This is a genomic window from Pontibacter sp. GD13 (assembly GCF_058216355.1).
Genome location: NZ_JBYZMQ010000007.1, coordinates 114,542 through 172,212, shown reverse-complemented (window position 1 = coordinate 172,212; position 57,671 = coordinate 114,542). Strand labels below are relative to the sequence as shown.

At 51.2% G+C, this 57,671-nt stretch carries 54 protein-coding genes (2 of these 54 running past the window's edge); 33 read left to right on the top strand and 21 right to left on the bottom strand.

Features of this window, described 5'->3' with window-relative positions:
• The 4 genes from AC4BAN_RS11720 to AC4BAN_RS11705 form a co-directional block, all read right to left on the bottom strand.
• On the bottom strand, positions 1 to 23 hold the 5' portion of the coding sequence (locus AC4BAN_RS11720) for a HesB/IscA family protein (RefSeq protein WP_490564590.1). It extends 304 nt beyond the left edge of the window; 23 of the gene's 327 nt are visible here — the first part of the coding sequence; its start codon is at positions 21 to 23; its stop codon lies beyond the left edge, outside the window.
• A gap of 11 nt (positions 24 to 34) precedes the next feature.
• On the bottom strand, positions 35 to 442 hold the full coding sequence (locus AC4BAN_RS11715) for a hypothetical protein (RefSeq protein WP_490564589.1): 408 nt from the start codon (positions 440 to 442) through the stop codon (positions 35 to 37).
• Between the two features lie 12 nt (positions 443 to 454).
• Positions 455 to 868, bottom strand: coding sequence for a Fe-S cluster assembly scaffold IscU (gene iscU / locus AC4BAN_RS11710; RefSeq protein ID WP_490564588.1), 414 nt, complete (start codon positions 866 to 868; stop codon positions 455 to 457).
• Between the two features lie 91 nt (positions 869 to 959).
• Entirely contained in the window at positions 960 to 2,174 is a 1,215-nt protein-coding gene (locus AC4BAN_RS11705) for an IscS subfamily cysteine desulfurase (protein WP_490564587.1), read from the bottom strand.
• A 116-nt stretch (positions 2,175 to 2,290) separates the two neighbouring features.
• Between AC4BAN_RS11705 and mce the strand changes: the two genes are divergently transcribed.
• From mce to AC4BAN_RS11690, 3 genes are all read left to right on the top strand, one after another.
• Complete coding sequence (gene mce, locus AC4BAN_RS11700; protein WP_490564586.1) at positions 2,291 to 2,692, top strand: methylmalonyl-CoA epimerase; 402 nt, start codon at positions 2,291 to 2,293, stop codon at positions 2,690 to 2,692.
• A gap of 64 nt (positions 2,693 to 2,756) precedes the next feature.
• Positions 2,757 to 3,329, top strand: coding sequence for an L-threonylcarbamoyladenylate synthase (locus AC4BAN_RS11695; RefSeq protein ID WP_490564585.1), 573 nt, complete (start codon positions 2,757 to 2,759; stop codon positions 3,327 to 3,329).
• 192 nt (positions 3,330 to 3,521) lie between these two features.
• Positions 3,522 to 4,946: a CCA tRNA nucleotidyltransferase gene (locus tag AC4BAN_RS11690; protein WP_490564584.1), complete on the top strand. Its 1,425-nt coding sequence runs from the start codon at positions 3,522 to 3,524 to the stop codon at positions 4,944 to 4,946.
• 218 nt (positions 4,947 to 5,164) lie between these two features.
• Here AC4BAN_RS11690 and AC4BAN_RS11685 read toward each other — a convergent pair whose 3' ends face one another.
• A complete protein-coding gene (locus tag AC4BAN_RS11685) occupies positions 5,165 to 7,681 on the bottom strand; it encodes a PspC domain-containing protein (protein ID WP_490564583.1) in 2,517 nt (838 codons plus the stop codon).
• The gene (locus AC4BAN_RS11680; RefSeq protein WP_490564582.1) at positions 7,678 to 8,022 is read right to left on the bottom strand and encodes a PadR family transcriptional regulator; all 345 of its coding nucleotides are present in this window, start codon (positions 8,020 to 8,022) and stop codon (positions 7,678 to 7,680) included. Before AC4BAN_RS11680 ends, AC4BAN_RS11685 begins: the two co-directional genes overlap by 4 nt.
• Before the next feature lie 295 nt (positions 8,023 to 8,317).
• Between AC4BAN_RS11680 and AC4BAN_RS11675 the strand changes: the two genes are divergently transcribed.
• Together AC4BAN_RS11675 and porU2 are read left to right on the top strand one after the other, a co-directional pair.
• Positions 8,318 to 9,412, top strand: coding sequence for a putative type IX sorting system protein PorV2 (locus tag AC4BAN_RS11675; protein ID WP_490564581.1), 1,095 nt, complete (start codon positions 8,318 to 8,320; stop codon positions 9,410 to 9,412).
• Positions 9,413 to 9,458: 46 nt separating this feature from the next.
• Complete coding sequence (gene porU2 / locus AC4BAN_RS11670) at positions 9,459 to 14,441, top strand: putative type IX secretion system sortase PorU2 (RefSeq protein WP_490564580.1); 4,983 nt, start codon at positions 9,459 to 9,461, stop codon at positions 14,439 to 14,441.
• Positions 14,442 to 14,512: 71 nt separating this feature from the next.
• Here the strand turns inward: porU2 and AC4BAN_RS11665 are convergent, their stop codons facing one another.
• From AC4BAN_RS11665 to AC4BAN_RS11655, 3 genes are all read right to left on the bottom strand, one after another.
• Positions 14,513 to 14,998 (bottom strand): dihydrofolate reductase, encoded by a 486-nt coding sequence (locus AC4BAN_RS11665; protein WP_490564579.1) that lies wholly within the window; start codon positions 14,996 to 14,998, stop codon positions 14,513 to 14,515.
• Between the two features lie 3 nt (positions 14,999 to 15,001).
• A complete protein-coding gene (fmt, locus tag AC4BAN_RS11660) occupies positions 15,002 to 15,931 on the bottom strand; it encodes a methionyl-tRNA formyltransferase (RefSeq protein ID WP_490564578.1) in 930 nt (309 codons plus the stop codon).
• Between the two features lie 135 nt (positions 15,932 to 16,066).
• Positions 16,067 to 17,323, bottom strand: coding sequence for an exo-beta-N-acetylmuramidase NamZ family protein (locus tag AC4BAN_RS11655; RefSeq protein ID WP_490564577.1), 1,257 nt, complete (start codon positions 17,321 to 17,323; stop codon positions 16,067 to 16,069).
• A 33-nt stretch (positions 17,324 to 17,356) separates the two neighbouring features.
• Here AC4BAN_RS11655 and AC4BAN_RS11650 point away from each other — a divergent pair, with 33 nt between their 5' ends.
• A complete protein-coding gene (locus AC4BAN_RS11650; protein ID WP_490564576.1) occupies positions 17,357 to 18,565 on the top strand; it encodes an ABC transporter permease in 1,209 nt (402 codons plus the stop codon).
• Positions 18,566 to 18,642: 77 nt separating this feature from the next.
• On the opposite strand, the gene AC4BAN_RS11645 is transcribed toward AC4BAN_RS11650, so the two are convergent.
• The 3 genes from AC4BAN_RS11645 to AC4BAN_RS11635 form a co-directional block, all read right to left on the bottom strand.
• Entirely contained in the window at positions 18,643 to 19,488 is an 846-nt protein-coding gene (locus AC4BAN_RS11645; protein ID WP_490564575.1) for a mechanosensitive ion channel family protein, read from the bottom strand.
• A 97-nt stretch (positions 19,489 to 19,585) separates the two neighbouring features.
• Positions 19,586 to 20,284 carry a peptidoglycan DD-metalloendopeptidase family protein gene (locus AC4BAN_RS11640; protein ID WP_490564574.1) on the bottom strand — a complete coding sequence of 233 codons (699 nt, stop codon included), beginning with the start codon at positions 20,282 to 20,284 and terminating at the stop codon, positions 19,586 to 19,588.
• 34 nt (positions 20,285 to 20,318) lie between these two features.
• Positions 20,319 to 20,885, bottom strand: coding sequence for an HNH endonuclease (locus tag AC4BAN_RS11635; protein ID WP_490564573.1), 567 nt, complete (start codon positions 20,883 to 20,885; stop codon positions 20,319 to 20,321).
• A gap of 273 nt (positions 20,886 to 21,158) precedes the next feature.
• Between AC4BAN_RS11635 and AC4BAN_RS11630 the strand changes: the two genes are divergently transcribed.
• Together AC4BAN_RS11630 and AC4BAN_RS11625 are read left to right on the top strand one after the other, a co-directional pair.
• Positions 21,159 to 22,250, top strand: a complete 1,092-nt coding sequence (locus AC4BAN_RS11630; RefSeq protein WP_490564572.1) for a 2Fe-2S iron-sulfur cluster-binding protein — start codon at positions 21,159 to 21,161, stop codon at positions 22,248 to 22,250.
• A 123-nt stretch (positions 22,251 to 22,373) separates the two neighbouring features.
• Complete coding sequence (locus AC4BAN_RS11625; RefSeq protein ID WP_490564571.1) at positions 22,374 to 24,098, top strand: M3 family oligoendopeptidase; 1,725 nt, start codon at positions 22,374 to 22,376, stop codon at positions 24,096 to 24,098.
• An 81-nt stretch (positions 24,099 to 24,179) separates the two neighbouring features.
• Here AC4BAN_RS11625 and paaD read toward each other — a convergent pair whose 3' ends face one another.
• The 5 genes from paaD to AC4BAN_RS11600 all read right to left on the bottom strand — a co-directional run bounded on the left by paaD (position 24,180) and on the right by AC4BAN_RS11600 (position 27,889).
• Positions 24,180 to 24,665: a 1,2-phenylacetyl-CoA epoxidase subunit PaaD gene (paaD, locus tag AC4BAN_RS11620; protein WP_490564570.1), complete on the bottom strand. Its 486-nt coding sequence runs from the start codon at positions 24,663 to 24,665 to the stop codon at positions 24,180 to 24,182.
• A 96-nt stretch (positions 24,666 to 24,761) separates the two neighbouring features.
• Positions 24,762 to 25,517, bottom strand: a complete 756-nt coding sequence (gene paaC, locus AC4BAN_RS11615) for a 1,2-phenylacetyl-CoA epoxidase subunit PaaC (protein WP_490564569.1) — start codon at positions 25,515 to 25,517, stop codon at positions 24,762 to 24,764.
• On the bottom strand, positions 25,517 to 26,149 hold the full coding sequence (locus AC4BAN_RS11610) for a phenylacetic acid degradation b (RefSeq protein WP_490564568.1): 633 nt from the start codon (positions 26,147 to 26,149) through the stop codon (positions 25,517 to 25,519). The genes paaC and AC4BAN_RS11610 overlap by 1 nt, the downstream gene beginning before the upstream one ends.
• 74 nt (positions 26,150 to 26,223) lie before the next feature.
• Positions 26,224 to 27,210, bottom strand: coding sequence for a 1,2-phenylacetyl-CoA epoxidase subunit PaaA (gene paaA, locus AC4BAN_RS11605; protein ID WP_490564567.1), 987 nt, complete (start codon positions 27,208 to 27,210; stop codon positions 26,224 to 26,226).
• 73 nt (positions 27,211 to 27,283) lie between these two features.
• Positions 27,284 to 27,889, bottom strand: a complete 606-nt coding sequence (locus AC4BAN_RS11600) for a TetR/AcrR family transcriptional regulator (protein ID WP_490564566.1) — start codon at positions 27,887 to 27,889, stop codon at positions 27,284 to 27,286.
• Between the two features lie 482 nt (positions 27,890 to 28,371).
• On the opposite strand from AC4BAN_RS11600, the gene AC4BAN_RS11595 reads away from it, so the two are divergent.
• From AC4BAN_RS11595 to ftsZ, 24 genes are all read left to right on the top strand, one after another.
• Positions 28,372 to 29,145: an enoyl-CoA hydratase/isomerase family protein gene (locus tag AC4BAN_RS11595; RefSeq protein WP_490564620.1), complete on the top strand. Its 774-nt coding sequence runs from the start codon at positions 28,372 to 28,374 to the stop codon at positions 29,143 to 29,145.
• Positions 29,146 to 29,201: 56 nt separating this feature from the next.
• Positions 29,202 to 29,696, top strand: coding sequence for a sterol desaturase family protein (locus tag AC4BAN_RS11590; protein WP_490564565.1), 495 nt, complete (start codon positions 29,202 to 29,204; stop codon positions 29,694 to 29,696).
• Positions 29,668 to 30,543, top strand: a complete 876-nt coding sequence (locus tag AC4BAN_RS11585; protein WP_490564564.1) for a MerR family transcriptional regulator — start codon at positions 29,668 to 29,670, stop codon at positions 30,541 to 30,543. The genes AC4BAN_RS11590 and AC4BAN_RS11585 overlap by 29 nt, the downstream gene beginning before the upstream one ends.
• A gap of 223 nt (positions 30,544 to 30,766) precedes the next feature.
• Positions 30,767 to 31,288 carry an RNA polymerase sigma factor gene (locus AC4BAN_RS11580; RefSeq protein ID WP_490564563.1) on the top strand — a complete coding sequence of 174 codons (522 nt, stop codon included), beginning with the start codon at positions 30,767 to 30,769 and terminating at the stop codon, positions 31,286 to 31,288.
• A 24-nt stretch (positions 31,289 to 31,312) separates the two neighbouring features.
• Positions 31,313 to 32,809, top strand: a complete 1,497-nt coding sequence (locus tag AC4BAN_RS11575; protein ID WP_490564562.1) for a phytoene desaturase family protein — start codon at positions 31,313 to 31,315, stop codon at positions 32,807 to 32,809.
• Between the two features lie 22 nt (positions 32,810 to 32,831).
• Positions 32,832 to 33,665: a phytoene/squalene synthase family protein gene (locus tag AC4BAN_RS11570; protein WP_490564561.1), complete on the top strand. Its 834-nt coding sequence runs from the start codon at positions 32,832 to 32,834 to the stop codon at positions 33,663 to 33,665.
• Entirely contained in the window at positions 33,665 to 34,204 is a 540-nt protein-coding gene (locus tag AC4BAN_RS11565; RefSeq protein ID WP_490564560.1) for a hypothetical protein, read from the top strand. Before AC4BAN_RS11570 ends, AC4BAN_RS11565 begins: the two co-directional genes overlap by 1 nt.
• Positions 34,205 to 34,282: 78 nt before the next feature.
• On the top strand, positions 34,283 to 34,981 hold the full coding sequence (locus AC4BAN_RS11560; RefSeq protein ID WP_490564559.1) for a lycopene cyclase domain-containing protein: 699 nt from the start codon (positions 34,283 to 34,285) through the stop codon (positions 34,979 to 34,981).
• Between the two features lie 5 nt (positions 34,982 to 34,986).
• Positions 34,987 to 35,838, top strand: a complete 852-nt coding sequence (locus AC4BAN_RS11555) for a 4-hydroxy-3-methylbut-2-enyl diphosphate reductase (RefSeq protein WP_490564558.1) — start codon at positions 34,987 to 34,989, stop codon at positions 35,836 to 35,838.
• A 64-nt stretch (positions 35,839 to 35,902) separates the two neighbouring features.
• Positions 35,903 to 36,595, top strand: coding sequence for a fatty acid desaturase (locus tag AC4BAN_RS11550; protein WP_490564557.1), 693 nt, complete (start codon positions 35,903 to 35,905; stop codon positions 36,593 to 36,595).
• Positions 36,596 to 36,825: 230 nt separating this feature from the next.
• Positions 36,826 to 37,392 (top strand): hypothetical protein, encoded by a 567-nt coding sequence (locus AC4BAN_RS11545; protein WP_490564556.1) that lies wholly within the window; start codon positions 36,826 to 36,828, stop codon positions 37,390 to 37,392.
• Between the two features lie 406 nt (positions 37,393 to 37,798).
• Positions 37,799 to 38,266 carry a division/cell wall cluster transcriptional repressor MraZ gene (gene mraZ / locus AC4BAN_RS11540; RefSeq protein ID WP_490564555.1) on the top strand — a complete coding sequence of 156 codons (468 nt, stop codon included), beginning with the start codon at positions 37,799 to 37,801 and terminating at the stop codon, positions 38,264 to 38,266.
• Positions 38,266 to 39,180, top strand: coding sequence for a 16S rRNA (cytosine(1402)-N(4))-methyltransferase RsmH (gene rsmH / locus AC4BAN_RS11535; protein ID WP_490564554.1), 915 nt, complete (start codon positions 38,266 to 38,268; stop codon positions 39,178 to 39,180). The genes mraZ and rsmH overlap by 1 nt, the downstream gene beginning before the upstream one ends.
• Positions 39,181 to 39,219: 39 nt before the next feature.
• The gene (locus AC4BAN_RS11530; RefSeq protein ID WP_490564553.1) at positions 39,220 to 39,645 is read left to right on the top strand and encodes an FtsL-like putative cell division protein; all 426 of its coding nucleotides are present in this window, start codon (positions 39,220 to 39,222) and stop codon (positions 39,643 to 39,645) included.
• Complete coding sequence (locus tag AC4BAN_RS11525) at positions 39,635 to 41,734, top strand: penicillin-binding protein (protein ID WP_490564552.1); 2,100 nt, start codon at positions 39,635 to 39,637, stop codon at positions 41,732 to 41,734. Before AC4BAN_RS11530 ends, AC4BAN_RS11525 begins: the two co-directional genes overlap by 11 nt.
• Positions 41,734 to 43,197, top strand: coding sequence for a UDP-N-acetylmuramoyl-L-alanyl-D-glutamate--2,6-diaminopimelate ligase (locus tag AC4BAN_RS11520; RefSeq protein ID WP_490564551.1), 1,464 nt, complete (start codon positions 41,734 to 41,736; stop codon positions 43,195 to 43,197). The genes AC4BAN_RS11525 and AC4BAN_RS11520 overlap by 1 nt, the downstream gene beginning before the upstream one ends.
• Positions 43,198 to 43,242: 45 nt before the next feature.
• Complete coding sequence (gene mraY / locus AC4BAN_RS11515) at positions 43,243 to 44,463, top strand: phospho-N-acetylmuramoyl-pentapeptide-transferase (RefSeq protein WP_490564550.1); 1,221 nt, start codon at positions 43,243 to 43,245, stop codon at positions 44,461 to 44,463.
• Positions 44,464 to 44,481: 18 nt separating this feature from the next.
• Positions 44,482 to 45,825, top strand: coding sequence for a UDP-N-acetylmuramoyl-L-alanine--D-glutamate ligase (murD, locus tag AC4BAN_RS11510; protein WP_490564549.1), 1,344 nt, complete (start codon positions 44,482 to 44,484; stop codon positions 45,823 to 45,825).
• Positions 45,826 to 45,856: 31 nt separating this feature from the next.
• Positions 45,857 to 47,008: an FtsW/RodA/SpoVE family cell cycle protein gene (locus AC4BAN_RS11505; RefSeq protein WP_490564548.1), complete on the top strand. Its 1,152-nt coding sequence runs from the start codon at positions 45,857 to 45,859 to the stop codon at positions 47,006 to 47,008.
• Entirely contained in the window at positions 47,001 to 48,113 is a 1,113-nt protein-coding gene (murG, locus tag AC4BAN_RS11500; protein WP_490564547.1) for an undecaprenyldiphospho-muramoylpentapeptide beta-N-acetylglucosaminyltransferase, read from the top strand. Before AC4BAN_RS11505 ends, murG begins: the two co-directional genes overlap by 8 nt.
• Positions 48,110 to 49,519, top strand: a complete 1,410-nt coding sequence (gene murC / locus AC4BAN_RS11495) for a UDP-N-acetylmuramate--L-alanine ligase (RefSeq protein WP_490564546.1) — start codon at positions 48,110 to 48,112, stop codon at positions 49,517 to 49,519. The genes murG and murC overlap by 4 nt, the downstream gene beginning before the upstream one ends.
• Positions 49,506 to 50,267, top strand: coding sequence for a cell division protein FtsQ/DivIB (locus AC4BAN_RS11490; protein ID WP_490564545.1), 762 nt, complete (start codon positions 49,506 to 49,508; stop codon positions 50,265 to 50,267). The genes murC and AC4BAN_RS11490 overlap by 14 nt, the downstream gene beginning before the upstream one ends.
• 10 nt (positions 50,268 to 50,277) lie before the next feature.
• Entirely contained in the window at positions 50,278 to 51,579 is a 1,302-nt protein-coding gene (gene ftsA / locus AC4BAN_RS11485) for a cell division protein FtsA (RefSeq protein WP_490564544.1), read from the top strand.
• A gap of 25 nt (positions 51,580 to 51,604) precedes the next feature.
• Entirely contained in the window at positions 51,605 to 53,131 is a 1,527-nt protein-coding gene (gene ftsZ / locus AC4BAN_RS11480) for a cell division protein FtsZ (RefSeq protein ID WP_490564543.1), read from the top strand.
• Positions 53,132 to 53,209: 78 nt separating this feature from the next.
• Here the strand turns inward: ftsZ and AC4BAN_RS11475 are convergent, their stop codons facing one another.
• The 4 genes from AC4BAN_RS11475 to AC4BAN_RS11460 all read right to left on the bottom strand — a co-directional run bounded on the left by AC4BAN_RS11475 (position 53,210) and on the right by AC4BAN_RS11460 (position 57,413).
• Positions 53,210 to 53,734, bottom strand: coding sequence for an NADPH-dependent FMN reductase (locus AC4BAN_RS11475; protein WP_490564542.1), 525 nt, complete (start codon positions 53,732 to 53,734; stop codon positions 53,210 to 53,212).
• Positions 53,735 to 53,889: 155 nt separating this feature from the next.
• Positions 53,890 to 54,645 (bottom strand): succinate dehydrogenase/fumarate reductase iron-sulfur subunit, encoded by a 756-nt coding sequence (locus AC4BAN_RS11470; protein WP_490564619.1) that lies wholly within the window; start codon positions 54,643 to 54,645, stop codon positions 53,890 to 53,892.
• 127 nt (positions 54,646 to 54,772) lie between these two features.
• Positions 54,773 to 56,707 (bottom strand): fumarate reductase/succinate dehydrogenase flavoprotein subunit, encoded by a 1,935-nt coding sequence (locus AC4BAN_RS11465; protein WP_490564541.1) that lies wholly within the window; start codon positions 56,705 to 56,707, stop codon positions 54,773 to 54,775.
• 19 nt (positions 56,708 to 56,726) lie between these two features.
• Complete coding sequence (locus AC4BAN_RS11460) at positions 56,727 to 57,413, bottom strand: succinate dehydrogenase cytochrome b subunit (RefSeq protein WP_490564540.1); 687 nt, start codon at positions 57,411 to 57,413, stop codon at positions 56,727 to 56,729.
• 223 nt (positions 57,414 to 57,636) lie between these two features.
• On the opposite strand from AC4BAN_RS11460, the gene AC4BAN_RS11455 reads away from it, so the two are divergent.
• On the top strand, positions 57,637 to 57,671 hold the 5' portion of the coding sequence (locus AC4BAN_RS11455; protein ID WP_490564539.1) for a T9SS type B sorting domain-containing protein. The gene runs 2,752 nt beyond the window's last position; the window shows 35 of its 2,787 coding nt (coding positions 1–35); it begins with the start codon at positions 57,637 to 57,639; its stop codon lies off the right edge, out of view.

The window sequence follows — 57,671 nt, the reverse complement described above, 5'->3', positions numbered from 1 at the left end:
GCTTTGTCTGATACTGTGATCATATTATTTTGATTTAAGAGACCGGGCTCAGCACTACGCTAAAAACCGTGATCGTGTTAATGTCCCGGCCAAAGTATAATTTATCCAGCGCCTCATACATGTTATGCGCTCTGAAATAGGACGTTTGCAGTTCCTTGTCGTCCCGCGACATCCACTGTACCGTATAAGAACTCTCCTGGTCGCGGTAGTTCTGGACGTAATCCAGCATTTTACGAAGCGCATCCACTTTGTCGTAACCTGTTTCGGAGTGGAAAAGGAATGACTGTTGGTGGCGCGGGTTCACCGTGATCAGGTCGAGGCGCAGCTTGTTGTCCAGCAGTCTGAACTCAAAGAGCAAGCTGTTGCCGCTCATGCCTAAGTGATCTTCGATCTGTTGCTGAATACGGGCACTCTCCACGTGCACATCCATTTTTGACTCCATTGAGCCTGGTGTTTAGTGGTGCGACTTTGGCATTTCCAGCACAGGAAGGCCGTTTTTCACTCTGTAATCGTTGATAGCTGTTTTAATAGCATCTTCAGCAAGTACGGAACAGTGAATTTTAACCGGTGGCAAAGCCAGCTCCTCAACAATAGCCATGTTATCAATGGCCAATGCCTCGTCTACTGTCTTGCCTTTCAGCCACTCTGTGGCCAGGGAAGAAGACGCGATGGCAGATCCACAACCGAAAGTCTTAAACTTCGCGTCTGTGATCACCTGGTTCTCGTCAACCTCTATCTGAAGACGCATCACGTCGCCACACTCAGGCGCACCAACCAGTCCGGTGCCAACGTTGTTCTTTGATTTATCTAGCGTGCCTACGTTACGTGGGTTGCTGTAATGATCGATTACTTTATCAGAATAAGCCATAGCTTTATATTATTACGAATTATGAGTAATTTATGAGAGAAGTATCAGAAACGAGAGGCAAACAAATGCCCTGCTTTCCGATACACAGTTTTTAATGTTCAGCCCACTCAATAGAGTTCAGGTCAATTCCTTCTTTAAACATTTCCCACAGCGGAGATAGTTCACGAAGTTTATGTACCGCCTCTTTCACATGGTCGATAGCAAAGTCGATTTCCTCGTCTGTGGTGAAACGGCTTAATCCGAAACGGAGAGAAGAATGCGCCAGGTCGTCGCTTAAGCCCAGAGCCTTTAATACATACGATGGCTCCAGAGAGGCTGATGTACAGGCAGATCCGGAAGACACTGCCAGGTCTTTGATACCCATCATCAGGCCTTCGCCTTCTACATACTTAAACGAGATGTTTGATACATGCGGTAAGCGGTGCTCGGTAGAACCATTGATGTAGGATTCCTCGATCTGGGTAAGCTCGCGCTCCAACCTGTCACGCATGGCAGAGATACGCTTGGTATCTGCTTCCATGTCCTGCTTTGCGATCTCGGCAGCTTTGCCCAAACCCACAATGCCAGGCACGTTCAGGGTACCGGAACGCATGCCGCGCTCGTGTCCGCCACCGTCCAGCTGGGCAGTTACTTTCACCCGTGGGTTTTTACGGCGCACGTACAGGGCACCCACGCCCTTCGGTCCATACATTTTGTGGCCCGAGAAAGCCATCAGGTCAATACCATCGGCTTCCACATCCACAGGAATTTTGCCTACTGCCTGCGTGCCATCGGTGAAAAACAGCACGCCATGCTTCTTGGCGATAGCTGATATCTCACGTACGGGCTGAATCACCCCGATCTCGTTGTTGGCATACATCAGGGAGATCAAGATGGTTTTATCCGTGATCGCGTCTTCCAGCTCCTTCAGGTCTATCAAACCCTTGTCGTTAACCTGCAGGTAGGTTACCTTGCCTCCGATCTTTTCAATATGCTTGCACGTATCCAATACGGCCTTGTGCTCTGTGGTAGCCGTGATGATATGGTTGCCTTTAGAAGCGTACATTTCAAAAACACCTTTAATGGCCAGGTTATCTGACTCAGTGGCACCGGAAGTGAAAATGATTTCCTTTGGAGAACAATTGATCAGTGCGGCGATCTGTTCGCGGGCATAATCCACCCCTTCCTCCGCTTGCCAGCCAAATGCGTGGTTGCGGGAGGCAGCGTTACCGTACAGGTTTGTCAGGAACGGCATCATGGCATCCAGCACACGCGGGTCTAATGGCGTAGTAGCGTTGTTATCCAGGTATATTGGTAATGTTAGCATATTATTCGAAGTTTCTAATTTAATCCTGTAACCTAAACAGTTTAAAGAAATTATTAGTTTTGAATCCGGTGCAAAATTAACGAAAAATCCTTACTTAGACTAATTATAGATTGAAAATGAAAAACGTGGAACATATCGGTATCGCGGTTAAAAACTTTAGCGAAGCCAACGGTTTATACTTCAGGCTGCTGGGCGTGGAGCCCTATAAAACAGAGGTAGTTGCCTCCGAGGGTGTCAATACCTCATTCTTTAAAGTGGGCAGCACCAAGATTGAGCTGCTGGAGGGCACAACACCGGACAGCGCGATCAGTAAGTTTATAGAGAAAAGGGGAGAAGGCATTCACCATATCGCGTTTGAGGTAGACGATATAGTAGCCGAGATGGAGCGCCTGAAGGAGGAAGGGTTCACACTACTGAATGAGCAACCCAAAAAAGGGGCTGACAACAAATTAGTTTGCTTCGTACACCCAAAGAGCGCCACGGGTGTGTTGATAGAGCTGACCCAGGAAATTAGGTAGGCAGTTTCTGAAAGCCCCCTGCCAATGGCCCGGTACAAGGTAAAAAAGTAAAACAGGAAAAAAGATGAGCCAGTTAATAAAAGAGATACAGGCAGCAGAAGATGAGATCATCATTGGCAACGTAATCCTGTACCCCACCGATACGGTATGGGGCATTGGGTGCGATGCCGAGAACGCGGCTGCAGTACGAAAGATCTATAAGATAAAGGAGCGCGAGGAAGCCAAGTCGATGATCCTGCTGATGGCTGACCTGGCGATGCTACAGCGCTATGTGGAGGAAGTGCCCGCCGAGTTGGAGCAACTGCTGGAAAACCAGGAGCGGCCCACCACCTTTGTGCTCGCCGGTGCCCAGAACCTGCCCAAAGAAGTAATTGCAAAGGATGGAAGCATCGCCGTCCGGATCACAAAAGAGCCCTTTTGTCTGCGGCTGATCCGCCAGGTAGGGCGGCCTCTGGTATCTACCTCGGCCAACATCAGCGGCGAGGCGGCACCGGCATCCTTTAAAGAAATAGCCGAAAGTATAAAAAAGCGGGTAGACCATGTGGTGGGATGGCGGCGGGAAGAAGAAATGGAGGCCAGGCCATCTCGCATTGTAAAGCTAGCGGCAAACGGAGAGCAGACGGTAATTCGGGAGTAGAAAAGGCGTTAAAATTAATATTTATTGAAAATGCGTTTCAGGCCTTTTCTGATACGACACATCAATAAAATGCCTCCGGTAGGTGCTCTTTTGCCAAATTGTCATTTGTCTAAAAAAATAGGCTTTCAATTTAATACCTTATTTTTGCACCTCAGGCCGCGCATCTGCCGTCTGAGGTGTTTTAATTTAGAGATGGATAAGATAAAATTACCCGAGCATTCCATATTCGAGGTCGTTGCGGAGGCAGCAGCTGAATTAAAAGTCGAGGCTTATGTGATCGGCGGTTTTGTGCGCGACCTCGTGCTTAAAAGGCCTTCTAAAGACATTGACGTGGTGTGCGTGGGTGATGGGATTGCACTGGCTGCCTTGGTGGCGCAGAAGCTGCTGCATAAACCAAAGGTGTCTGTTTTTAAGAATTTCGGTACGGCCATGCTGCGAGACGGAGATTGGGAGGTGGAGTTTGTGGGTGCCCGTAAGGAGTCGTACCGGGAGCATTCCAGGAAGCCGGAAGTAGAGACAGGTTCGCTGGAGGATGACCTGAAACGGCGTGACTTCACGATCAATGCCCTCGGGATCTGTTTAAACAAAGATAATTACGGTACCCTGATAGATGCCTTTGAAGGGGTGCGGGATATGAAAAGGAAAATCATCCGTACGCCGCTGCAGCCAGGCATCACCTTTTCCGATGACCCGCTGCGCATGATGCGCGCCATCCGGTTTGCCTCCCAGCTTGGCTTCGACATTGATCCGGACACCTTCGATGCCATCACCGACAACAAGGAGCGCATTAAAATTGTGTCGCAGGAGCGCATTACCGACGAGTTGAACAAGATCATACTTTCGCCCAAGCCCAGCTATGGCTTTAAGCTGCTGTTCGCCTCGGGGCTCTTGCACCTGATCTTCCCGAAAATGGTGGAGCTGCAGGGGGTGGAGACCAGGAACGGAAATTCGCACAAAGACAACTTTTACCATACCCTGCAGGTGCTCGATAACGTGGCCGCCGTGTCGGATGATCTGTGGCTGCGCTGGTCTGCCATTATGCACGACATCGCCAAGCCGGACACAAAGCGCTATCACCCCAAAATAGGGTGGACCTTCCATGGCCACGAAGACAAAGGCGCCCGCATGGTGCCTAAACTGTTCCGCGACCTGAAACTGCCCCTGAATGAGCACATGAAATTCGTGGAGAAGCTGGTGCGGTTGCACCTGCGGCCGATTGCCCTGGTAAAAGAAACCGTAACGGACTCTGCCATCCGGCGCCTGTTGTTCGAAGCCGGTGATGATGTGGATGCGCTTATGAAGCTGTGCCGCGCCGACATCACCTCCAAAAACGACACCAAAGTAAAGCGTTACCTGCAGAATTTTGATAGAGTGGAGAAACGCCTGTGGGAGGTGGAAGAGAGTGACAGCCTGCGCAATTTCCAACCCGTGATCACCGGCGAAGTTATCATGGAAACCTTTGGACTAAAACCATCCAGGGAGGTAGGCAAGTTAAAAGAGACCCTGACAGAGGCGATTCTGGAAGGAAAAGTGAAGAACGAGTTTGAGGTAGCCTATGCTTTTTTGTTGGAGAGAGGGAAGGAAATGGGCTTGGTGATTGTAAAGAGCCTCGTCTGAGTAGGTGCGCGAGCATTTGCCCAAAAAAATGTTGGAGCCAGTTCCTTTTCCAGGCATATCCCGAAGCAGAACCGACTCCAACTACTCACTCAACAACTAAACAAACAAATTACTCTTCAAGAAGGCTGTCATGCCTTGTAGGGTACCAGGGCAGCAGCGGAGCAGGCTTGTACGAGGCGGCTTTTTCATGGTTTTAGTTTGTACAAAATGGCAAGCTTTTAGCGTCTTTTGATGCTGCTTGGGCCATAACTATCAATAGTCGTTTTGCCAGGGTTGCCACTGTACGTGATGCGGCTGGCACCTGTCGCCTCAGCACGTAACGTAGACGAGGCATATACTTCCGCTACGCTTGCGCCGGTTACGTCTACATCCACTGCGTCGGCGCGTAGACCTTCCGCATCAATGCCGCATGCGCCTGTTGCATCCAGTTCAAAATCAGTAGCCCGCCCATTGAATTTGCTGACAGAAGCGCCTGACACGTCCACTTTCAGGTGGCGCACATTCAGGTTGGCTGTGGATTTGGTAGCGCCTGCTAAATTAATGTTCAGCCTGTCGGTGTCAATCCGGCCAATATCGGCTTTAATGGCACCGGATAAGTCCAGGGTCCGGTAGTCGGGGGCAGTAATCTGGATCAGAACCGGCGCACGATCATCAAACAGGCTAAAGTTCTTTTCCCGTGTTTCAATCACCAGTTCATCACCATCTTGTGAGATCTCCATTCTACGGATGTCCTCCTCTCTTCCGCGCACGCGCACACTGTACTCCCTGCCCTGCCGGATCTGGACATGAAAGGGGCCGGATACATCCACGGAATTAAAGTTGCGGTTATCAAAGGAGCGGACATTGTCGCTGTATTCGTCCGCGTCCAGCAGCACACTGCCGCCAACCTTCACAGCGCCGTCACCTAAGTCAATGTTCATGTCAAAATCATCGTCGTGGTACTGTTCTGTGTCCGTTTCTGTATCCAGTGTGTCTGAAGCGCAGGTGAGGCATTCCAGTTGGTCACCTTTCACCTGCCAGGTATTCCGAACAATCTTCTCGCGGCTATAGTCTGTGGCAAATGTGGCGCTAGGCAATAAATAGGTAAACTCACGGGTCAGGCGCAGGGGCTTGTTCTTAGGTAACTTGAGCACGATTCCTATTTCCTGATCACGGAAAACAGCGCCTTCCTTAAACTCGTAGCTGTTGTCGAATCGGATAACAGAGTCCTGCTGCACCACGCGGTACGATACCATGCGGGCGTTCCGTTTCGCTTCTTCCTCTGTTTTTCCCTTGGCCTCGGTGCGCTGAATGATCTCGATGTCGCTTCCGTTGTGCTCCCGCACGTCCACGTAAATGCGATCGTAGTCCTGGTTGTTGTCGTAGGCGCTCAGCACAACCGTGCCATACCCATCGGCAGGGATGCTCTTGGTGGTGATCACCTCACCGCTTCTTCGGAAATTACTGCTAAACACCATAATAGTGGCGATCATGGTGAACAAACCAACAAGCCAAATACCAAATAAAGTCCAACCCACGATAGGACGAAGAAACGTGCGCTTAACTAAAAGACTGATAGCCAGGATAAATAACAGTAGGGTTGGGATAAGCCCTACAATAAAACCTGCCACCAGTCCGAGCCTGGGAAACCCACCCAGGATCACGGAGGCCGGGAAATCGCCAAACACCATATACTGCGTCTCATCTATCAGACCAAACGAGGCAAAGAGGGCCGAGAACAAGGCGACGGTCAGGCCGGCGGAGACAGCCAGTAAGATAACGCCTGCCACCACGCGTATCAGTGTGATCAGCACAGCAAGTATGGGCCCCAGCGATTTGCCAAGCCAATTAATTACTTGTGAGATCAGCCGGATCGGGAGCAGGATCAACTTTGCCAGGGGAGTTTCATGGCCGTTGTTGTCATGCATGTTCAGGTTATCCTTTAAGGAGCGCTCTATTCCTGCCAGGGTCACCGGGTCGCCTTGCATCTGCATGCGCTCTGTTAAGGTAACCGCCTCCGGAACCGAGATCCAGAGTACGATATAGGCCAGAATTCCGAAGCCCCCCAGGAAAATAAAGACCAGGAACAGGATGCGGACAACCGCCACATCCACCCCAAAATACTTGGCAATGCCACTGGCAACCCCAGCCAGCTTTTTGTCCTCGGGGTCGCGGAAAAGCTTTTTAACATTGGTTTCCGGCAGAGCTGCGCTCGGTGGCATGGCAATCCAAAGCACAATGTAAAGTATAATGCCAAAGCCGGTGATACCACCAGAAAAAGGAATCCCAATCACGAGAATGATAAACAGCAGCCTGATCCAGACCATGTCGATGTTCAGGTAGTTGGCGATACCGGAGCACACGCCCGCAATTACCTTGTGGTTAATGTCGCGGAACAGTTTTTTGGTGCCCGTCGCCGTGTAGGCTCCTTCGGTGGTATAAGCGCCGGCTGGTTGCTGCTGCCCGGTATGCGGCATGTCTTCCAGGGGTTCTTCCACCTCAAAGTCCGTCACGTTGCCCATGCGCGTAATCAGGTACTCCACATCCTCAAACGAGATCACCTGTTTGCCGGGGGCCAGCCTTCCGGAGAAAATTTCGGCAATACGAGCCTCAATGTCGGCCACTATCTCCTCATGACCCTCATAGTTAGAGAAGTACGTTCTGATAGAAGCCAGGTATCTGCTTAGCTGCTCATACCCATCTTCCTCGATGTGAAAGATGATGCCTTGCAAGTTGATACTTATATTCTTTTTCATAATTGCTGAGATTTCTTGTTATGGATGATGTGTTCAGTGGAGTCAACTAACTCTAGCCAGGTTGCGCGGAGCTGTTCTAAAAAATCGCGGCCGGTGTCGGTGAGCTTGTAATATTTTCGCGGAGGCCCGGAGGTAGACTCCTGCCAATTGTATTCCAGAAGCGACGCGTTCTTCAGGCGGGTAAGCAGCGGGTAGAGGGTGCCCTCCACCACAATCATTTTCGCTGCTGTCAGCTCTTCCAGCATATCAGACGCATATACTTCACCACGCGAGATAATCTCCAGTATGCAGAATTCGAGAATTCCTTTCCTCATCTGCACTTGTGTGTTTTCTACTTTCATGATGATTCGGTTATATTGTGTAGCAAAGTTAATGTAAGGTACTATGTAAAGCAAGGTACTGTTTAAAATTTTTTTACGAAAGTTTTCATTAATGGTTATCATCCTAAATTATTATGATTTTAAATTTCTATTTTTGGATAAAAATATTATCAGGCAAAAGTCAACTAAAGTGATGTTTCGGTTGTTGAGGGGGCATCTTTAACAGTCAACTTGTTGGTTTCGAGTTGAATACCAGTGAGTGCATTTTTTGCTTTGGCCTTGATAAAATGATTGCGTAAACGCTTACCGGATAAGTATGAATAAATTTACCCTGACAGGTTTATTATTGATTTTACTGTTTGCCAGCCGACTGGCCGGCGCCCAGGTGTCCACGCCCAAGTACAGCAATGAGTTTCTGAACATTGGCGTGGGCGCACGCGCATTGGGCATGGGAAATGTGCAGGCGGCCATCGTAAACGACGCGACAGCGGGCTACTGGAACCCGGCAGGACTGCTGCACCTGCGGCAAAAGTATAACATTGCCCTGATGCACTCCGAGCTTTTTGCCGGGATAGCCAAGAACGATTTCGGCAGCTTCGCCATGCCCCTGGATACGAACAGCGCCTTGGCTGTTTCCGTGATCCGGCTTGGGGTGGACGATATTGCCGATACCCGTCGTTTGCAGAATGAGTATGGCTACATCCAGTACGACAGCATCAAGTTCTTTTCTGTGGCAGACTACGCCATGCTGGTTTCCTATGCGCGCCGCAGCCGGTTAGTGGCGGGTTTGCAGTTAGGGGCCAGCGCCAAGGTTATTTACCGCAATGTGGGGGAGTTTGCCAACGCGTATGGCTTTGGCGTGGATGCCGGCGCGCAGCTGGCCAGGGGCAGCTGGCAGTTCGGCCTGATGGCCAAGGACATCACCACCACCTTCACCGCCTGGACGCATAATGTGGAAGCGTTGGAAGAAGCCTACCAGCAAACAGGAAACGACCTGCCCGAAAGCACCGCAGAGCTTACCCTGCCAAGGCTGGTGCTGGGCATAGGCAAATCCTTTCAGCTCACCGATAAACTGACGGGCCTGCTGGCCACAGACGTGGACTTTACCTTCGACGGAAAGCGCAACGTGATGCTAAAGACCGACGTGGTTTCCGTCGATCCGCACATTGGGGCAGAGCTGGCTTATGCCCATACCGTATTTGTGCGGGGCGGGCTCAACAATTACCAGGAAACCAGGAATTTTGAGGGAGGCACTACCAAGCGCATGCAGCCTAATTTCGGGGTGGGCTTTAAAACCAAAGGGTTGAATTTTGATCTGGCCATGTCCAGGGTGAACGGTAAAGAAGCCAACGCGATTTCTGGCAGCGGCACCTCGTCTGTGATCATCTCGTTCGGCTATTCCTTTAATTAAACTATCGTACAATAAAGCATTCCACTTTATGCAGGGTACATTTACTTTGAAGCGCCTTAAACTCCTACTTCCTGTGTTGGTTGCCCTCCTCTCGGTGCAGGCAAGGGCACAGCAGGTATTCGGAAACGAGTGGATCAACCATGCGCAGACCTATTATAAGATCAAAGTTATCCAAACCGGCCTTTACCGCCTCGATCAGGCTTACCTGAGCAAGCTAGGCCTGGCCGGCGCCGACCCCCGCAACTTCCAGCTTTTCAGAAGGGGCAAGGAGATTCCGCTCTACGTGGCCGGCGAGAGCGACGGCAGGCTGGACGCACAGGACTTCATCGAGTTTTTCGGAGAGCGAAACGACGGAGCCCTGGACAGCGAGCTGTACAAGAATCCGGCGAACCAACCGCACCAGTTGTACAGCATCTACACTGACACCGCGGCGTACTTTTTAACGGTGAGCCCGGCACCTGGCAAACGGGTACGAGAGGTGAACCCAGCGGTGGCCGGGCTAAACCCTGAGCCTTACCACTTACAAAAGGCAATCGGCTTATACAATAATGCCTTTAAAAAAGGAAAGATCTATGGCGCAAGCCGGTTCCCGTGGATGGACGACGGGGAAGGGTATACTTCCAGTGCCTCCCGGTTTGAGAAGCTTCACACCATAGGGGGGATTCTAAATGTTGAGAGTACTGGCCCAAAGCCAAGTGTGAAGTTCAGTACCTGCGCCACAAATCCCATTGTCCACGATTACGAGATCAAGGTGCTGCCCCCATCCGGAGCGGCCAGGGTGTTACAACGGTTTAAAGTAGAGGGCGACGGCTTTGCCCATGGGCAGGCGACCGTTGAGCTGGCCGACATCTCATCGGCTGGCGTATTCACTTTTCAAACCTCTCCGGATGCGTACCCCACCACCGAGAACCAGATAAGCATGGTGCACGGAATCCTGACGTATCCGCAGAAGAATATTTTCTCCGGTTCTTTCATGTTCCTTTATACGGACTCCTCCCGGTCAGCAAACCCTTACTTTGATTTCACAAGTGCCCCTGCCTCCCCGGTGGCTTACGATCTGAGCGATGCTGGAAATATTACCAGAACTACGGGGTATGTTTCCAATGGCAGGTGGGGTTTTGTTATTCAGGCGGGTAATGGCAAAAGTCACCAGGTGTTGCTGGCAGATATGTCTAAGGCGCTGCAACCGCTGCCGGCTTCAAAAATTATCTTTCGTAGAATTAACCCAGAGGCGCATAACTATATCCTGCTCTCGAACAGAAGGCTCATGACGCTGGCCGGAAACGCCACGCTTCCGGCACCGCAGGAGTATGCAGCGTATAGGGCGTCTACACAGGGCGGGGGGTACGATACCTTGCTGGTTTTTGTGGATGATATCGTGGATCAGTTCCACTACGGTGAGTTTTCGGCCAATGGCATCAAGCGCTTCTTAAGCTTTATGGCTTCCAATGCCCGACCAAAGCACATGATCATACTGGGCAAAGGCGTAGATTTCGATAAGATCAATTATCGGGTGCCCGCATCGAGAATGTATGACCTGGTGCCAACCGGGGGTGTTCCGGCTTCTGATGTGATCTTTTCGGCAGATTTCCGGAATAACGATTTGGTCCCCGCCATCCCCACCGGGCGGGTTTTTGCCACCTCAGCCCTGGATATTATTAACTACTTAAACAAGGTAAAACAGTACGAGGCGGTGCCTGATGGCGTGGCGTGGCGAAAAAATATACTACAACTGGGAGGCGGTAAAACACCGCTTGAGATCAGCGATATAGCGGCTTATTTAAGGGGCTATGCGGCAATTGTTAAAGGACCTTATCTGGGAGGCAATGTAATAGAGAAGTACAGGCAGAACGTGAGTGAGGTGGTCGAGAACATCAACGTGTCAGAAGAGTTGAACAAGGGTCTCTCCCTGATCACCTTCTTTGGACACAGTTCTCCGGGAACCACCGATCTGGATATAGGGTATGTCTCAAGCCCGGGCAGTAATTACAAGAACGAGGGCAAATACCCAGTCTTGCTGATGAACGGATGCAATCTAGGAGATGCCTTTACACCCGGGACCATCACTTTCGGGGAGGACTGGTTGAATACGCCCGACAAAGGAGCCATCGCCCTGATCGCGCATACAGGGGCTGGTTATCCAAATTTCTTGAATATATATTCAGAATACATGTATTCACAGGCATTTCGTGATCCGGCTACCTATGGCGCTACCATCGGCCAGGTGCAGCAGGCCACGATCAGGGGCGTTATGACTACTACCACTTCTCCCATAGCCATGGCAATGGTAACAGAAATGGTGTTGCAGGGCGACCCTGCCATAAAGGTGTACAGCCCTGCAAAACCAGATTATTATTTTCCTGACAACGCGTTTGCGGTGGAAGATGAGAAAGGCGAAACCGTAACCGCCGCTACTGACAAATTCTCTTTGTCCGTTAGTGTGGGGAATCTGGGGAAAGCGATAACCGACTCTGTTGTTGTTTCGGTAAAAAGAACATTGGCAGACAACGCAACAGTGGTGCCTATGGCTCCTTTCAAAGTAAAACCTATACTCGTAAACGGCAAACTCAAACTCACCCTGAGCAATAAAGGCGTTGCCGCCCTGGGAATCAACGCGTTTGAAGTGAAACTGGACAGTCCCGGCGCCATTGAGGAACTGAACGAGAATAATAACACCGCAGTATACCAGCATTACTTTCCGGCAAGCGGCCTGAAGGCACTGAGCCCGGCTGAGTACGGCATTGTAAACTCTGATAAGGTGAAGCTGCAGGTACAGGCCACCCAAACACTATCGAACAAGCAGGGGTATTATTTTGAGTTGGATACCACCCAGGCGTTTAACAGCGGGCTCAAACAGAACTACTCTGCGGCCAACTCCTGGTTGCCGTCGTGGCAGGTAACCTTGCCCAAAGGCAGCCCGGATAACGACAGCACCGTGTATTACTGGCGTGCCCGTTTCCAGACCTACGCCCCCGGCGAAGACACCGTCTGGACCACAAGCTCGTTCCGCTACATCCCGTCCGCCGGCGCCGGCTGGTCGCAAAGCCATTACGGGCAGTTTAAAAGTGCTTCTACTGCCAGAATAGAAAACGAGGGAGACAAAGCGATTCAATGGGAGTTTCAGAAAATAAAGGCCGTGCTATCCGTGAAGGCGATTGGTGGGGACTTTCGCTATACGAACCCGCCCTACGGCATCTTCTACAACGATGAGATGCAGCTCTATACCCCGTGCGGCGACCCGGTCGGGACTTCATCGCCAAAAATTTACGCGATTGTAATCAATGATAAGACCTTAGAGCGGGTAGAGAAACTGGGAACAGCCTATTGCGCCAGTTCGCTCACGTTATATGAGTTCGGCGATCTGAACAATGCCTCCAACCGAGACAAGATGATCGCCTTTCTCAACGCCGTGCCTGCCGGCTACTACGTGGTGGCAATGAGCGTGAACAAAGTGCCTTTCGAGAGTTTTTCTGCAGCACAGAAAGCCGCCTTTGGCACCATTGGCTCCACGCTGATCAACTCCCTGAAGAACGGGTACCCTTTTGCCATCATAGGGCGCAAAGGCGCAGCACCCGGCACCGCTCTTGAAAGAACAGGGGATGCGGGCAGCTCAACGGCCGTTACATCGCAGGACATCACCCTAAACGAGATTATTTATTCCAGGCAAACAGAGGGGGAGATCACTTCTACTGTAATAGGCCCTGCCAAGAAATGGAAAACCCTGCACCACAACATTGAGCAGTACAAAGGCGGGGAAGATACCTACGCCCTGCGGGTGACGGGTATAAATAGCGGTGGTACGGAGCAGGTGTTACTCGAAAAAGTAACCGGCAAAGTATACGACCTGTCGGCTATTGATGCAAAAGCGTTTCCGAACCTGCGCCTGTCTGTTGTGCTGAAAGATGCCCAGGACCGGACAGCGCCGCAGCTAAAGGAGTGGTTTGTGCTTTACGAAGAACTTCCAGAAGGGGTGATCATTCCTGATCTGGCAAAAGTAGGCAGCGAGGAGTTGACCCAACAGGCACAGAAAGGGGGGATAAAGGTGCCCATGGCATTCCAGAATATCAGCCCGACAGCTTTTAGCGATTCTGTTACTGTGGAGGTAACCGTGGGAGGCGATACTTCTGATCCGGTGGTGAGCCGATTCAAAATAAGACCCGTGGGTGGCAATGAGACCGTGAACTTTGAGTTTGCTATGCCGACTGCCACACTGGAGGGGAATTACAAGCTGAGCATGTTTGTAAACCCACAGGTACTGCCGGAGCAGAGTTATACCAACAACATATACGAGGTTAACTTCGGCGTAAAATCCAAATTGCACCCGCTGATGGATGTCGCCTTCGACGGCATACACATCCTGGATGGAGAGCTGGTGTCGCCGAGCCCGCTGATAAGCGTAACGGTGAAGGATGAGAATCGGTTTACGCCATTGCAGAACCCCTCGTCGATGCTGATGGTGCTGACGGACCCGAGCGGGGTGCAGCAGGAAGTGGCCCTGATGAATAACAACACTGAGATCCGTTATTTCCCGGCAGATGAAAAAAACGACTTCAGGCTGGAGTATAAGCCGGAGCGCTTAGCCGATGGCAAGTACCAGTTGGAGGTAAGGGCCAAAGACTCGAGCGGAAAAGCCTCAGGCGTTGCAGCCTATCGGATCAGCTTTGAAGTAGAGAACGCCTCCAGGATCACCAACTTCTACCCGTTCCCGAACCCGTTTTCCAGTAAGACCAACTTTATCTTTACGCTAACGGGCAACGAGGTGCCTGAACACATAAAGATCCAGATTCTGACCGTAACCGGGAAGGTAGTGAAGGAGATACTGAAAGAGGAAATGGGGCCGATCCGGATCGGCAACAACAAAACCGAATACGCCTGGGACGGCACCGACCTATACGGCGACAAGCTGGCTAACGGCGTTTACCTGTACCGTGTGGTGATGAGTCAGGTAGCCGATGGCATGAAACACATGTACAAGATCGGGGATAAGTCCTTTAAAAATGGCTATGGTAAGATCTACATCCTGCGTTAGCACAACCACTCATACTTTAAAACAGGGAAAGCCGCTTGATTAAGCGGCTTTCCCTGTTTTAAAGCTAGAAACTACTTCCGGCGGAGTGTCAGGAAGGAATAGCTATACTTGTTTTTCTCATCCGGGGCATGGTCTTCCTGCATTACCAGTTCCCACTCCTCCTCGTTAATCTCCGGAAAATACGTGTCGCCCTCAAAGGCATGGTGAATCCGGGTTAGCTCAATGGTATCCACAAGGGGCAGGGCCTGCCTGTAAATCTCAGCGCCGCCTATCAGGCTTAAAGTTTCGTCGAGCTGCCTGGCCTGCGCGATAGCCTCTTTCACAGAATGCACCACCAGGCAGCCCTCAGCCTGGTAACCCACTTGCCGGGTGATCACGATGGAGGTGCGCCCAGGCAGCGGCTTGCCAATGGATTCGTAGGTTTTGCGGCCCATCAGGATCGGGTGCCCCATGGTGAGCCGCTTAAAGCGCTTCAGGTCGGCGGGCAAATGCCAGATCAGCTGGTTGTCTTTCCCGATCACATTGTTCTCGGCGGTAGCGACCACTATTTGTACCATGGGTTAAACGTTAAAAGTAAAGCCCCGCAGCAGATCCTGCAGCGGCATGCGTTTCTTGCCTTCCATTTGCAGGTCCAAAACAGAAACAGCGCCCTCTGCGGTTTTAATATGCAGGAAAGTTTTGTTATCTGTGTGGATGTGGCCCGGTGCTGACGTATAGGCAGCGTTTTGCAGCACATCCACTTTAAAGATCTTGAAGTTCTTCTCGTTCAGCCTGGCCCAGGCGGCAGGGTAGGGACTTAGGCCCCGGATAAAATTGCGCACCTGTTCAGCCGACTGGTTCCAGTTGACCAGGCAGGTGTCTTTAAAGATCTTGGGGGCATGCCGGGTTTCGGCGTTCGTTACCTGCGGTTGCGAGGTTACCTCATCCTGCTCGATGGCCTGTACCGTGCGCAATGCCAGGGCTGCGCCGGTATACTTCAGTTTTTCATACAGGCTGCCAAAATCATCCTCCTCTGCAATTGGCACCCGTTCCTGGAAGATCAGGTTGCCGGTGTCGATCTCGTGTTTCAGGAAAAAGGAGGTAACGCCTGTTTCTTTCTCGCCGTTGATGATGGCCCAGTTGATGGGGGCCGCACCCCGGTACTGCGGCAGCAGAGAGCCATGAATGTTGAAGGTGCCCAACGCCGGCATCGCCCACACAACCTCCGGCAGCATCCGGAACGCCACAATGATCTGCAAGTTGGCCCGGAAGCTCCGCAACTCCTCCAAAAACGCCTCTGATTTCAGGTTGGTGGGTTGCAGCACCGGAATGTTTTGAGACAGGGCATACTCCTTTACCGGCGACTGGTGGATCTTTTGCCCGCGCCCTGCTGGTTTGTCCGGTGCCGTGATCACCGCCACTACCTGGTATTTATGCGCAACGAGTGCCTGGAGGGTAGGTACTGCAAAGTCCGGGGTACCCATAAACACAATTCGTAATGCTTTTGTCATGTATGATTTCTGTAATGAAACAATGTTAGTCGACTGGTTGTCTGGTGCCAAAATCCAAATGGGTTAAACCTGCCTCATGAATTTTAAATCCGAGCTTATTCGATGTGTTACGTGCTACATTTTTTGCAATGTGCCTTATTTTGCATCCGGGTATAGCAAATAGTGCTTGCGCATTGCTTTATATGCGGTTAGTTTGGGCTCCCAACTGGCGCGTATCTCCGCCTCTGTTTTACCCGCTTTTACCTGCTCCCGTAGTTGAGCCGTACCGGCCAGCTTCTCAAAAAAGTTGTTGAAGAATTTTTCTTTCTGGGTAGAGTGCCGGTACATGTCCAGCAGAAAAGCCAGCGTGAACGGCTGGGCATCTGCGGGCTGTGTCAGGTCCAGGCCATAGCAGACCTGCCCTTTGTGCGGGGGCTCCGTTGCGCCGGGCATGCTGATAGGGGTAAACGAGAAGCGTTTGTTTTGATAGAAGGGGCTGCCAATCACCTGGAACGGGTTGGGGGTGCCGCGGCCTACGCTCACGTTGGTGCCTTCGAAAAGCGCCAGCGACGGATAAAGGATAATCGCCTGCTGGTTAGGCAGGTTGGGGGAAGGTTTTACGGGCAGTACGTAGGCCGTTTGATGCGTGTAGTTGGCCACCGGAATCACTTTAAGGTTTGCCTGGCGCTGCCCTTCAAGCCACTTTTGCCCGTTAATCATGTTGGCCAGTTCGCCGACAGTAAGCCCGTGCACGATGGGGATCGGGTGCATGCCCACAAAAGACGTCTGCTCTTTCTCCAGCACCGGCCCATCCACGTAGTGCCCGTTCGGGTTGGGGCGGTCAAGTATAAGTACCTGTTTGTTGTTCTCGGCGGCGGCTTCCATCACGTAATGCATGGTGCTGATATAGGTATAAAAGCGCGTACCCACATCCTGTATGTCAAAAATCAGCACGTCCAGGTCTTTTACCTGCTCAGGCAGTGGCTTTTTGTTCTTGCCGTATAACGAGATGATCGGGAGCCCGGTTCTCGTGTCTTTGGCGTCTTTCACGTGAGCCCCGGCATCCGCTTCGCCACGAAAGCCGTGCTCAGGGGCAAAGATGGTCACAATTTTTACGCCCCGGCTCAAAAGCGTGTCCACCAGGTGCGTGTTGCCCACCAGCGACGTTTGGTTCACCACCATGCCCACCCGTTTGCCTTTAAGCAGGGGTAGGTACTGGCCCATGCGCGCAGCGCCGGTCTGGAGCGGCGTGGCTTCCGGTACAGGGGTATGGCCGGCTACAGCAACGGTGTCGGTTTTGCCAGTTGTTACGACAGGCTGTTTCGGCGCGCAGCCGTTAAAGGCCAGCAGCAGCGAAGTATAAAGTATAAGGAAGGGATGCGTCATGGTAATACCGAATAAGTCAAAATTCATACCTATCTTTAAGGCTGATTAAAATGCAGACGAGTGAACATCTCCAAGTACATAGCTGATAAAATATCTGTGGTGCAATCCGGCACGTTTACGTCGTCGGTTACAAAAATAGCAATAATCAGCATAGCTGCCGGCATTGCGATCATGATTGTGTCTTTTGCCATCCTGGAGGGCTTCCAGAACGAGATCCGGGAAAAGATTTTCAGCTTCAGTGCGCACCTGCAGGTAACCAAGTACGATACCAACAACTCCTACGAGGGCGCCCCGATCAGCAGCAACATCGGCATTACAGACTCCATAGCGGGAGTGGCCAAGGTGCAGCCCTTTGCCCGCAAAACCGCCATTATCAAAACAGCCGACGAGGTGCTGGGGGTGGTGCTGAAGGGCGTAGGCCAGGATTACGACCTGAGCGCCATGAAGCAGAACCTGGAAGCAGGCAAACTGATCAGTTTTTCCGACACGGCCTCCTCCAAAGAAGTGTTGCTGAGCCAGACCGTGGCCGATAAGCTAAAGCTGAAGGTTGGCGACGAGGCCATTTTTTACTTTGTTCAAAATCCGCCGCGCGCCCGCAAGCTAAAGGTGTCGGGCATTTTTAAAACCGGCCTGGAGGAATTCGACGAGGTGTTTGTAATAGGCGACATCAAGCTGATAAGGGAACTGAACAACTGGCCGGATACACTGTCGGGTGGCATAGAGATCGTGCTCAAAGACTTTAACCAGCTGGACCAGGTGGCAGCCAGGGTGTTCGACCAGATGAACTACGACCTGCAGCTGGAGAAAATCACAGACCGCCATGCCCAGCTTTTCGATTGGCTGAAACTGCTGCGCAAGAACGTGATCATTTTTCTGGTGCTCATCATTTTTGTGGCCACGTTCAACATGATCTCCACTGTTTTTATCATGATCATTGAGCGCATAAACATGATCGGCGTTTTAAAGGCCGTTGGTGCCACCGATGGGCAGATCAGGAAGGTGTTTTATTTCCGTGGCCTGAACCTGACTTTAAAAGGTATATTCTGGGGGAACGTAATTGGCCTGGGCTTCTGTGCCGCGCAGTATTACTTTGAGTTGATACCCCTCGATCCGGAAAGCTACTACATGGATCGGGTGCCCATCAGCTGGAACTTCGGAATTATACTGGCCCTCAACTTGCTTACCTTGTTTCTAACGATGCTGGCCATCCTGATTCCGGTTGCCATGGTAACCAGGATAAAGCCGGTGAAGGCGATTAAGTTCGATTAACACTTGCCCCTTTTTCAACTGCACTTACGCTGTAAATGCAGAAGGCCTTTGCTCAGCAAAGGCCTTCTGCATGGAGCTTAGTTCTGAATTGCCGGGTTAAGTTTCCCATTCTCCACAAAGCTGAACACCTCCCGCTTAGGAACCGGCATGGCAATATGGTGCAGCTCGAAGGTTGTTTTAGCTTTTTCCATCATATCCCAGTACAGGCCCCAGTAATCGGGGCGGTTGCACCAGATGCGGGTAGAGATGGTGATGGCATGCTCGGCGAAGTTAGTGACCACGATAACCGGCGCCGGGTCCTGTAATACCCGTTCATCCTGGCTTACCAGTTCCTGAATGAGCTGCCGTACCTTGCCGATGTCGTTGTGCACCGACACAGTGAAAAGCAGCTCTACGCGGCGGGTGCTCTCAACAGAGTAGTTTACCACTACCGTGGAGGCCAGTGGGCCGTTGGGCAGGTAGATGGTTTTATTGTCGGGCGTTTTCAGCACCGTGTTAAAAATGTTGATGAGGTGCACCGTGCCGCCTTGGCCCTGCGCCTCAATATAGTCGCCTACCCTGAAGGGTTTAACGGTGAGGATAAGCACACCCCCCGCGAAATTGGAAAGGCTGCCCTGCAAGGCAAGGCCAATGGCAAGGCCTGCCGAACCCAGTATGGCAATAAAGGAGGTCATCTCCACCCCGATCTGCGCAATCACGAGCACAACCAGCAACACCCAGAACGTGACGCTGATAATGTTGCTCAGGAAGGGCCGCAGCGACTCGTCCACCCCTTCCTTCACCATCAGTTTAGATACCAGTCTGTTCAGGCGTTTGATCACCCAGATGCCAATAACAAGTATAAAAATCGCTACCAGGAGCTTGATTCCATAGAGCAGCAGGAAATCTGATACAACGCCGCGGTACTTTTCAATATCAATCATACTACAAAAAATAAAAATGCTTCTAAAACAAAGGGCACTGCCTGCTCAGCAGCGCCCTAAATGGCATGTTACTCAAAAAATAGGGTTTTTGCAAAAATCAGGAGAGGTGCCGGCTCTGCAGAATAAGGTTGGGGTTGGGGCAAAGCTGCGCATACTTGGCGCGTTCCGAATTGGTGGCCACACCCGGGAAATCGCCTTGCCTGCCCTCCATGGATGCCATTACCTGGAAGTGCAGGTGCGGGGGCCAGTTTCCGTTTTCCGGATAGGGGCCGATCTCTGCCACTTTTTCCCCTTTCTGAAAGCACTGGCCAATCCGAAGACTCTCCAACGAGGCACGACGCAGGTGGCCGTACAAAGTATAAAAGGCAGTGCCCTCCAGTTCGTGTTTCAGGATAATAGTCGGGCCGTAATCCCCGAAGTTATCATTGTCGCGGAAGCTATGCACGGTGGCCTCGAGGGGCGTGTGCACGGCAGTGCCGGCATCGGCCCAGATGTCCACGCCCAGGTGCAGGTTGCGGCTTTCGGCCTGCACATCAAAGTGCTGACTCCGGCGGTAGATAAAGCGGTCCTCCAGATAACCGCCCAGGCCAATGCGGGCTTTTTTCTCGTGCAGCATCAGTTGCACGGCGGCATCAAAAACGGGGGTGTCCTGCAGGTCTGTTTCCAGCAGCAGTTTGTTGCCCACCGTAAAGTCGAGGGCGCAGGCACTGGCTGCGTTTAGGTCGGCTTGAACAACCCGGGCAAAGGCATGGCGGTGCCTGCTCAGTATTTCATGAAGGTTTGGTGTTGTATGCATAAGTAAGAAAAGACGCCCTAAACGCCTACCGAGATTACAAAGGTACGCTTACCTCTTCCTCCACGTATTTCGAAAGCGTTTTCAGGCTCTTGGTTTTTCCGAAAAGTTCTTCGGATTTTCTGCTATACGCCTGTGCCGCCTCCTGCAGCGTGGCAAATGTGCCCAGGTTAATACGCTGCTTGTTATGGTGTATGATAGCGCGGTATTTCTGTGCCTCTTTATGTACCCCGCGCACCCCCAGCTTGTTCTCTGTCTTGGCCGTGTTCCGGACAATTTTACAGAGCGGTGCCCACTCCAGGTTCTCGCGGCGACAGTCCAGTTTGTTGCCATTTATGAAATGGACATACAGCTTGATGGCGCTTTCGGGCTTTTCGAGCTGCTGTTCGCCAATCATCTTATGCAGATAAATGGTTTCGTTGCGGTACTTGCCGTTCTTGAGCGGCCAGTTCTTCTGAAAGAAGGCATAGCCGTTGGAGTGGATGCGCAGGTGCTTCAGGAACTCTATCTGTTGCAGGTACGCGTTGTTTTGGATGTACTCGTAGGTCTTATCGTCTACGACTACGGTTTTTTCACAGTTTTTGAGTGTCAGTTTGTAGAGCATTGTTGTTTTCACTAATTGTTATTGCAAAGAACGGAGGTCTGGCCATAAATACAGTCAGGCCTGGGTTGCACTGCTGATCAGTGCGATGCAAAGTTGCATATTTTTTTATTATCAAACACAAATAATATATATAATATTACATAAAATATTAAAAAAATTTAGTTGTAAAGTATTTTTGTAGGGTACTTTCTGAGAACAAAGCAGATTATCGTAACTTTCAGAACGTAACTATGTTTAAAGCAAAATATTTTAGCTTAACCCGCATTCTATAGCATGAGTAGTCCATATTTTAACCTGACAGTTGTCGGGATAACCCACGAAACGCCAGACGCTGTTACCCTGCACTTTGAGCATCCGGATAAAGAGCCGATTACCTACAAGCCAGGCCAGTTTTTAACCTTGATCTTCACTATTGAGGGCAAGGAAGTGCGCCGTTCGTATTCGCTTAGCAGCACCCCCCACGAAAGCCCGCAGCTGGCGGTAACTGTTAAACGGGTTTCCGGCGGATTAGTGTCAAATTACCTGCTGGATCATATAAAAGTAGGCGATGAGATTAAGGTGATGCAGCCCATTGGCAACTTTTGCCTGACCTGTGCCCCGGATAACCAGCGGCACGTGCTGTTGTTTGGCGCCGGCAGCGGCATAACCCCACTCATGTCTATCCTCAAGTCGGTTCTGAAAGAGGAGCCTAATAGCCAGGTAACGCTGCTCTACGGAAATAGCGATGAAGACTCGGTAATTTTTAAAGACCAGCTTAAGCAACTGGAAGGCAGTTACCCGGAGCGGCTCACGGTCCGATACATCTATAGCCAGCCGAAGCAGGCCTGCGAATACAAGGGGCGCTTGAACCAGAGCCTGATCCTTAAAATACTGGAGCGGCAGCAGCTGGCCAAAGTGGAGAATGCCGTGTATTTTATGTGTGGGCCGGAGGGGATGATGGACGAGGTGCGCCACGCCCTGGATGTGCTGCATGTGCCCGCTGACCGTATTTTTAGGGAGAGCTTCGTGAGCAACAAACTCCTGGAGCAACAGCAGGAGCAACAAAGCCTGCACGGCGATGTGATGTCGTCGGATGATGACGGGGAGATTGTGACCCAAACGGTGACCATCATTTACGAAGGAGCCGAGTACCATGTGGAGGTAGAGCCGGACCAAACGATTTTGGAGGCCGCGCTTGACCAGGATGTGGATTTGCCTTATTCCTGCCAGGCAGGGCTTTGCACCGCCTGCCGGGGTAAGTGCCTGAGTGGCAAGGTGCACTTAGATGAACGCGAGGGCCTCTCGGATGCAGAGCTGGAAGAAGGGTATGTGCTGAACTGCGTGGGCCACCCCTTGACCAGTAACGTGGTGATTGAGATCGGATAAGTTTTTAGTACCGTATACACAAGCAGCGGCACGTCTGTTTTGACAGGTGGCGCTGCTCTTTTTTTGCACTTTCAAAAGAAGTAGCTATATTACACTTTTATAATATGTATTGTGATTATGACCATGCCTACTGCTAACTTAATCGTGCCTGAACGCAAGCCCAGAACCTATCTGTCGGAAGATTTTAAAGTTGAGAACTGGGAAACGCTGCAGCCATATTTCGATGAGTTGAAATCCAGGGAGATAAACAGTGTGACGGAACTGGAGAGATGGATGCAGGACCGCAGTGAGCTGGAGAGCACCCTGTCGGAAGACCTGGGCTGGCGCTACATCCGCATGACCTGCAACACGCAGGATGAGGCGTCTACGCAAGCGTTTCAATACTTTGTGTCAGAAATTGAGCCGCAAATTGCCCCCCTCGACCATGCGCTGAACCTAAAACTGATGCACTCGCCTTATGAGCCGGCGCTGGACCGCGAAAAATACAGGGTGTATTTAAGAGGGGTGGAGCGCGCATTAGAAATATTCAGAGAAAGTAACATTCCGCTTAATACAGAGATTAGCACCAAGCAACAGCAATACGCCGCCATCACCGGCGCCATGACGGTAACCCTGGACGGAGAGGAGATGACACTGCAGCGTGCCGCAGATCGTTTAAAGCTAACCGAAAGAAGCAAACGGGAGGAGGCCTGGCGCACGGTACAGGAAAGGCGCTTTGAGGACAGGGAAAAACTGGACAGCCTGTTCAGCGAGCTCCTGCAGCTGCGCCACCGGGTGGCCAAAAACGCCGACTTCGAGAATTTCCGGGATTACATGTTCGCCGCCCTGGGCCGCTTCGACTACACCCCCCAGGACTGCTTCGATTTTCATGCCTCCATCGAGCAGGGCATCGTGCCTTTGCTCACGCAGCTCGATAAGGAGCGGAAGCAGCAGCTGGGAGTAGAACTGCTGCGCCCCTGGGACTTGGAAGTGGACCCCACAGGCAAAAAACCGCTGGAGCCTTTCCAGACCGGGGAGGAGTTGCTTGATAAAACCATACAGGTGTTCTATAAGCTGGATACATACCTGGGCGACTGCCTGGCCACCATGCGCGTAATGGGGCACCTGGACCTGGAGTCGCGTAAGGGCAAGGCGCCCGGAGGCTACAACTACCCGCTTGATGAGATCGGGGTGCCTTTTATATTCATGAACGCCACCTCCAGCCTGCGCGATGTGATCACGATGCTGCACGAGGGCGGGCATGCCGTGCACTCCTTCCTGACGCGCGACCTTTACCTGAACGCAGCCAAGCACCCCCCATCCGAGGTGGCGGAACTGGCTTCCATGTCAATGGAGCTGATCTCAATGGATAACTGGGGCGTGTTCTTTGAGGATGAGGAGGAGCTGAAGCGGGCCAAGCGCAAGCACCTGGAGAGCGTGCTGGAAACCTTCCCGTGGGTTGCCACCGTGGATAAGTTTCAGCATTGGATCTACGAACATCCGGACCAGACCACGGAAGAGCGCCATGCCGAATGGCTGAAGATATTCGACACCTTCAACCATCAGTTAGTCAACTGGTCTGGCATTGAGAAATACAAGCCTTACATGTGGCAGAAACAGCTTCACATTTACGAAGTGCCCTTCTATTACATCGAGTATGCCATGGCGCAGCTGGGTGCCATCGCTGTCTGGAAAAACTATAAAGAAAACCCCACTGAAGGTTTAGCCGCCTACAAGCGTGCCCTTAGCCTGGGCTATACGAAATCGATCGGCGAAGTATACGAGGCTGCAGGCATCAAATTCGATTTCAGCACGGCCTATATCAAGACCCTGGTGGATTTTGTGAAAGGGGAGATGGAAAACATTTAACCCCTACTTGGTTTGCACTAACACAGAAGCGCCTGCTATAGTATAGCAGGCGCTTCTGTGTTAGTGCCCGGTACATTTTGTTTACAAAGGCTTAAACTGTTCGAACATCTGGCGGCAGTTATTGCAGTAGTGCATTGATCGGCAGAGCGTAGGGCCAAAAGGTGTGCGCATGGAAGTGTTATCGCTGTCGCAGTACGGGCAGTTGGCATACTCTATAATGTCCAGGTCCAGGATGACATCGTACTTGGGTGGCGGGGCCAATCCGAACTCCTTTAGGTGCCGACGTCCTTTCTCTGATAGCTTGTTGCTGTTCCAGGGCTTGTCAAAGCTCATGTTTACCGTGTGCCTGCTGATACCGTGCTCTTCCAGGGTGCGGATCACATCCTTCTTCATATAATCCATGGCAGGGCACCCGGCAAAGGTTGGTGTCATGTTCACGGTCACATGCTCATCGGCTCCTATCTCCACGCCCGTGATCACACCCAGATCCACCAGCGAAAGCACCGGTATCTCGGGGTCTTTCACAGCTTCGAGCAGGGTTAATATGTTTTCTTTGGTCAAGGTCATGTTATTGTTTTTAGACAAAAGAATTTGTGACAAAGGACAAAAGAGATAAACTAAGTATAAAGTCTTTTGTCACAAAAATCGTTTGTCAGGAATGAACTACCACTCTGCCGTCGGGTCAATTTTAAAGACCTCTGCCATTTCATCGAGCAGGGGTTGCAGGTGCGCCGTATGCTCGCCGTAGCGGCCTCCGTACACAGGTTGTATATTTTCCAGAGCAGGGAGTTTTAAATCACTCTTGCTCAGTACTTCCTGAATGCGCTGCAGCCATTCCACTTTCACTGCCTCCTCGCCGGGGTAAACACCGGCCTCGATCAGTTCCTGCTCATACTTCGATTGCTCGAACATACCCAGTGCATAAGGCAAGGCCTCCTCCAAGGACGTCTGTAAGCGAAGAATGGCCTCCTCGGTAGAGGATCCCAGGTTTTTGATCCAGGTGTTGGCATGCAGCACGTGGTATTTTACCTCCCCTTTCAGTTTGGTGGCTACTTTTGCAATGGGCTCATAACTTGACTGTGCCAGCATCTCAAAGCGGATGATCTCGGCATTGTCGAACAGGAAATGACGAATCAGGCTGAAGTCATACTCGCCGTTCAGCAGTTCTACAAACTGGCTATTGTGGAACTGGTTGGCATTGCGTGTAAAGGCAACGGTATCCGGGTCTGATTCACCCAGGTCGTGCAGCAAAGTATAAAAAGCCAGGCTGTGCCCAATCTTATCCTGCGCCATCGACGAGAAGGCAATATCCTCCTCCAGGATAGGGCCGAAACCGGTCCATTCTGAATTGCGGTGGCCCAGTATCAGTTGGTCGTCGGCCAGTTTGTATAACAGGTCTTTTATCGCTTGCTCGTTCATCAGGTAGTGGTGTTTTTACGCTCTTCTTTAAACTTCGTGATTTTGTCCATCACCCGGTAGGCAATGGCTTCCCGGTATTTTTTTTCCGGTACCGTGGTCCACATGTCCTTGTCTTCTTCTGCAGACTGGAGCACATCTTTTGACCGGGCCACCCATACATTTACAACAGGCCCTTTTTCGCCGAAAGCCTGCTTTGCCTGCCGGAGTGCATCCAGGTAGGAGTCGGCTGTTACGCGGCCAGCATGGGTGTGCGCCTTTCCGCGCTTTTTCAGGTGGAATATCTCATAAGGCTCCGGCTGCCCGCTGCTTTCGGAGGCGGCCGCAAGGTCTAAGGTGTCGTATATGTTTTCGCCGTCGTTGCCATAAGCTGTTACCTGGATGTGCTCGGTGCGCACCACCCAAAGGCCCACGCAGGCAAAGCGGCGGCTGTACTGCTCTTTGGCAAACAGAAAGGCCACATCCTCGTTGGGTGCATGCACCGGGCCCACATAAGTGTGGCTGGCGCTTTCCTTTTTCTGATGGAAGGCCTCGTAGGTTTCAAACTGGTCCAGCTCCTGCTTGGGCGCCATGGGGGGCACCTCGCCCTCGGGCAGGTTTAGTCGGGTAACGCGGGGGTCTAAAGACTTTAACATAGTGTTTTTTAGGTTAGGGGGTAGCGCCTGGGGGAAAGTGTTATGCCACACCTATTACCCCAGGCTGCCTTTGCTTAGGCCAGGGGCCGAACGTATTTTGCTTTCGGGTTGAGCAGGGCGTGGCGCACCCAGGTCCCGCGCTCCTCTGCGGTGCGCCGGACAGCCAGGCGCTCGGCGTTGCAAGGGCCATCGCCGTTGATCACGCGCTTAAACTCCTCCCAATCAGGCTCCGTAAAGGTCCACTCTCCGGTTTCTGCGTCTTTCTGCAATTTGTCGTCGGGCAGGGTCAGGCCCAGTTCCCATATTTTTGGCACGTACATGTCCAGAAACTGCTGGCGACACTCATCGTTGGTGGCCATCTTCACTTTCCAGCGCATCAGGGTCTCGGTGTGCGTGCTCATTTTATCGGCTGGCCCAAAAAAGGTCATGATCGGTGGCCACCAGCGGTTAAGGGCCGCTTGTATCATCTCGCGCTGCTTGGGAGAGCCTGTGGCCATGTGCACCACTGCGTCGTGGCCATACTTCAGGTGGAAGGCCTCTTCGGCGCAGATACGCTCCAGGGCACGGGAATAGGGGCCGTAACTGCCTTTGGCGTTCGCCATCTGGTTCACGATTGCCCCGGCGTCGATCAACCAAGAGATTATGTTTGAGTCTGCCCAGGTTATAGCAGGGTAGTTAAACACGTTCGAGTATTTCGAGTTGCCGTTGATCAGGTCTGTGAGCATGTCCTCCCGCGATTTGCCAAGGGTTTCGGCAGCGCTGTAGAGCAACTGTGCGTGCCCCACCTCGTCCTGCACTTTGGCCATCTGGGCCATCTTGCGCCGGAAACCGGGGGCCCGGGTGATCCAGGTTCCCTCGGGCAGGGCGCCGATTATCTCAGAGTGCGCGTGCTGCTCTATCATCCGGATCAGCTGCTTGCGGTAAAGCGCCGGCATCCAGTCGCTGGGCTCAATCTTTTCGCCCCGCTCAATACGGGCCTCAAACTCGGCTAACTTGGCCGGGTCTTCGGTTTGCAGGTCGTCATACTTTGTGGCTTCGAAAACATTTCCTCCTCCGTACATACTATCTATAGTTTAAAGGTTCAGTAAAAGTGCCGGACCGCGTTACCGGTCCGGCAGGTTAGTCAGGGTGTATTTAAGGTGTGTTGGGTATAGTCAGTTCCAGTGTGCTGGTCAGGCCGTTCAGCAGCATAGCCGAAAGGTGGTCCGCAATTTCGCCGGGAGTCATCTTCCCCTCGGGCTTGTACCAGGTATGAATCCAGTTTAAGCCAGAAAGGATGGTGAGCACCGCGAATTTCTCATCGGGCAGGGCAAACTCGCCCTGTGCGATGCCGGCACGGATAATGGCATGAAAACGGGCCTCATACTTATCGCGTAACGCCAGGAAGGCATGCAGGTGGGGCTCGCTTAAATGGCGCCACTCATGCAGGAAAACGGCCGCGGCCGCGGTATTGTTGGTGAGTACCTGCACATGCGCGGCAATGGCCATCTGCAGTTGCTCGGTTGCCGGCGCCCCAGGCCTGATGGCGGCGTCCTGTGCCTCAAAAAACTCGTCCGCCATCCGGAAGCAAACGCGTTGCAGAATCTCCTCCTTCGATTTGATATGCGAGTAAATACTGGCGGCCTCAATGCCCAGGGCATTGGCCAGGTCGCGCATCGACGTAGCCGAGAAACCCTTCTTCCTGAAAAGGGCCGTGGCCGTGTGTTCGATTTGTTCTTTCCTGCTCAAGCTTTCTCCCATAGTTAGTTAACAAAGATAAGCAACCTAACGTTCGTTAGCAAATTAATTATTAAAACGAAAGCAGCCTGTTTTGGTTGGTTGTGCTGTGTTTCTTCTGCCGCTTACAAAAGGCATAAGGTAGTTTTGAAGCCCTATAGCGCCATTTTGCTATATTTTTCAGGCGATGCCTGTAGAGTTCCGTATATTTGAATCAGTAAGCGGCAGTTTAAAGCGCATGTGCTAAGCGGCAAACGGTTCCTGAAATTGTTGGCTTCAACGTGTATTGGCTGAGATGATTTCACTGTGCCAGACGTGTAAGGGCGGCACCGCCATTGCTCAAAGCGCGGCTATGATGTGGAAAATGGGCTGCAAACAAAGTAGTTTACTTTGACCTGTGGCGCCTGCGGCAACAAAATTAAGACCGGTTCAATAACGAACAACCTGTAATCCTGTTTAACTGAAAAAACATGACTGAGATAGCTGATACTACCGGGAAGAAAACAATGGAGTTTGTGCATTACGAGGTAAAAGAACGCGTGGGCTTTATCACGCTGGCACGGGCTGAAAAAAGCAATGCGCTAAATTTTGATGTCGTGTCGGAACTGAAATGGGCCTTTGCCTTTGCCGAGGAGGATGAAGCCTGCAAGGTGATCGTACTCAGGGCGGAGGGGAAAGTGTTTTGCGCCGGCGCGGACCTGGAGTACATCCAGCGCTTGCAGGAGAATGACTACCAGGAGAACCTGATCGACTCGACCCACCTGATGGAGCTGTTCCGGTTAATCTATACTTTGAAGAAAGTGGTGATAGCGCAGGTGCACGGACACGCCATTGCCGGCGGGTGCGGCCTGGCGGCGATCTGCGACTTCGGGTTTACCGTGCCGGAAGCCAAATTCGGGTATACCGAGGTGAAGATCGGTTTCATCCCTGCCATTGTGAAAGTTTTCCTCTTGCGCAAGATCGGCGAGTCGCGGGCCAAGCAACTGCTGCTGACCGGTGACCTGATCTCGGCGGACGACGCTGAGAAGTATGACCTGGTGAATTTTGTGGTGCCAGCTGCTGAGCTGGAGGCGCATGTTTTCGCCTTTGCCCAGAGGCTCTGCACCGAAAACTCGCGGCAATCCATGGAGGTAACCAAAGAAATGATCGCGCGGGTGCAGGAAATGGACCTGGAGGAGGGACTGCAATACGCTTCCGAAATGAATGCCGTGGCGCGTGGCAGCGAGGATTGCCAGCGCGGCATCGCCTCATTTCTGAACAAAGAAAAAATCAAGTGGTAAAGTTCTGTTTATCTTTTTAAACTATTTGTTAAACTTGTTGTTGCTTTGTTATGCTGATGGGAATTGCAATCTTGGTGCTGACTTTTATCGCTATGGAGGCCATGGCCTGGGTTATGCACAAGTATGTGCTGCATGGGTTCCTGTGGTTTCTGCACAAGTCGCACCACACGCACCACCGGCATGCCTTTGAATTAAATGACCTGTTTTTTGCCTATTATGGCACGTTGGCGATGCTGTTCTTCGTTTTTGGCAGCGACCCCATCGATTACAGATTCTGGATAGGGGCGGGCATTACCTTGTATGGGGTGGCTTACTTTATCATCCACGACGTGTTTATTCACCGGCGTATCAAGTTGTTCAGAAAAACGTCTAACGTTTACCTGAAAGCCTTAAACATGGCGCATAAGGTGCATCACAAGACAAAGGGTAAGTATGGCTCCGAGTCTTTTGGGATGCTCTGGGTGGCTCCGCAGTACTTTAAGGTGGCAAATGAAACGATAACGAAACAAAAAAAGGAAAAACGTGGCGCAGTACACCATAAAGGAACTTGAACATCTGTCTGGCATTAAGGCGCACACCATCCGCATCTGGGAGCAGCGCTACAACATACTTAGCCCGAAACGTACTTGTACCAATATTCGCTACTACGATGAGACAGACCTTAAATCTATCCTGAATATCTCACTGTTGAATGAAAGGGGCTACAAAATCTCCAAAATCGCCCAGATGGCGCCTGAGCAGATCCTGCAAAAGGTGCAACAGCTGTGTGAGGAGCCTTGTCAGGGTTCGCACCACATCAACACGCTGGTGCAGGCCATGGTGGATATGGATGAGGGCTTGTTTGATAAGGCTATGTCAACGGCAACGCTGCAGATGGGGTTTAAGGATACTATGAACAACGTAGTTTACCCTTTTCTAAACAAGATCGGGGTGCTCTGGCAGACAGGCAACATCAGTCCGGCGCATGAACATTTTGTAAGCAACCTGATCCGGCAAAAGTTACTGGTGGCCATTGATGGGCAGGTAGTGCGGCGGCAGGAAGGCGCGCCCACTTACCTTTTGTTCCTGCCGGAAGGCGAACTGCATGAACTGGCGCTGCTGTACATGAACTACATCTTAAGGGCTAACAACCGGTATGTGCTGTACCTGGGCCAGAACCTCCCTTTTCCTGACCTGGAACTTACCCATAAACACTTTAACGCGGAGTATATCTGCACGGTGCTCACCTCGGTGCCGGAGCGCAGCCAATTGCTAGTGTACCTGAACAAGCTGTCCAGAAGGTTTCCTGACAGCACCATTTGTGCTTATGGTTACCAACTGCAGCATGAGTTGCTGCAGTTGCCCGATAATGTCAAGATACTGAAAACAGTCTGTGATATTGTGAACGTAACAGCGTAGATGCGTTAAAGTGTCGCAATCCGGAACCTCGCCCTTGTCGTTTGTTAACGGTAGGGGCTTTTAGTTTGTGTCGTTTGCCGTCTAAAAATGTACGTACACGGCTTTAGGCCGACTGTTTATCTAATATGTTTAAGGTTAATCAAAAAAATATTGAACAAAACCATTTATATTTCCTGGTATCTCGTATATTTGTTTATGTTTTACTATTAAAACTGTAAACAAAATGACTGCTATAGAATTTAATTCCCTTGTTCAGAATGTTGCCCAGTCCCTGAGTCCGGTAGCCATGAACCTGACCCGAGACGCGGACGATGCCAAGGACCTGGTGCAAGAGACGATGCTGAAGGCACTAACCAATCGCGAGAAGTTCAAATCTGGCACTAACCTCAAAGCATGGCTCTACACGATCATGCGCAACACTTTCATCAACAACTATAATAAAATAACGAAGCGCAGCAGTAACATTGATAGTTCTGAGTACCTTCAGTACCTGAACACCGATGAAAATTATGTGACGCAGAACAAAGGGACGGCTACTTTCGTCATGAACGATATCAACAAGGCGCTTGCCCGCCTGAACGAAGAGCACCGTACCCCTTTTATGATGTATTATGTAGGCTATAAATACCTGGAAATTGCTGAAAAGCTTAAAATTCCGATTGGCACAGTGAAAAACCGCATCCACATTGCCCGTAAAGAGCTCAAGAGTATGCTGCATGTGTACAGGCAAGATGTTTCCTATTAAGCACTAAGCCCCCTGACCTCCCGTATGGCTCAACCCAAAGTAATTGTGATCGGCTCCGGCTTCTCGGGGCTATCGGCGGCTACCTGCCTGGCCGACAAAGGCTATGCGGTGACGGTGCTGGAGAAAAACAGTACCCCCGGCGGACGGGCCAGAAAATTCTCGGCACACGGCTTTACCTTCGACATGGGCCCCAGCTGGTACTGGATGCCCGATGTGTTCGAGTCTTACTTTAACCGCTTCGGCAAAACCACCTCCGACTATTATACGCTCAAGCGCCTGGACCCCTCTTACACGGTGGTGTTCGGGCCGAACGATTTTATGCAGGTGCCTGCCTCTCTGGAAGAAATGCAGTCCCTTTTTGAGAGTTTGGAGAAAGGCAGCGGCAAACAGTTAACCAGGTTTTTAGAACAGGCGGCTTATAAATACGAAGTGGGTATCAATCAGTTGGTATACAAGCCCGGGCGCTCGCTCACAGAGTTTATGAGCCCGCGCCTGCTGTTGGATGTGCTGCGCATGGATGTGTTTCAGTCCTTTCACAAGCATGTCCGGAAGTTTTTTTCCAACGAAAAGATCATCAAGTTGCTGGAGTTCCCGATCCTGTTTCTGGGCGCCCTGCCCGAAAATACGCCGGCCCTGTACAGCCTGATGAATTATGCCGATATAAAGCTGGGCACCTGGTACCCAATGGGGGGCATGCACACCATTGTATCGGGCATGGTAAAGCTGGCAGAGGAGAAAGGCGTTACTTTTTTATACGACCAGGGTGTGCAGCGCATCGAGGTGAAGCAGGGCGTGGCAACCCAGGTGCTCACGACTACTGATCTATTCGATGCCGATGTGGTGGTGGCGAGCGCCGACTACCACCACGTAGAAAAAGAATTGCTGCCGAAAGCCAGTCAGAGTTATTCAGATGCCTATTGGGAGAAACGCGTGATGGCGCCTTCCTCGCTCTTGTTCTACCTCGGCGTAAACAAGCGGCTGCGGCACCTCCACCACCATAACCTGTTTTTCGACGAGGATTTCGGGCCCCATGCGCACGAGATATACACCGACCCGAAGTGGCCCACCAAGCCCCTTTTCTATGTGTCGGCCCCTTCGGTAACCGACCCCTCGGTAGCCCCCGAAGGATGCGAGAACTTGTTTGTGCTGATCCCCGTGGCACCGGGCCTGCAGGATACCGAGGAAATGCGCACTAAGTACTTCGATCTGGTGATGCATCGGCTGGAGCGCCTCACAGGGCAGGAGATCCGTAGTGCCATTGTGTACAAGCGGAGTTATGCCCACAACGATTTCATAAGTGATTACAACGCCTTTAAGGGCAATGCCTATGGGTTGGCCAACACCCTTTTGCAGACCGCGCTGCTTAAACCCAGCCTGAAGAGCAAGAAAGTTAGCAACCTATTCTACACCGGGCAGCTTACGGTGCCCGGCCCCGGTGTGCCGCCCTCCCTGATCTCGGGGCAGGTGGTGGCCGGCGAAGTGAGCAGAGAATTTGCCGTACCGGCGCGCATTAACGTATAAACCAACATTGACCTGAACGTGCATGGAGTTATTTAAAGAAACTTGTTTACAGTGCAGTAAAGTTATTACGGAGGCCTACAGTACCTCTTTCACACTAGGCATTAAAACGCTGCACAAAAAGTTTCATCTCCCGATCTATGGCATTTATGGGTTTGTGCGCTGCGCCGACGAGATCGTGGACACCTTTCATGACTTTGATAAGCGCAAGATCCTGCAGGACTTTAAAAAGCAAACGTTTGAAGCCATTGACGCAGGTATTAGCCTGAACCCGGTATTGCATGCGTTTCAGTGTGTCGTTAACGAATACAACATTGACAGGGCGTTTATCGAGGCCTTTCTCAAAAGTATGGAAATGGACCTGGATGACCACACCTACGACCATGCGCTGTACGAGGAGTATATTTACGGCTCTGCCGAGGTGGTGGGCCTCATGTGCCTGAGAGTTTTCTGCGAGGGCGACGAGGAACAGTTTCAGCGCCTGCGCAAACCGGCCTGCAGCCTGGGCGCCGCCTTTCAGAAGGTAAATTTTCTGCGCGACATGAAAAGTGATTTTAAAGAGCGCGGGAGAGTGTACTTCCCTAAGGTAGAGTACCAGAAGTTTAACAACGCCAGCAAGGCGGAGATTGAGGCAGATATCTTGAAAGATTTCAATGCGGCCTACGCCGGAATTCTGACCCTTCCCCGCACGGCGCGCATGGGGGTATACCTGGCTTATGTCTACTACCTGAAGCTTTTCAGGAAGATACAGCGGCTGCCGGCAACCCATATCCTGAAAGAGCGCGTAAGAGTACCTGATAATACGAAACTGGCATTGCTGCTGGGCTCGTACCTCAAGTACCGATTAAACGCAATCTGATGAATAAGCCCTTTATACTTGTACTTTTACTGCTTTTTTTAACGAGCAGCGCTAAACTGGCAGCCAACACACACCAATACAAATTACCCGACTTACGAAAAGAATTCCTGCAGGCCAGCCGTGACCAGGAAACCGGAGAGCGCTTTTATGATAAAATGAGCTCCTATAAAAAGAACGATCCGATTGTGCTGGCCTACAAAGCAATTTCGGAGGCGATCATGGCCAAGTATGAATGGAACCCCTATGCCAAGATCAAACATTTAAAAACAGCCGCCCGAATTTTCGAGGATGCCGTGGCTTTGAATGGCCAACACCCTGAAATAAGGTTTCTGCGTTTCACGATGGAGCATTATGTGCCGCGCTACCTTAACATGAGCGAGCATGTGGAGCAGGACAAAGACATCGTGATCTCCAGTCTGAAGCAGCACCCCGCCTCGGGTATGCCCACCGTGCTGGCCAGGGGCATCCGGGATTTCATGCTTACCAAAGACCATTGTAGTGCCAGGGAGCGCCAGGAACTCCAAGCCATCGCGTTCTAGGGTTTTTAGCGGTAGGTAACCAAAAGTGCTATGGGTGAAAATTCTTTGTTGAGTTCTTCTGATCTGTAAATCGCAGCTATGTACATATACCTCTACCTGAACCTCTTCACCATACTTTTCCCCTTGCTGCTGTCGTTTGATAAAAAGGTGGCCTTTTACAAACACTGGCCTGCCCTGGGGCCTGCCATACTGGTGAACGCCGCCTTGTTCATTGTTTGGGATGTGCTGTTTACCAAGGCTGGCGTGTGGGGCTTTAACCCGGTGTACCTGACGGGGGTCTACCTCTTTAACCTGCCCCTGGAGGAGGTGCTGTTCTTTGTCACGGTTCCGTATGCCTGTGTTTTTATCTACGAAGTGCTGAATGCGTACGTGCGGCAGGATCTGCTGCAGCCCTACGCCAGAGCCATCGCGTTTTTCCTGATCCTGCTGCCCCCACTGGTGGCGGCCTTCAACCTGGGTCGGTTGTATACTTCCATCACGTTTATTTTGCTCGCCCTGGCCCACCTGTTTCACCTTTGGTATTTCGGCACCCGGTACCTGGGGCGGTTTTACATGGCTTACCTGGTGCACCTGTTGCCTTTTCTGTTGATAAACGGCGTGCTGACCTATTTGCCTGTTGTCTGGTATAACAACAGTTTCAACCTCGGGGTGCGCATTGTCTCCATTCCGGTTGAGGATACCCTGTACTCGATGCTGATGTTGCTGATAACCATATCGGTATACGAGGGGCTAAAGCAACGAAAAACGGTTAAACAATCTAAAGTTCTGGCTGTATAAAGAGTATGAAAAGCCTGCACGTCACGATCGATTCAAATTCTGGCTTCTGCTTTGGGGTGGTATACGCCATCCAAATGGCAGAAGACCTGCTCGACGAACAGGGCTACCTGTATTGCCTGGGGGATATCGTGCACAACGACGAAGAGGTGGAGCGCCTTCAGAAGCGGGGGCTGCGCATCATCAACCACCAGCAACTGCAGGACTTGAGCGATGAAGCAGTGCTGATCCGCGCGCACGGCGAGCCACCGGAAACGTACCAGACGGCGCTGCAGAACAACCTGACGCTGGTAGATGCCTCATGCCCCGTGGTTCTAAAATTGCAAAACCGCATTAAAACCTCTTACGATAAGGATGAGAAGATCTTTATCTATGGCAAACACGGGCATGCGGAGGTATTGGGGCTGCTTGGGCAAACGGGCAACAACGCGGTCGTGTTTGAGAACATGAACGAACTGCTGCAGCATGAACTGCCCCAAAACATCACCCTTTATAGCCAGACGACCAAAAGCACTGACAGTTTTTACCGCATAAAAGGGGCTTTGGAGGATAGAGGCTTCGAGGTGAAAGCCAACGACACCATTTGCCGGCAGGTATCGAACCGCGATAAGGAACTGCGTAAATTTGCCACCCTGTACGACAAAGTTATCTTTGTATCGGGTACCAAGTCCTCCAACGGCAAGGTGCTTTACCAGGTGTGCAAAGATACCAACCCCGCTACATATTTTATCTCCAAAGTGGAGGAGTTGCAGACGCAGTGGTTTTCGGAAGGCGATTCCGTGGGCATTTGTGGGGCTACCTCCACGCCTTTGTGGTTAATGGAAGAAGTAAGGGACGCCTTGCTGCAGTACGAGGTATGATGGCATTTGCCTTACGTACAGCTTCACGAAGGCAAAACTACGTTATGGGTCCAGTAAACTACTTATGAACACACCCCGAAAGAATGATCTTAGAGGAATTTTGCTGGCTGCCGGCATTGTGTTTAGCTGGTTCGGCCTGCTAGCCTTTCTGCTGGCCTTTTATACCGTAGAGTTAGCCTCGCCCTTCCCTTATTTATTCGTCTTGCTGCAAACTCATCTGTACACGGGTTTATTCATAACGGCCCACGATGCAATGCACGGGGTTGTGGCTCCCGGAAACCCCAAAGTTAACAAAGCAGCGGGCGCCTTTACGGCCTTTTTGTTTGCCTACAACTGGTATCCGCGCCTGCTGCCCAGGCACCACGAGCATCACAAGCACGTAGCCACAGAAAAAGATCCTGACTTCCATCAAGGTGCCTTCTGGCCCTGGTACTTCAGCTTCCTGAAAAACTACATCACCTGGTGGCAGATCCTGCTCATGGCGATCACCTATAACCTGCTGCAACTTGTTTTCCCCCTGCAGAACGTCGTTCTTTTCTGGATGCTGCCCGCCATACTGGCCACTTTTCAGCTGTTTTATTTTGGCACCTACTTACCGCATCGGGGAGAGCATGCCCCCGATAACCTGCATAAATCAGGCTCGCAGCGCAAGAACCATGTATGGGCTTTTTTTAGTTGCTATTTCTTCGGCTACCATTACGAGCACCACGATAAGCCCTACCTGCCCTGGTGGCAATTGTACAAAACGAAAAGATAGCAGCCTGCAGCTGTTCAGCATATCAAAGTTTCTTGACATGAAAACGAGCAATACTGCCTAAGAACAAAACTTTTGGTGCACCGCTAGATACCTTGAAAGTAATATAACTTTTGATTTACGGAGTGTAACAATTTATAGTGCTACAAGTATAGAGAGGAGACAGTTCTGATACGACTCCCATTTTTGTGATCTGACTTGATTGGACAGCTGTACACCCTTATTTACTTCTTATGAAATTACCTTTGCGAATCCTAGCCCTGGCTATTATTCTGTTCCTTGCAAACGCGTTCCCGGCTTCGGCGCAGAGAGATCCTACCATGTTAAAAGCCGGTGTAAGTTTCGTTTGGCTATCAGACTACGATAGCCAGGGACTGATGTTCAGCAACAAATTGAGCCATTATTTTACCAAGAACATCACCGTAGGGATGAACGTCGGCTTGCTATCTGCTTTCCGCTACGACGATATTAAAGAGATATACTCTGTTCAGAACACATTTCTGATGGCCACGCTGGAAGGCAGCGTCGACATGATCAACAATGAATCCGTGGTGTTCAGGGTAGGGGGCGGACCGGGAATCCGGTACCGTGCCGAGATAAACTCAGATGCTGAGGACAGTGGAACCGTGGATGGGTCGGTGGTGCACATTAAAAGCTCCGACGTGGGTTTTAACGGCTACCTGGAGAATGATTTTAACATCCTGCGAAACGGCGTGGCCGGCGGCAGAATCGATTACTTTTACTATACCAGCGGCACCCCGGTTTTAGCCCTGGGTTTCCATATGGGTTTTAAGTTTTAACGTCCTTGTAAACAGTGAAAAGGGAAGCCCAACCAGGCTTCCCTTTTTCATTTATACCCACCCCTCACGACAAATCTTGTCAGGTCATCCCACATTTGCCACTTTCCCCCACATTTTCTGTGGAAATTTATAGTATATCGTATATCTACTATGTTTAAGCAGTTAAGTTTCTGATTTTAAGTATTTTAATGTTTTACTCCTTCGTATTTTAGGTAAAAACCAGCATCTCTGCAAAAAAACTTATGCCCAATATATAGCGTTAAGATGTGGATAATGTGGATAAGTGGGGTGGATAACCGTAATTTATCCACAAAGTGGTAAAAAGTGGTAGATAGTGGTTGCGAGAAATCGTTGAATCGCTACATTTGTAAAGTCCGAATACCACACGGGCAAAACTACTGTTGTTATGAACTTCCTGTCTGGCGAATATGAATGCAAGATTGACCCAAAGGGAAGGTTGGTTTTACCTGCAAAGATAAAAACTAACCTGCCGGAGGCGTCGGGCAATCATGTGGTGCTGATGCGAGGATTTGAACCTTGCCTGGTGCTTTATCCGAAGGCAGACTGGAAAATAATTTATGATAAGGTGGCAGGGCTGAATGAGTTTAACGAAGAGTACCGCCACTTTCAGCGCAATTTCTTCCGGGGTAACACCGAGATTGAATTAGACGGTACTGGCCGTTTCATTGTGCCTAAAACGATGGCGCGGTTTGCCAGTCTTGAAAAGGAGGCGATCGTAGTGGGTTTAGGCAACCGTGTGGAGATATGGAACCCGGATAAATATGAGGAGTTCCTGATCAAGGATCAGCAAAATTTCTCTCAGCTGGCGCAGAAGTTCTTAGGTGATAAACCGGCGGAGGAGCCGCTGATATAATGGCCTATCACCGTCCGGTATTGTTCGAGGAGTCAGTAGAGGCGTTGGCCATTAAGCCGGATGGTGTCTACGTGGATGTGACCTTTGGCGGAGGCGGACACTCTGCCAGCATCGTGCGCAAGCTTACAACCGGCAAGCTTTATGGTTTTGACCAGGACAGGGACGCCGAGGAAGAGTCAAAGAAAATTGATAGTCCTGCCTTTCAGTTTGTGCGCGCCAACTTCAGGGACCTGAAAAAGTACCTGCGCTTGTACCGCGTAAAGGAAGTGGACGGCATCCTGGCAGATCTGGGAGTATCCTCGCATCAGTTTGATGTGCCGGAACGTGGGTTTTCTACGCGTTTCGAAGGTCCCCTGGACATGCGCATGAATGCCGAGGCGGGCAACACGGCACAGGATGTTTTAGAAACCTATTCAGAGGAGCGGCTGCACCGCATGTTCGGCATGTACGGGGAGGTGAAAAATGCCAGGACCCTGGCCAGAACAATTGTGGAGAAGCGCGCAAGGGGAGCTTTCCAGTCCATTGGCGACTTTAAAAAGGCGATCAGCTCCTGTACCCCGAAGGGGAAGGAGAACAAGTACCTCGCCCAGGTCTTTCAGGCATTGCGCATCGAAGTCAACGACGAGATGAAGGCCCTGGAAGAAATGCTGGAGCAGGCCACAGAAGTGCTGAAGCCCGGAGGCCGGTTGGTCGTTATCTCCTACCATTCCCTGGAAGACAGGCTGGTGAAGAATTACATAGCTAAAGGCCGGTTTTTTGGGGAGGTGGAAAAAGATCTGTTTGGGAATGAGCTAAAACCCCTCGACGCCGTCACTAGAAAACCCATTGTGCCATCAGAACAGGAGTTGCTTGAAAATAACCGCTCCAGAAGCGCCAAACTCAGAATAGCAGAGAAAAGAGCATTAGATGATTGATTAACCAAGCTAGGCATTAGCTTTTAAGATTACCGCATTATGGCTTCTAACGTTATGATTAAGCAGACAGGCACGCCAAGGATAAACTCGGTGCGCGTGAAGCCGGAACAGAAGCCAAAGAACCCTAAGAAAGGCTTCAGCCTTTTTAAGCTACTGGACAAATACGCAAACGTGGACGCGCTTTTTGAAGAGGGCGTGCCGCTCAAGTACCTTCCGCACATACTTTACCTTACCCTCATTACCTTGTTCTACATCGGCAATACCCACTTTGCTGAAAAAACGATCCGTAGAATAGACAAGATCAAAATAGAGACAGAGGACCTGCGTGCGGATTACACTACCCTCAAGTCAGATTACATGGAGGCCAGCAAGCAGTCGGAGGTGGCGCGCAATGTGGCCCCGCTCGGTCTTGTTGAAAGTTCATCCCCCCCTTACCAGGTAATTGTGCCGGCTGATGAATATTAAGAAATCCATACTGATCCGGGTGCGGGTGGCTTTTCTGGCTATCTGCCTTTTTGCATGCGCCATTGTGTACAAGGTGGTGTACATCCAGTTCATGGATGGGGCGCGATGGAAGAAGATTTCCAAAGAGCGCCGCATCCGCTACCAGCCTGTGCGTGCCACGCGCGGTAACATTTACTCTGATAACGGGAGCATCCTGGCAACCTCGCTGCCTTTTTACCGCGTGGCCTTCGATCCTACGGTGGCAGACGCCGCCCTGTTTAACTCAGGGGTAGACTCCCTGGCCCTGCTGCTTTCCCGCTTTTACAAAGACAGGTCGGAGGACTACTACAAGCGCAAGATCAAGAATGCGCGCCATTCAGGCAGGCGGTATATCCGCCTGAACAGCAACCAGATCAATTACCAGGATAAGAAAATGATGGCGAAGTGGCCGGTTTTCAGAGCGGGTAAAAACAAGGGAGGGGTAATTTTTGAGAAGGTGGAAAAGCGGTTCAAGCCGTTTGGCTTGCTGGCCGAGCGCGTGATCGGTTTTATTAACGAAGACAAATACGGAGCCGGCCTGGAGTACAGCTTCAACAGCAACCTGGCGGGCACGGACGGCGAGGCTCTTTTTGAGCGCATCGCGGGAGGGAACAAGCCGATCTATGACGGCACCGAAGTAAAGCCGCAACACGGCTACGACATCGAGACCACCCTGGACATTAACCTGCAGGATGTGGCGGAGAACGCCCTGTATAAAGCACTGGAAAAAACCAATGCCGAGTATGGCTGCGTGATCCTGATGGAAGTAAAGACCGGTGAGATAAAAGCGATGGCCAACCTGGGCAAAACCAAGGGCGGCTACATCGAGGATTACAATTATGCGGTTGGCAACCAGGGGCGCACAGAGCCCGGGTCTACCTTTAAGCTGGCTTCTATGATGGCGCTGTTTGAGCATAACCCACAGGTTCGCCTGACAGACACCATCGATACCGGCCATGGCACTTACCGGATCAAGAACACCACCATGTCGGATGCCAAGAACGGGGGCTACGGAAAACTGGCAGTGCATCAGATATTTGAGAAGTCCTCCAATATTGGCGTAGCCAAACTGATGGAGCAGTACTTTGGCAACGACCAAAGGGCCTACGTGAACTACCTGAACAAGTTCGGCCTGAATACTACCTTAGGCTTTCAGATGGAGGGGGAGGCCCGTCCGTACATGAAGAGCCCGGAGGACAAGAACTGGTACGGCACCACCCTGACCTCGATGGCCATCGGGTACGAGACCAAGCTGTCGCCCCTGCAAACGCTGGCTTTTTACAATGCCGTGGCCAACAATGGTGTAAAGGTGCAGCCGATCATCGTGAAGGAAATCCGGAAAGTAGACCGGGTAATACAAACCTTCCAGACACGGGTACTGAATGAGAAGATCTGTTCGGATGAAACCCTGGAAAAATTGCGCACAATGCTGGAGGGCGTGGTGGAGCATGGCACAGCCAAAAACATCTACAACACAGATTATAAGGTAGCTGGTAAAACCGGAACAGCCCGCAAGGTAAAAGACGGGCACTATGTGCGCGAGTATTCCACTTCTTTTGCAGGCTACTTCCCGGCAGACAACCCGAAGTATAGCTGCATCGTGATCATTGACAGTCCGAAAGGGGTGAATGTGTACGGAGGGGACGTGGCTGCACCGGTTTTTAAAGAGCTGGCCGACAAAGCGTATGCCCGTGACCTGGCCATGCACAAGCCGCTGCGCGCACGCGTCGTGCCTGATAAAAACAGTCTGCCCGGAGTTGCCGCAGGCAGCCAGGAGGACCTGGCCTATATCTGCAATAAAATTGGGCTCAGCAACCACCCCAACAGCAACGACGAGGAATGGGTGAAAGTAGAGAAGGGCCAACGCTCCCTGAATTTCGTTCCTAACCCGGTGCTAAGCGACCTGGTGCCCGATGTGAAAGGCATGACCTTGCGTGACGCACTTTTCATACTAGAAAACCAACACATTCAGGTGAGGGTGGAGGGAGCCGGAAAGCGGGTGCAGCGGCAGTCGCTGGAGCCTGGCTCCAGTGTTGCTAAAAATGCTAAAATAACCATTGTGCTCAGCTAATGCAGTCACTGAAAACCATATTGGAGGGCGTAGAGGTGCTTGCCGTGACAGGGTCCACAACGGTAGCTGTCGATGCCATCTCGTTTGATTCGCGTGCCGTGCGCCAGGGCGTTGTATTTGTGGCCGTGCGCGGGGTGCAGTCAGATGGGCATGCCTTTATTTCCAAAGCGGAGGAGGCTCAGGCTACGGCTATCGTGTGCGAACAGTTACCGGAGGAATTGCAGCCCGCTATTACCTATGTACAGGTGAAGGACTCTGGCGAGGCACTGGGCCAAATGGCATCTGCTTTTTACGGCCATCCCTCCCGGAAACTGTACCTGATCGGGGTAACAGGCACAAACGGCAAAACCACCTCCGTAACGCTGCTGCACAAACTTTTCAGGGAGCTGGGCTACCAGGTGGGCATGCTCTCCACGGTGCAGAACCAGATCAACGAAACCGTGATCCCATCCACCCACACCACTCCGGATGCGATCAAGCTGAACGAACTCTTGGCGCAGATGGTGAAAGCCGGCTGCAGCCACTGCTTTATGGAGGTGAGTTCGCATGCCATGGTGCAGAAACGGGTAGCAGGACTTCATTTTAAAGGGGGCGTTTTCACCAATATCACCCACGACCACCTCGACTACCATAAAACATTTGACGAGTACATCCGGGCAAAAAAATCATTCTTTGACATGCTGCCGAAGGGTGCTTTCGCCCTGATCAATGCCGATGATAAACGTGGAAGCGTAATGGTGCAGAACACCGCCGCCGACGTGCATTATTTTGCCTTGCGCAAGGCGGTGGAATTTAAGGCGCGCATTATTGATAACACCATACAAGGCCTGCACCTGGACGTGGACGGCCACGAGATCTGGTGCAAGTTGATTGGGGCGTTTAACGCGTACAATTTGTTGGGGGCCTACGCAGTGGCTGTTTTGCTGGAGGAGGATGCCGTGGAAACCTTAACTGTGCTCTCCAGCCTCACATCCGCCGCCGGACGATTCGACTACATCGATTCGGATACACACATTACCGGCATCATAGACTACGCGCATACCCCCGATGCGCTGGAGAACGTGCTCAGCACCATCCAGCAGATACGAAACCCTACACAGCAGGTAATTACCCTGGTGGGCTGCGGGGGCAACCGCGACGCGGCCAAACGCCCGCTAATGGCGGACATTGCCTGCCGCCTGAGCGATAAAGTGATCCTGACCTCCGATAATCCAAGGTTTGAAGAGCCGCAGGCGATATTGGAGGATATGCAAAAGGGTGTCAGGCCCCTGGACTACAAAAAAACCCTGACAGTACTGGATAGAAAAGAAGCGATTAAAACTGCCTGCATGCTGGCCGAGCCGAACGACATCATTTTGGTGGCCGGCAAGGGGCATGAGACCTACCAGGAGATTAAAGGCGTGAAGCATGCCTTTGATGACAAGCAGATGCTGCGCGATACATTGAAGCAATTAGGGAAATAAAGATAAATTTTAACCTGCAGGAAAAGGAAACGGAATAGAAAGTACATGTTATATCACCTCTTTACATACCTCGACCGCGAATATAATTTTATCGGAGCTGGTGTATTTCAATACATCTCCTTCCGGGCAGGTATGGCTACGCTGGTGTCGCTGCTGATTGCGATGATCTTTGGGGGCAAGCTCATTAAAATCCTGCAGCGCAAGCAGGTCGGCGAAAGTATTCGCGACCTGGGGTTAGATGGCCAGCTGGAGAAAAAAGGCACCCCTACGATGGGAGGCCTGATCATAATCCTGGCAATCCTGGTGCCAACGCTGCTGTTTGCCCGCCTGGATAATATCTATATCATCCTGATGCTGGTTTCCACCATCTGGCTGGGCCTGATAGGCTTCCTGGACGATTATATCAAGGTTTTCAAGAAGAACAAGGAAGGCCTGGCAGGCAGGTTTAAAATTCTGGGCCAGATAGGGCTTGGCCTGATCGTGGGGCTTACCCTATACTTTAACGACGACGTGGTGGTGCGGCAGTACCTATTCTCCAATGGGGCAACCTCTGCTGTAAATGCTTCCAGCAAATGGGTGGATGTGCACAGCATGATCACCACCATCCCGTTCCGGAAAAACAACGAACTGGATTATTGCAACCTGTTTTCGTTTGCCGGCCCACTGTTTCAGGGCTGGTCCTGCTATTTGTACATTCCGTTTGTGATCCTGGTCATCACGGCGGTATCGAATGGGGCCAACATAACAGACGGGATAGACGGCCTGGCAGCCGGAACCTCCGCCATTATCGGTATGACACTGGCTTTCTTCGCCTATTTGTCGGGTAACACCATTTTTGCGGATTACCTGGACATTATGTTTATTCCTAACTCCGGAGAACTGACCATTTTTTGTCTGGCCTTTGTGGGTGCCTGCGTGGGCTTCCTGTGGTACAACACCTACCCGGCACAGGTGTTTATGGGCGATACAGGAAGTTTATCCATAGGCGGGATCATAGCAGTCTTAGCCCTGATCGTGCGCAAAGAACTGCTGATCCCGATCCTGTGCGGCGTGTTCCTGATCGAGAACCTGTCTGTTATGCTGCAGGTGAGTTACTTTAAATACACCAAAAAGAAATACGGCGAGGGGCGGCGCGTCTTTAAAATGGCACCCCTCCATCACCACTATCAGAAGATGGGGTACCACGAGTCGAAAATCGTAGGGAGGTTCTGGATTGTGGGCATCATGCTGGCGATTTTAACACTGGCAACCCTTAAACTTCGCTAATAATTCCGGATAAGAACGATGAAGATAGCTATACTAGGAGCAGGAGAAAGTGGGGTTGGCGCCGCCTTGCTGGCACAGGCAAGGGGCCTGGAGGTCTTTGTATCGGACATGGGACCCATCAAGGAGAAGTACAAAGCGAAGCTGGCCACCGCCGCCATCCCTTTCGAAGAAGGCAAGCATACTCAGGAGCTTATACTGGGGGCAGACCAGCTGATCAAAAGCCCCGGCATACCGGACAAAGCGCCCCTGATCCAGGAGGCGATCAAAAGAAACATTCCTGTGATCTCTGAAATTGAGTTTGCAGGCAGGTACACCGATGCCAGGTTTATTTGCATCACAGGCACGAACGGCAAAACCACCACCACGCTGCTCACCTATCACCTGCTCAAGAGCGCAGGCTTAAACGTGGGGCTGGCGGGGAACATAGGGGAGAGCCTGGCCGAGAAAGTGATCGAGAACAAGTATGACTATTATGTGCTGGAGTTAAGCAGCTTTCAGCTCGACAACATGTTCCAGTTCAAGGCGCACATCGCCGTGCTCCTGAACATTACGCCTGACCACCTGGATCGCTATGCATACAGCATGGAGAAGTATGCAGCCTCTAAGCTGCGGGTGGCTCAGAACATGACCGGTGCTGATTTCTTCGTGCTGAATGCCGATGACGCCAACATTGCCCAGGCTTTCCGGTCGGAGGCTTTTGGTGGAACCACTGTTCCGTTTACGTTGAAAGGAGCAGCAGGTGCCAAAGTATACATGAAAGGCCAGCAGGTTAGAGTAGAAGAAAAGTTTTGTGAAGGTACTGTTGATACGCATAGGTCAGGGTTGATAGGCAAGCATAACCAGTACAATACCATGGCCGCCGTAACCGTGGCCAAGCTGCTCGGGGTAGCAGATGAGCAAGTGGAGCAGGCATTGGAAACATTCGAAAACGCGGAGCATCGGCTGCAGCTTATTGGCGTGGCCAAGGAGGTATCGTACATCAACGACTCCAAGGCCACCAATGTGGAGGCCGTTTGGTATGCGCTTGAGGGCATAAAGCAGCCCATTATCTGGATCGCCGGCGGGGTGGATAAAGGTAACGACTACAGTACCCTCACGGAGCTGGCGCGCGAAAAGATAAAGGTGCTGGTTTGCCTGGGGAAGGACAATGAGAAGCTGAAGCAGGCATTTGAAAGGGTAATACCCATCATCGCTGAAACTACCTCCATTGCGTACGCCGTGCGCTTAAGCCGCTCACTGGCCACGCCCGGGGATGCGGTGCTACTATCACCTGCCTGTGCCAGCTTCGACCTGTTTGATAATTATGAACACCGTGGACAGCGTTTTAAGGAAGCTGTAGAGAAAATAGTTTTGAAGAAATAGAATTCAGCATAACCCAATTAGCCAGAGGTGTATGATAAAGCAGTGGTTACAGCAAAACCTGAAAGGGGATGCAGTGCTTTGGGGCATTGTATTAGCCTTTTCGCTTATAAGTGTGGCAGTGGTGTACTCTGCCACAGGTACCCTAGCTTATAAGAACAGAGACGGGAATACCGAGTACTTCCTCTTTAAGCATACTTCCCTGATTTTGGTCGGACTTTCCTGTATGTGGGTAGCCCACAAGGTGCATTACAGCTATTACTCCAAATTATCTCTGATCGCGCTTATCCTTTCAGCGCCTCTGCTCATCGTAACGTATTTTTTTGGCTCTAATATAAACGAAGCCAGCCGCTGGGTAACGATCCCGGTGATCGAGCTGACGTTTCAGCCCTCTGACCTGGCCAAGCTGGCCTTGATCTCTTACCTGGCCAGCATGCTCTCCAGAAAGCAGGGTGAGCTGCATGTAAGGCGAACGCTGATCCCAATCCTGAGCTGGACCATTGGGATCTGCGCACTCATTGCCTTAACCAACACCTCCACCGCTGTACTCCTTTTCCTGACGTGCCTTCTGCTAATGTTTATCGGACGGGTGCCCATGAAATTCCTGATGGGGGTAGTGGTGGGTGGCGTGCTACTGGGCGGCACAGCGTTGGCTTTGGGCCAGCGACTGGATACGGCGATCAGCCGTGTGGAGGATTTCATGGATCCGAATGAAACCGCTTTTCAGTTGGAGCAGTCCTACATCGCCATTGCAACAGGCGGCGTGGTGGGCAAAGGACCAGGTAACAGCGATCAAAGAGATATTCTACCTCACCCCTATTCCGACTTTATTTACGCCATTATCCTGGAAGAGTATGGCTTGATTGGTGGGGTAGCCGTCTTGTTTCTATACCTGGCGTTGCTGTACAGGGGGCTAGTGACGGTCAGTAAAAGCTATGGCGCTTTTGGCGGCTTGCTTTCCGCCGGCCTGAGTTTCAGCTTGGTTATCCAGGGCATGATCAACATGGGAGTCGCCGTCGGGCTTGGCCCGATCACCGGATTACCGCTCCCGTTGCTGAGCATGGGGGGCACCTCCCTTATATTTACGGGCATCTCGCTGGGTATCATACTTAGCGTGAGCCGCAGCGACAATGAGCACAGCCGGAAAGCAGTAGGGACAACGGCAAAAGTACCGGTAAATGCCTGAGAAGCAAAGACCATATCGCATCATCATCAGCGGGGGCGGCACCGGCGGGCATATTTACCCGGCGGTGGCCATTGCCAATCAGCTTAAAACCCTCAACCCCAAGACAGAGATTTTGTTTGTGGGTGCAAAGGGCCGTATGGAGATGACCCGGGTTCCGGAGGCAGGCTATAAAATAGAAGGGTTGTGGATCAGTGGCTTACAGCGTCGTTTAACGCTTGACAATCTGTCATTTCCTTTCAAAGTGATTTCAAGTATCCGGGCCTCGCACAAGATCATCAGGGAGTTTAGGCCCGATGCCGTGGTTGGGGTGGGCGGCTACGCCAGTGGTCCGTTGCTGTACGCAGCCACGGCGCGCCATATCCCAGCATTGATCCAGGAGCAAAATTCTTATGCCGGCATCACCAATAAACTGCTCGCCAAACGAGTTAATAAGGTGTGTGTGGCCTATCCGAATATGGAAACCTTCTTTCCTGCGGAAAAAGTAGTACTGACAGGAAACCCGGTTCGGAGCGATATCCTGGCAAGTCACTTGAAGAGGCAGGAGGCGCTTGCGCACTTTGGGCTTATGGCCAACAGGCAAACGATCTTGGTCATTGGCGGAAGCCTGGGGGCGCGAACAATCAATCAAAGCATAGCAGCAGGGGTCCAAAGAATAGCGCAGGCCGGCTACCAGCTGGTGTGGCAAACCGGAAAGAGCTTTTACACAGAGGCCCAGGCCATAACAGCGCAGTTTGAGGGACAGGGGATAAAAGCCTTTGACTTCATCAAACGCATGGACCTGGCCTATGCGGCGGCCGATGTGGTGGTTTCCAGAGCGGGGGCGTTGTCTATCTCAGAACTAGCGCTGGCGGGCAAACCCTGCATCCTGGTTCCTTCCCCGAACGTGGCCGAAGACCACCAGACAATGAACGCGCTGGCACTTGTAAATCAGCATGCAGCCCTGTTGGTTAGGGACAGGGAGGCACAGGAGACCCTGATGGATACTGCCCTGAAGCTGGCAGGCGATAAAGAGGAACAGCAGCGGTTACAGGAGCACATCCTGAGACTTGGACGGCCAGATGCTGCTGCAGATATTGTAAACGAACTAATAAAACTGATCGGGTGAAACTGGAGAACTTTACATACATCTATTTCCTGGGCATCGGGGGGATTGGCATGAGTGCGATTGCCCGTTGGTTCAATGCAAAGGGATATCCGGTGTGGGGCTATGATAAAACCCGCACCGGCTTGTGTGAAACCCTGGAGCAGGAAGGCATACAGATACATTATGAAGATAGTGTTGCGCTGTTGCCCGAGGAGATACTGCAGCACAAAGCGCAGACCCTGGTCGTGCTGACGCCTGCAATTCCGGCCGGCCACACAGAGTGGGCCTACCTGCGGGATCAGGGGTTCACCATCAAAAAGCGTTCGGAAGTGTTGGGTATTATTACCTCGGAGGCATTCACGATCGCAGTGGCAGGTACCCATGGCAAAACCACCACTTCCTCCATCATCGCCCACCTGCTTCACCACGCCGGTGTGGACTGCTCCGCTTTTTTGGGGGGCATTGCAACAAACCTGAACTCTAACCTGATGATAGGCAAGGGCGATGCGGGCAAGGAAGTAGTGGTGGTGGAAGCAGACGAGTACGACCGCTCGTTCCTAACCCTTTTTCCGGACATTGCCGTTGTAACTTCCGCCGACCCGGATCACTTGGATATTTATGGGGACAACGAGGAACTGATACGTACATTCCAGCGGTTTATTAGCCAAATAAAGCCAGGCGGCTACCTGTTTATACAGCAGGATACAGACTCCCGGCTGACGGCAAATGTGCAGGAGGGTGTAACAGTGATACCCTATAACCTGGAGAGTGCAGATGCGCATGTGCAGCAGCTCACGATAAAGGGCCGCTGGTTTGAGTTTGACGCTGTGAGCCCCTTTGGTAACATCAGTTCACTGCGCCTGGGGTTGCCGGGCTTTCATAATGTAGAGAATACCTTGGCGGCTGTTTTAACAGTGCAGGCCATGCATGTGGACACACAAAAAATAGCGGCAGGCGTCGAATCTTTTCAGGGTGTGAAAAGGCGCTTTGAGTTTGTGTATGAGGGGCAGGGCATCGTGTTCATCGACGACTATGCGCACCACCCCAAAGAGATCGAGGCATTTATGAATTCTTTGCGCGCTTTATACCCAAACAAGCGCATAAAGGTACTATTTCAGCCCCACTTGTACAGCCGTACCCGCGACTTTGCAACAGCGTTTGCAGAGAGCCTGAGCAAGGCCGATGAACTGGTGCTGCTGGATATCTACCCGGCGCGTGAAGAGCCTATCCCGGGGGTAACTTCGGAGTTGATTCTGGACAAGGTAAACTGTGAAGGGAAGGAAATATTGTCGAAAGAAAATATAATTGAAAATCTCTTCAAAAACGGACATTTTGACGTGCTGGCAACAGTCGGAGCCGGCGATATTGACACCCTTGTGAAGCCCATTAAAAATTTTTTAGAAAAAGATCGCCATGGGCTTGAATAGTAAAATAAAATCTTTAATTTTTGCAGGTTGTAGTATCGTAACGATCGGGGCACTTGCAGGATTTGCTTCTTCCAGGCAAAATGAAAAGATCTGTAAAAAAGTGTCAATAAAAATTGATAATGAGTACAACAATTACTTTATTGGGGATAAGGAAGTAAGAGCTCTCTTAACCCGCGACGGTGAACGCAGTCTGGAAGGGTTACCAAACCAAAACATTGACCTGAAAAACCTTGAAAAACGCATCGAAGCGAATAAATTTGTAAACGATGCGGAAGTATTTCGGGGGCTTGACGGCAACATTCATGTAAGTGTAAAACAAAACAGGCCTATTGCAAGAATTATACGATCAGATCAAGATGTTTACATCGACGTGGAGGGGCACACGCTTCCTCTTTCCGACAGATACACCGCTCGTGTAATACCAGTCATTAAATCGGCTTTAATTAAGTCCCTTGATGGGGGGTTCTTTCAAGACTCTACCGGACAGGAATACCTTTCCTTGCTGCAGTTTATAGAAAACGACCAGTTCTGGAAAGCGCAGCTAGCCCAGATGCATATTGATGGGCATGGCAAGATTTCATTTTTACCCCAGGTGGGAGAACATACGATTGAGTTCGGAAAGCCGACCAGGGTAGAGGCAAAATTCAGGAAACTGATGATCTTTTATAAAGAGGTGCTACCCGTAATGGGGTGGGATAAATATAAAAGGGTAAATGTAGAATACGAAGACCAGATTATTTGTGAATAATATAAAGGATATGCAAAACGACAAAATAGTAGTAGGCTTGGACATTGGCACCACCAAAGTTTGCGCACTTGTAGGTCGGAAGAATGAGTTTGGGAAACTGGAAATACTCGGCATGGGTAAGGCAGCTTCCGAAGGCGTGGTGCGGGGCATTGTGAGCAACATCGACAAAACCGTGGATGCCATTCAGAAAGCCATCCGGCAGGCAGAGGAGCAGTCCGGCATTAACATTGGTGTGGTGAATGTGGGTATCGCAGGGCAGCACATCAAAAGCCTGCAGCACAACGGCAGTATCACCAGGCAGATCACGGACCATGAAATCACGGTAGCGGATGTAAACCGGCTGACCAATGACATGTATCGTTTGGTGACGCCCCCGGGAAGTGAGATCATCCATGTGATGCCGCAGGAATACAAGGTGGATTATGAAGAAGGTATCGTGGACCCTGTGGGTATGTCAGGCGTGCGCCTGGAAGGCAACTTCCATGTGATCACGGCACAGTCGAACGCCATCAACAACATCAACAAATGCATTACGCGTGCCGGCCTGACCATCGATAATCTGATCCTGGAACCCCTGGCCTCCTGCATGTCGGTGCTCAGCGACGAGGAGAAAGAGGCGGGTGTGGCCCTGGTGGATATTGGCGGGGGAACAACTGACCTGGCCATCTTTAAAGACAATATTATCCGGCATACGGCAGTTTTACCTTTTGGGGGCAACATCATAACTTCTGATATCAAGCAGGGTTGTATGGTGATGCAAAACCAGGCAGAGCAGCTGAAAGTGAAATTTGGCAAAGCCATAGCCGACGAAGCCTCTGAAAATGAGATCGTTTCGATACCAGGCCTGCGTGACCGCACGCCAAAGGAAATCTCCCTGAAAAACCTCGCCTTCATTATTGAGGCGCGGATGGAGGAAATTGTAGAGCTGGTTTATGCCGAGATCGTGCGATCCGGATTTGCAAACAGCCTGGCAGCCGGTATAGTGGTAACAGGGGGAGGGGCACAACTTCAGAACCTGGTGCAACTGGTAGAATACATCACAGGTATGGATACCCGCATCGGATACCCGAACGAGCATTTGGGCAAATCGCGGATAGACGCGGTAAAGAGCCCGATGTATGCGACCAGCGTTGGCTTGGTTTTGGCAGGATATCAGTCAATTGACCAATTGGCCGCCGGCAACGCCGAAACATCGGAGCATCCAAATTACGAGAAGCCAGCACAGAAAGCAGCCAAAGAAAACAACGGTGGCCTGTTTCAGATGATCAAAGGCTTCTTGTCTGACGACATAGACAACAAACAAAGTTATTAACCCATTAAGAGCAGGAGAATAAAGCATGACTTCAATGTACACTTTTGACTTACCATCAAGCAGTAAGTCCATCATCAAGGTGATTGGCGTCGGGGGCGGTGGAAGCAACGCTGTTAATCATATGTATAACCAAGGCATCAAAGATGTTGAGTTTATCATATGTAATACCGATGCACAAGCCTTAAAGAGCAGCAGCGTGCCCAATAAACTGGGTATTGGCCAAAACCTTACCGAAGGCCTGGGAGCAGGTGCTAACCCTGAAAAGGGAAAGCATGCCGCTTTGGAGAGCAAAGAGGAAATAAGGGAGATGCTTAGCTCTGACACGAAAATGGTGTTTATAACCGCCGGTATGGGGGGTGGAACGGGCACAGGTGCCGCACCTGTCATTGCCAAGCTGGCCAAAGAGCTGGGCATCCTGACCGTAGGCATCGTAACGGCTCCTTTCGCTTTTGAAGGGAAGAAGAAGAAGATAGCCGCTGAGAACGGTGTGAAAGAACTGAGCGAGAATTGCGATACCATTCTGGTGATCCTGAATGACAAGCTGCGCGAGATGTTCGGTAACCTGACCATTCGGGAGGCTTTTGCCAAGGCTGATAACGTGCTGACTACCGCTGCCAAATCCATTGCAGAGATCATCACCGTGACAGCAGAGGTGAACGTGGATTTTGAAGACGTGAAAACGGTGATGAAAGACTCTGGCGCGGCAGTTATGGGTTCTGCCACGACAGAAGGTGAAGGCCGTGCCTTGCGCGCTGCTGAAGAAGCGCTTTCTTCTCCTTTGCTTAACAACACCGACATTCACGGTGCACAAAAGATCCTGCTCTCTATCATGTCTGGCGAGCAGGCTGAGCTGGAGATGGATGAATTAACCGAGATCACAGAGTATATCCAGGACAAAGCGGGCCAGGAGGCTGAGGTTATCTTCGGCCATGGCATCGACTCCTCTTTGGGGCAGAGCATCCGGGTGACTGTGATTGCCACAGGTTTTGCTAGCAATGCCGACAGTATCATCGAGCCAAAGAAGACTGTCTTTGATCTGGAAAGCCAAAAAAAAATAGAACTAGCTGAGCCTGCCAAAGCAGAGTTGCCCGAAGTAGCCGCTCCTGTCGCAAAGCCAGTGGTAGCGCCTGTGGTTACGCCGCAGTCCGCAGCGCCTGCTCCGCAGCAGACCTTTGAGCCACAGCAGCAGGCTGTTAGCCGCAAGCCTTCCGAGCAATCCCAGACGCAGCGTATCGTTTTTGAATTAGATGGCAATGCGCAAAATGAGGTATATGCCTCGCGCGAAGAGGAACGTGTTGCTGACAGGGCTTCAGAAGAACGCGAGATCATGCAACGCCGCACAGAGGAGCGTCGCGAGCGCCTGCGTATGCTAAGCACAGAGATTACGTCAGAAGCCATTAAGGAGAAGCTCGACGTACCTGCGTACCTGCGCCGGAATGTTGCTCTTGAAAAAGTGACGCATTCTTCAGAGCGCAATGTATCCCGGTTCAACCTGAACGATGACAACGAGATTCTGGGCGATAACCGATTCCTGCACGATAATGTAGACTAGTTTATTGACCAGGGTCAAGCAAAAGGGCTTGTTGCACGATGCAGCAAGCCCTTTCTGTTATGTAGCAATTCTGTGATCTTAAAATTTAATGAACTGGTCTATGTGCTGCTCCAGTAACTCATTGTAAAGCTCATTGGTAAATTTGTGCCCATCAAAGTTTCGTTCGATGTGCGCAAACTTGGGTTTCGTGGCCATGGTATGCATGCCCAGGTAATTTAAGATGTCGGTTAAATGGCTCAGGGCTAACCCGCTTCCCTGCATGCCGGAGGAAATGCCAATCAAGGCCCCCTTCTTGTCCTTAAACGTGTTTGGGTAGGCCAGGCCATCTATAAAAGCCTTTAACACCCCCGGGAAGGAGGAGTTGTATTCGGGTACCACAAACACAAACTTTTCAGAGGTGGCCACCATGCTGCTGAGCTTATTGAATTGCTCATTTTTGCCCACATTATCGTATAAGGCGGTGCTGGTAAAGTCAGCGGGCAGATCTGCCAGATCAAGTACCTGGAAAGCTACCTGCCGCTTGCCCAACAGGGAGGCATATAAATCGACGATTGCCCTGGAGTTCGATGCAGGCCGGTTAGTTCCTGAAATAAGTGTAATCATAAGTCGCTTCTCTTTTCAGTCCTTAACAAGTATGGATAGCTAATTTATACGTGTTTAACCAGCCTGGTAAACAGCGGGTTTTTACTACGCTTTGTTAAAACAAAAAGGCGGGGGACTTTGTAGCCTCCCCGCCTTTTTGTTTTAGAAACAAAGGCTTATGCTACATTTTCTGATGTTGCCTTTGCGCTCAGGTACTCACGGTTCAGTATAGCGATATTTTCCAGCGAAATACCTACCGGGCACTCAGCGGCGCATGCACCCGTGTTAGAACAGGCTCCGAAGCCCTCGAAATCCATTTGGGCTACCATGTTCTCCGCACGCGTTTTACGCTCTGTTTTTCCCTGTGGCAGCATCGCCAACTGCGATACCTTGGCTGAGACAAACAACATAGCAGACGCATTTTTACAGGCCGCCACGCAGGCACCACAACCAATGCAGGTGGCCGCATCAAATGCTTTGTCTGCAATCGATTTAGGAATTGGTATTTCGTTAGCATCGGGCACACCACCCGTGTTTACGGATACGTATCCTCCTGCCTGCTGAATCCGGTCAAAAGCGGAGCGGTCTACTACCAGGTCCTTGTGAACCGGAAAAGCCGCCGCTCTCCAGGGCTCGATCGTGATGGTGTCGCCGTGACTGAAATGGCGCATGTGTAACTGACATGTGGTAGTGCCTTTTTCCGGCCCGTGAGCGCGTCCGTTGATAAACAAGCTACACATGCCGCAGATACCCTCGCGGCAGTCGTGGTCGAAGGCAATGGGCTCTTCTCCGGCGCGCAGCAGGTCCTCATTCAAAACATCGAGCATCTCCAGGAACGACATGTCAGGAGAGATATCTTTGATCGGGTATGTAACCAGCTGTCCGGCTGTTTCTCTATTTTTTTGGCGCCACACCTTCAGAGTCAGATCCATCGGTTTGGCATTTGGATTACTTCCAGCCATTTTATATTAGATTATGAATTATGAATTCTGAATTAGGGGGAGGAACAGTGAGGGCTCCAAATCCTTTTCTAATTCATGGATTCTGTTTTCTGTTTATTTATTTGTAGCTACGCTGCGTCAGTTTCACATTCTGGAACTCGAGTTCCTCTTTGTGCAGCGTCGGCTCGTTGCCCACACCCGTAAATTCCCAGGCGGCGACATAGGTATAGTTATCGTCATCGCGCAGGGCTTCGTTCTCAGGTGTCTGGAATTCCTCGCGGAAGTGACCGCCGCAAGACTCATTCCTGTTCAGGGCGTCATCCACCATCAGCTCTCCAAGTTCCAGGAAGTCGGCCACACGGTTTGCCTTCTCCAGTGTCTGGTTCAGCTCTTCGCCTACTCCTGTTACTTTTACATCGCGCCAGAACTCGTCGCGTAGCTTTCTGATCTCCTGCTTGGCAAACTGAAGGCCTTCCGCGTTGCGGGCCATGCCGCAGTGCTCCCACATCAGCAGACCCAGCGCTTTATGGAAATCATCCACGGTGCGTGTACCCTGGATAGCCAGTAACTGGTTGCACTTCTCAAAAACAGCGTTTTCTGCTTCCTTAAAGGCCGGATGATCTGTGCTTACCTTGTCGTATTTCTGCTTGGCAAGGTAGTCGCCAATTGTATATGGCAGCACGAAGTAACCATCTGCCAGTCCCTGCATCAGGGCGGAGGCACCCAGTCGGTTTGCACCGTGGTCTGAGAAGTTAGCCTCACCGGCGGCATACAAGCCCGGTATGTTGGTCATCAGGTTATAGTCTACCCAAAGGCCACCCATGGTGTAATGCACCGCTGGGTAAATGCGCATTGGTCTTTCGTAGGGGTTCTCGTCCGTGATCTTGGCATACATCTCAAACAGGTTGCCATACTTGGCTGCAATGGCCGGCTGACCGTCGCGTTTGATCGCGTCTGCAAAGTCCAGGTACACGGCCAGGCCCGAGGCACCTACGCCGCGCCCTTCATCACAAACCAGTTTGGCGTTGCGAGAAGCCACGTCGCGCGGAACCAGGTTACCGAAGGCCGGATACTTGCGCTCTAAATAATAATCGCGGTCGGCTTCCGCAATGTCTTTCACGGCAATTTCGCCCTTGCGCAGTTTGGTAGCCATTTCTACTGTCTTAGGTACCCACACGCGCCCATCATTACGTAGCGATTCCGACATCAGGGTAAGCTTAGACTGGTACTCGCCGGATACCGGGATACAGGTCGGGTGGATCTGGGTAAAGCAAGGGTTCGCGAAGAAAGCACCCTTCTTGTAGGCTCTCCAGGCAGCCGTCGCGTTAGACCCCATGGCGTTGGTTGAAAGGAAAAAAACGTTGCCGTACCCTCCCGTTGCCAGAACCACAGCATGCGCGCTATGCGATTCGATCTTGCCTGTTACCAGGTTGCGAACCACAATACCGCGTGCCTGTCCGTCTACCACTACCAGATCAAGCATTTCGGTGCGCGGATACATCTTTATTTTGCCGTAGGCGATCTGGCGGTTAAGGGCCGAGTAAGCACCTAGCAGCAACTGCTGGCCGGTTTGCCCACGGGCATAGAACGTTCTGGACACCTGCGCCCCACCAAAAGAGCGGTTAGCCAGCAGGCCGCCGTACTCCCGTGCAAAGGGCACACCCTGGGCCACGCACTGGTCAATGATATTGACAGACACCTGGGCAAGGCGGTATACGTTGGCTTCCCGGGAGCGGTAATCGCCTCCTTTTATTGTGTCGTAGAAAAGCCGGTAAACCGAGTCGCCGTCGTTTTGGTAGTTCTTGGCGGCGTTAATACCGCCCTGTGCTGCAATAGAGTGGGCGCGGCGCGGCGTGTCCTGGAAACAGAATGCTTTCACATTATAACCAAGCTCGCCAAAAGTTGCTGCAGCAGATGCCCCGGCAAGCCCGGTGCCTACCACAATGATATCGTATTTACGTTTGTTTGCCGGGTTTACCAGCTTCACGTCAAATTTATGCTTGTCCCATTTCTCAGCTAAAGGGCCTTCCGGGATTTTCGAATCTAATATCATATTAAACTATAGCAGTTTGTTATAACTCAAAGAAAAAGAAAAAGTACAGGGGAATGATGGCAAAGCCCAGGCAAACCAACACAGAGAAGGCATAGCCAAACTTCTGTATAAATGGCGTATATTTTTTATGCGTCAGGCCAAGCGACTGGAACGCACTCTGGAAACCGTGGATCAGGTGATAGGCCAGGGCGACCATGGAAACCACATACAGCACCACATACCACCATACCTGGAAAGACTGAATCACCTTAAGGTACAGGTTCTCATATTCCACATCCTCGATCACGACGCCCTCTAAGCCGCCGAAACGGGCAGGAACGAAGAAATTCCAAAGGTGGATGATCAGGAACACCAGGATAACTGTGCCCAGCAAGCCCATGTTGCGCGATGACCAGGTGCTGTTCTCCTGCGGGTGCGTTTCAGCATATCCTATGGGGCGAGCCGCTTTATTCTTGCGCGTAAGTATGATGGCATCGATGATATGGAAAAGAAATCCTGCCACAAGCACCAGCTCCATAATACGTATCACGGTATTATTGGCCATGAAATAAGAGTAAAGATTAAACGCCGCACCCCCGTCGTCTTTAAAGAGCTGTAAGTTGCCTATCAGGTGAACTACGAGGAAAGAGCACAGAAAAAGACCCGTGACCGACATAACGATCTTACGCCCGATTGTACTCGAAAACGTTTTAGTAAACCAATTCATCTGTATCCGTTAGAGGTTAATTAATTATGCATTTTAAATTCTCAAAGGTAGCAGCAGGCCTTTTATAAAACAATTTTAGGTTAATATTTTGAATCAATCTAAATTGGGATTCGTAGGACAGAAAACCTTTATTATTAAAACCTGCTTTTCTTACTATTGTTGATAATAAAATCAAAGTTTTTTAGTTTACTTTATAGCTGATTTATTGCCAAACCCTATTTATATGCCAAACAGTTTACGCACGAAGTATCTGCTGCA

Bases quoted from the DNA above. Each gene is read 5' to 3' on its own strand.
- AC4BAN_RS11715 (WP_490564589.1), bottom strand. From the start codon at position 442: ATGGAGTCAAAAATGGATGTGCACGTGGAGAGTGCCCGTATTCAGCAA.
- iscU (WP_490564588.1), bottom strand. From the start codon at position 868: ATGGCTTATTCTGATAAAGTAATCGATCATTACAGCAACCCACGTAAC.
- AC4BAN_RS11705 (WP_490564587.1), bottom strand. From the start codon at position 2,174: ATGCTAACATTACCAATATACCTGGATAACAACGCTACTACGCCATTA.
- mce (WP_490564586.1), top strand. From the start codon at position 2,291: ATGAAAAACGTGGAACATATCGGTATCGCGGTTAAAAACTTTAGCGAA.
- AC4BAN_RS11695 (WP_490564585.1), top strand. From the start codon at position 2,757: ATGAGCCAGTTAATAAAAGAGATACAGGCAGCAGAAGATGAGATCATC.
- AC4BAN_RS11690 (WP_490564584.1), top strand. From the start codon at position 3,522: ATGGATAAGATAAAATTACCCGAGCATTCCATATTCGAGGTCGTTGCG.
- AC4BAN_RS11685 (WP_490564583.1), bottom strand. From the start codon at position 7,681: ATGAAAAAGAATATAAGTATCAACTTGCAAGGCATCATCTTTCACATC.
- AC4BAN_RS11680 (WP_490564582.1), bottom strand. From the start codon at position 8,022: ATGAAAGTAGAAAACACACAAGTGCAGATGAGGAAAGGAATTCTCGAA.
- AC4BAN_RS11675 (WP_490564581.1), top strand. From the start codon at position 8,318: ATGAATAAATTTACCCTGACAGGTTTATTATTGATTTTACTGTTTGCC.
- AC4BAN_RS11665 (WP_490564579.1), bottom strand. From the start codon at position 14,998: ATGGTACAAATAGTGGTCGCTACCGCCGAGAACAATGTGATCGGGAAA.
- fmt (WP_490564578.1), bottom strand. From the start codon at position 15,931: ATGACAAAAGCATTACGAATTGTGTTTATGGGTACCCCGGACTTTGCA.
- AC4BAN_RS11655 (WP_490564577.1), bottom strand. From the start codon at position 17,323: ATGAATTTTGACTTATTCGGTATTACCATGACGCATCCCTTCCTTATA.
- AC4BAN_RS11645 (WP_490564575.1), bottom strand. From the start codon at position 19,488: ATGATTGATATTGAAAAGTACCGCGGCGTTGTATCAGATTTCCTGCTG.
- AC4BAN_RS11640 (WP_490564574.1), bottom strand. From the start codon at position 20,284: ATGCATACAACACCAAACCTTCATGAAATACTGAGCAGGCACCGCCAT.
- AC4BAN_RS11635 (WP_490564573.1), bottom strand. From the start codon at position 20,885: ATGCTCTACAAACTGACACTCAAAAACTGTGAAAAAACCGTAGTCGTA.
- AC4BAN_RS11630 (WP_490564572.1), top strand. From the start codon at position 21,159: ATGAGTAGTCCATATTTTAACCTGACAGTTGTCGGGATAACCCACGAA.
- AC4BAN_RS11625 (WP_490564571.1), top strand. From the start codon at position 22,374: ATGCCTACTGCTAACTTAATCGTGCCTGAACGCAAGCCCAGAACCTAT.
- paaD (WP_490564570.1), bottom strand. From the start codon at position 24,665: ATGACCTTGACCAAAGAAAACATATTAACCCTGCTCGAAGCTGTGAAA.
- paaC (WP_490564569.1), bottom strand. From the start codon at position 25,517: ATGAACGAGCAAGCGATAAAAGACCTGTTATACAAACTGGCCGACGAC.
- AC4BAN_RS11610 (WP_490564568.1), bottom strand. From the start codon at position 26,149: ATGTTAAAGTCTTTAGACCCCCGCGTTACCCGACTAAACCTGCCCGAG.
- paaA (WP_490564567.1), bottom strand. From the start codon at position 27,210: ATGTACGGAGGAGGAAATGTTTTCGAAGCCACAAAGTATGACGACCTG.
- AC4BAN_RS11600 (WP_490564566.1), bottom strand. From the start codon at position 27,889: ATGGGAGAAAGCTTGAGCAGGAAAGAACAAATCGAACACACGGCCACG.
- AC4BAN_RS11595 (WP_490564620.1), top strand. From the start codon at position 28,372: ATGGAGTTTGTGCATTACGAGGTAAAAGAACGCGTGGGCTTTATCACG.
- AC4BAN_RS11590 (WP_490564565.1), top strand. From the start codon at position 29,202: ATGGGAATTGCAATCTTGGTGCTGACTTTTATCGCTATGGAGGCCATG.
- AC4BAN_RS11580 (WP_490564563.1), top strand. From the start codon at position 30,767: ATGACTGCTATAGAATTTAATTCCCTTGTTCAGAATGTTGCCCAGTCC.
- AC4BAN_RS11575 (WP_490564562.1), top strand. From the start codon at position 31,313: ATGGCTCAACCCAAAGTAATTGTGATCGGCTCCGGCTTCTCGGGGCTA.
- AC4BAN_RS11570 (WP_490564561.1), top strand. From the start codon at position 32,832: ATGGAGTTATTTAAAGAAACTTGTTTACAGTGCAGTAAAGTTATTACG.
- AC4BAN_RS11565 (WP_490564560.1), top strand. From the start codon at position 33,665: ATGAATAAGCCCTTTATACTTGTACTTTTACTGCTTTTTTTAACGAGC.
- AC4BAN_RS11560 (WP_490564559.1), top strand. From the start codon at position 34,283: ATGTACATATACCTCTACCTGAACCTCTTCACCATACTTTTCCCCTTG.
- AC4BAN_RS11555 (WP_490564558.1), top strand. From the start codon at position 34,987: ATGAAAAGCCTGCACGTCACGATCGATTCAAATTCTGGCTTCTGCTTT.
- AC4BAN_RS11550 (WP_490564557.1), top strand. From the start codon at position 35,903: ATGAACACACCCCGAAAGAATGATCTTAGAGGAATTTTGCTGGCTGCC.
- AC4BAN_RS11545 (WP_490564556.1), top strand. From the start codon at position 36,826: ATGAAATTACCTTTGCGAATCCTAGCCCTGGCTATTATTCTGTTCCTT.
- mraZ (WP_490564555.1), top strand. From the start codon at position 37,799: ATGAACTTCCTGTCTGGCGAATATGAATGCAAGATTGACCCAAAGGGA.
- rsmH (WP_490564554.1), top strand. From the start codon at position 38,266: ATGGCCTATCACCGTCCGGTATTGTTCGAGGAGTCAGTAGAGGCGTTG.
- AC4BAN_RS11530 (WP_490564553.1), top strand. From the start codon at position 39,220: ATGGCTTCTAACGTTATGATTAAGCAGACAGGCACGCCAAGGATAAAC.
- AC4BAN_RS11525 (WP_490564552.1), top strand. From the start codon at position 39,635: ATGAATATTAAGAAATCCATACTGATCCGGGTGCGGGTGGCTTTTCTG.
- AC4BAN_RS11520 (WP_490564551.1), top strand. From the start codon at position 41,734: ATGCAGTCACTGAAAACCATATTGGAGGGCGTAGAGGTGCTTGCCGTG.
- mraY (WP_490564550.1), top strand. From the start codon at position 43,243: ATGTTATATCACCTCTTTACATACCTCGACCGCGAATATAATTTTATC.
- murD (WP_490564549.1), top strand. From the start codon at position 44,482: ATGAAGATAGCTATACTAGGAGCAGGAGAAAGTGGGGTTGGCGCCGCC.
- AC4BAN_RS11505 (WP_490564548.1), top strand. From the start codon at position 45,857: ATGATAAAGCAGTGGTTACAGCAAAACCTGAAAGGGGATGCAGTGCTT.
- murG (WP_490564547.1), top strand. From the start codon at position 47,001: ATGCCTGAGAAGCAAAGACCATATCGCATCATCATCAGCGGGGGCGGC.
- AC4BAN_RS11490 (WP_490564545.1), top strand. From the start codon at position 49,506: ATGGGCTTGAATAGTAAAATAAAATCTTTAATTTTTGCAGGTTGTAGT.
- ftsA (WP_490564544.1), top strand. From the start codon at position 50,278: ATGCAAAACGACAAAATAGTAGTAGGCTTGGACATTGGCACCACCAAA.
- ftsZ (WP_490564543.1), top strand. From the start codon at position 51,605: ATGACTTCAATGTACACTTTTGACTTACCATCAAGCAGTAAGTCCATC.
- AC4BAN_RS11475 (WP_490564542.1), bottom strand. From the start codon at position 53,734: ATGATTACACTTATTTCAGGAACTAACCGGCCTGCATCGAACTCCAGG.
- AC4BAN_RS11470 (WP_490564619.1), bottom strand. From the start codon at position 54,645: ATGGATCTGACTCTGAAGGTGTGGCGCCAAAAAAATAGAGAAACAGCC.
- AC4BAN_RS11465 (WP_490564541.1), bottom strand. From the start codon at position 56,707: ATGATATTAGATTCGAAAATCCCGGAAGGCCCTTTAGCTGAGAAATGG.
- AC4BAN_RS11460 (WP_490564540.1), bottom strand. From the start codon at position 57,413: ATGAATTGGTTTACTAAAACGTTTTCGAGTACAATCGGGCGTAAGATC.